52 protein-coding genes, 1 tRNA gene and 1 pseudogene (2 of these 54 only partly in view) are annotated in these 56,099 nt (G+C 68.1%); 17 read left to right on the top strand and 37 right to left on the bottom strand.

The genetic code is table 11. From position 1 onward, the window contains the following. Positions 1 to 132, top strand: a pseudogene (locus ACFVVK_RS11880) (lactonase family protein) (it extends 953 nt beyond the left edge of the window). Positions 133 to 167: 35 nt separating this feature from the next. On the opposite strand, the gene ACFVVK_RS11875 reads toward ACFVVK_RS11880, so the two are convergent. The 3 genes from ACFVVK_RS11875 to ACFVVK_RS11865 all read right to left on the bottom strand — a co-directional run bounded on the left by ACFVVK_RS11875 (position 168) and on the right by ACFVVK_RS11865 (position 1,412). After that, positions 168 to 566 (bottom strand): hypothetical protein, encoded by a 399-nt coding sequence (locus tag ACFVVK_RS11875; RefSeq protein ID WP_390266681.1) that lies wholly within the window; start codon positions 564 to 566, stop codon positions 168 to 170. Positions 567 to 645: 79 nt separating this feature from the next. Beyond that, positions 646 to 1,191 carry a MarR family winged helix-turn-helix transcriptional regulator gene (locus ACFVVK_RS11870; protein ID WP_390266679.1) on the bottom strand — a complete coding sequence of 182 codons (546 nt, stop codon included), beginning with the start codon at positions 1,189 to 1,191 and terminating at the stop codon, positions 646 to 648. A 148-nt stretch (positions 1,192 to 1,339) separates the two neighbouring features. After that, positions 1,340 to 1,412: transfer RNA gene (locus ACFVVK_RS11865), tRNA-Lys, on the bottom strand. A gap of 192 nt (positions 1,413 to 1,604) precedes the next feature. Here ACFVVK_RS11865 and ACFVVK_RS11860 point away from each other — a divergent pair. The 3 genes from ACFVVK_RS11860 (at position 1,605) to ACFVVK_RS11850 (ending at position 4,267) form a co-directional block, all read left to right on the top strand. Next, positions 1,605 to 2,258: a hypothetical protein gene (locus ACFVVK_RS11860; RefSeq protein ID WP_390266677.1), complete on the top strand. Its 654-nt coding sequence runs from the start codon at positions 1,605 to 1,607 to the stop codon at positions 2,256 to 2,258. A 373-nt stretch (positions 2,259 to 2,631) separates the two neighbouring features. Next, positions 2,632 to 3,249 carry a DUF47 domain-containing protein gene (locus ACFVVK_RS11855; RefSeq protein WP_390266675.1) on the top strand — a complete coding sequence of 206 codons (618 nt, stop codon included), beginning with the start codon at positions 2,632 to 2,634 and terminating at the stop codon, positions 3,247 to 3,249. Between the two features lie 4 nt (positions 3,250 to 3,253). After that, entirely contained in the window at positions 3,254 to 4,267 is a 1,014-nt protein-coding gene (locus ACFVVK_RS11850; RefSeq protein WP_390266842.1) for an anion permease, read from the top strand. 20 nt (positions 4,268 to 4,287) lie between these two features. On the opposite strand, the gene ACFVVK_RS11845 is transcribed toward ACFVVK_RS11850, so the two are convergent. From ACFVVK_RS11845 to pstS, 5 genes are all read right to left on the bottom strand, one after another. Next, the gene (locus ACFVVK_RS11845) at positions 4,288 to 4,911 is read right to left on the bottom strand and encodes a hypothetical protein (RefSeq protein WP_390266673.1); all 624 of its coding nucleotides are present in this window, start codon (positions 4,909 to 4,911) and stop codon (positions 4,288 to 4,290) included. 216 nt (positions 4,912 to 5,127) lie between these two features. Further along, positions 5,128 to 5,907, bottom strand: a complete 780-nt coding sequence (pstB, locus tag ACFVVK_RS11840) for a phosphate ABC transporter ATP-binding protein PstB (protein ID WP_390266671.1) — start codon at positions 5,905 to 5,907, stop codon at positions 5,128 to 5,130. Between the two features lie 48 nt (positions 5,908 to 5,955). Continuing rightward, positions 5,956 to 7,065: a phosphate ABC transporter permease PstA gene (gene pstA, locus ACFVVK_RS11835; protein WP_390266669.1), complete on the bottom strand. Its 1,110-nt coding sequence runs from the start codon at positions 7,063 to 7,065 to the stop codon at positions 5,956 to 5,958. Further along, a complete protein-coding gene (gene pstC, locus ACFVVK_RS11830; protein ID WP_390266667.1) occupies positions 7,066 to 7,998 on the bottom strand; it encodes a phosphate ABC transporter permease subunit PstC in 933 nt (310 codons plus the stop codon). It lies immediately after the preceding gene. A 195-nt stretch (positions 7,999 to 8,193) separates the two neighbouring features. After that, positions 8,194 to 9,315: a phosphate ABC transporter substrate-binding protein PstS gene (gene pstS, locus ACFVVK_RS11825; RefSeq protein ID WP_390266665.1), complete on the bottom strand. Its 1,122-nt coding sequence runs from the start codon at positions 9,313 to 9,315 to the stop codon at positions 8,194 to 8,196. Positions 9,316 to 9,554: 239 nt separating this feature from the next. On the opposite strand from pstS, the gene ACFVVK_RS11820 reads away from it, so the two are divergent. The 4 genes from ACFVVK_RS11820 to ACFVVK_RS11805 all read left to right on the top strand — a co-directional run bounded on the left by ACFVVK_RS11820 (position 9,555) and on the right by ACFVVK_RS11805 (position 15,169). Next, positions 9,555 to 10,682, top strand: a complete 1,128-nt coding sequence (locus ACFVVK_RS11820) for an aromatic acid exporter family protein (RefSeq protein ID WP_390266663.1) — start codon at positions 9,555 to 9,557, stop codon at positions 10,680 to 10,682. 68 nt (positions 10,683 to 10,750) lie between these two features. Then, positions 10,751 to 12,124 (top strand): DNA repair protein RadA, encoded by a 1,374-nt coding sequence (gene radA / locus ACFVVK_RS11815; RefSeq protein ID WP_390266661.1) that lies wholly within the window; start codon positions 10,751 to 10,753, stop codon positions 12,122 to 12,124. Positions 12,125 to 12,370: 246 nt separating this feature from the next. Next, the gene (locus ACFVVK_RS11810) at positions 12,371 to 14,518 is read left to right on the top strand and encodes a copper-translocating P-type ATPase (RefSeq protein ID WP_390266659.1); all 2,148 of its coding nucleotides are present in this window, start codon (positions 12,371 to 12,373) and stop codon (positions 14,516 to 14,518) included. Between the two features lie 15 nt (positions 14,519 to 14,533). Further along, on the top strand, positions 14,534 to 15,169 hold the full coding sequence (locus tag ACFVVK_RS11805) for a class I SAM-dependent methyltransferase (protein WP_390266657.1): 636 nt from the start codon (positions 14,534 to 14,536) through the stop codon (positions 15,167 to 15,169). 153 nt (positions 15,170 to 15,322) lie between these two features. Here ACFVVK_RS11805 and ACFVVK_RS11800 read toward each other — a convergent pair whose 3' ends face one another. Both ACFVVK_RS11800 and ACFVVK_RS11795 read right to left on the bottom strand, forming a co-directional pair. Then, the gene (locus tag ACFVVK_RS11800) at positions 15,323 to 16,537 is read right to left on the bottom strand and encodes a fatty acid desaturase family protein (protein ID WP_390266655.1); all 1,215 of its coding nucleotides are present in this window, start codon (positions 16,535 to 16,537) and stop codon (positions 15,323 to 15,325) included. Between the two features lie 14 nt (positions 16,538 to 16,551). Beyond that, on the bottom strand, positions 16,552 to 17,634 hold the full coding sequence (locus tag ACFVVK_RS11795; protein WP_390266653.1) for a ferredoxin reductase: 1,083 nt from the start codon (positions 17,632 to 17,634) through the stop codon (positions 16,552 to 16,554). A gap of 97 nt (positions 17,635 to 17,731) precedes the next feature. Between ACFVVK_RS11795 and ACFVVK_RS11790 the strand changes: the two genes are divergently transcribed. Further along, positions 17,732 to 18,940 carry a PucR family transcriptional regulator gene (locus ACFVVK_RS11790; protein WP_390266651.1) on the top strand — a complete coding sequence of 403 codons (1,209 nt, stop codon included), beginning with the start codon at positions 17,732 to 17,734 and terminating at the stop codon, positions 18,938 to 18,940. Positions 18,941 to 18,994: 54 nt separating this feature from the next. Here the strand turns inward: ACFVVK_RS11790 and ACFVVK_RS11785 are convergent, their stop codons facing one another. After that, positions 18,995 to 20,365 (bottom strand): protein kinase, encoded by a 1,371-nt coding sequence (locus ACFVVK_RS11785; RefSeq protein WP_390266649.1) that lies wholly within the window; start codon positions 20,363 to 20,365, stop codon positions 18,995 to 18,997. A 178-nt stretch (positions 20,366 to 20,543) separates the two neighbouring features. Further along, the gene (locus ACFVVK_RS11780) at positions 20,544 to 22,157 is read right to left on the bottom strand and encodes a peptide chain release factor 3 (RefSeq protein WP_390266647.1); all 1,614 of its coding nucleotides are present in this window, start codon (positions 22,155 to 22,157) and stop codon (positions 20,544 to 20,546) included. A 366-nt stretch (positions 22,158 to 22,523) separates the two neighbouring features. Here ACFVVK_RS11780 and disA point away from each other — a divergent pair, with 366 nt between their 5' ends. Next, the gene (gene disA / locus ACFVVK_RS11775) at positions 22,524 to 23,600 is read left to right on the top strand and encodes a DNA integrity scanning diadenylate cyclase DisA (RefSeq protein ID WP_390266645.1); all 1,077 of its coding nucleotides are present in this window, start codon (positions 22,524 to 22,526) and stop codon (positions 23,598 to 23,600) included. 35 nt (positions 23,601 to 23,635) lie between these two features. Here disA and ACFVVK_RS11770 read toward each other — a convergent pair whose 3' ends face one another. Continuing rightward, a complete protein-coding gene (locus ACFVVK_RS11770; RefSeq protein ID WP_390266643.1) occupies positions 23,636 to 24,352 on the bottom strand; it encodes a hypothetical protein in 717 nt (238 codons plus the stop codon). Positions 24,353 to 24,672: 320 nt separating this feature from the next. On the opposite strand from ACFVVK_RS11770, the gene ACFVVK_RS11765 reads away from it, so the two are divergent. Further along, positions 24,673 to 25,509 (top strand): A/G-specific adenine glycosylase, encoded by an 837-nt coding sequence (locus tag ACFVVK_RS11765; protein ID WP_390266641.1) that lies wholly within the window; start codon positions 24,673 to 24,675, stop codon positions 25,507 to 25,509. Between the two features lie 119 nt (positions 25,510 to 25,628). Continuing rightward, positions 25,629 to 26,303, top strand: a complete 675-nt coding sequence (locus ACFVVK_RS11760; RefSeq protein ID WP_390266639.1) for a haloacid dehalogenase type II — start codon at positions 25,629 to 25,631, stop codon at positions 26,301 to 26,303. 80 nt (positions 26,304 to 26,383) lie between these two features. Here ACFVVK_RS11760 and dhaM read toward each other — a convergent pair whose 3' ends face one another. From dhaM to lysS, 9 genes are all read right to left on the bottom strand, one after another. Then, positions 26,384 to 27,055: a dihydroxyacetone kinase phosphoryl donor subunit DhaM gene (gene dhaM, locus ACFVVK_RS11755; RefSeq protein ID WP_390266637.1), complete on the bottom strand. Its 672-nt coding sequence runs from the start codon at positions 27,053 to 27,055 to the stop codon at positions 26,384 to 26,386. Beyond that, positions 27,052 to 27,681 carry a dihydroxyacetone kinase subunit DhaL gene (gene dhaL, locus ACFVVK_RS11750; RefSeq protein ID WP_390266635.1) on the bottom strand — a complete coding sequence of 210 codons (630 nt, stop codon included), beginning with the start codon at positions 27,679 to 27,681 and terminating at the stop codon, positions 27,052 to 27,054. The genes dhaM and dhaL overlap by 4 nt, the downstream gene beginning before the upstream one ends. 2 nt (positions 27,682 to 27,683) lie before the next feature. Further along, positions 27,684 to 28,685 carry a dihydroxyacetone kinase subunit DhaK gene (gene dhaK, locus ACFVVK_RS11745; protein WP_390266633.1) on the bottom strand — a complete coding sequence of 334 codons (1,002 nt, stop codon included), beginning with the start codon at positions 28,683 to 28,685 and terminating at the stop codon, positions 27,684 to 27,686. A gap of 443 nt (positions 28,686 to 29,128) precedes the next feature. Beyond that, positions 29,129 to 29,656 carry an amino-acid N-acetyltransferase gene (locus ACFVVK_RS11740; protein ID WP_390266631.1) on the bottom strand — a complete coding sequence of 176 codons (528 nt, stop codon included), beginning with the start codon at positions 29,654 to 29,656 and terminating at the stop codon, positions 29,129 to 29,131. Between the two features lie 124 nt (positions 29,657 to 29,780). Beyond that, entirely contained in the window at positions 29,781 to 31,919 is a 2,139-nt protein-coding gene (locus ACFVVK_RS11735) for a prolyl oligopeptidase family serine peptidase (protein WP_390266629.1), read from the bottom strand. 190 nt (positions 31,920 to 32,109) lie between these two features. After that, positions 32,110 to 34,602, bottom strand: a complete 2,493-nt coding sequence (locus tag ACFVVK_RS11730) for an ATP-dependent Clp protease ATP-binding subunit (protein ID WP_390266627.1) — start codon at positions 34,600 to 34,602, stop codon at positions 32,110 to 32,112. 338 nt (positions 34,603 to 34,940) lie between these two features. Further along, positions 34,941 to 35,267 carry an Lsr2 family protein gene (locus ACFVVK_RS11725; protein WP_028276918.1) on the bottom strand — a complete coding sequence of 109 codons (327 nt, stop codon included), beginning with the start codon at positions 35,265 to 35,267 and terminating at the stop codon, positions 34,941 to 34,943. A gap of 149 nt (positions 35,268 to 35,416) precedes the next feature. Then, the gene (locus ACFVVK_RS11720) at positions 35,417 to 35,587 is read right to left on the bottom strand and encodes a hypothetical protein (protein ID WP_390266624.1); all 171 of its coding nucleotides are present in this window, start codon (positions 35,585 to 35,587) and stop codon (positions 35,417 to 35,419) included. Positions 35,588 to 35,589: 2 nt separating this feature from the next. Next, entirely contained in the window at positions 35,590 to 37,122 is a 1,533-nt protein-coding gene (gene lysS / locus ACFVVK_RS11715; protein ID WP_390266622.1) for a lysine--tRNA ligase, read from the bottom strand. A gap of 76 nt (positions 37,123 to 37,198) precedes the next feature. On the opposite strand from lysS, the gene ACFVVK_RS11710 reads away from it, so the two are divergent. The 3 genes from ACFVVK_RS11710 (at position 37,199) to ACFVVK_RS11700 (ending at position 39,743) form a co-directional block, all read left to right on the top strand. Further along, on the top strand, positions 37,199 to 38,110 hold the full coding sequence (locus tag ACFVVK_RS11710; RefSeq protein ID WP_390266620.1) for an alpha/beta fold hydrolase: 912 nt from the start codon (positions 37,199 to 37,201) through the stop codon (positions 38,108 to 38,110). A gap of 49 nt (positions 38,111 to 38,159) precedes the next feature. After that, positions 38,160 to 38,786, top strand: coding sequence for a thymidine kinase (locus ACFVVK_RS11705; RefSeq protein WP_390266618.1), 627 nt, complete (start codon positions 38,160 to 38,162; stop codon positions 38,784 to 38,786). A gap of 123 nt (positions 38,787 to 38,909) precedes the next feature. Beyond that, on the top strand, positions 38,910 to 39,743 hold the full coding sequence (locus ACFVVK_RS11700) for an alpha/beta fold hydrolase (protein WP_390266616.1): 834 nt from the start codon (positions 38,910 to 38,912) through the stop codon (positions 39,741 to 39,743). A gap of 35 nt (positions 39,744 to 39,778) precedes the next feature. Here ACFVVK_RS11700 and ACFVVK_RS11695 read toward each other — a convergent pair whose 3' ends face one another. The 15 genes from ACFVVK_RS11695 to dacB form a co-directional block, all read right to left on the bottom strand. Beyond that, a complete protein-coding gene (locus ACFVVK_RS11695; RefSeq protein WP_390266614.1) occupies positions 39,779 to 41,299 on the bottom strand; it encodes a DHA2 family efflux MFS transporter permease subunit in 1,521 nt (506 codons plus the stop codon). Positions 41,300 to 41,475: 176 nt separating this feature from the next. Beyond that, a complete protein-coding gene (panC, locus tag ACFVVK_RS11690; protein ID WP_390266612.1) occupies positions 41,476 to 42,378 on the bottom strand; it encodes a pantoate--beta-alanine ligase in 903 nt (300 codons plus the stop codon). Between the two features lies 1 nt (position 42,379). Next, a complete protein-coding gene (locus tag ACFVVK_RS11685; protein ID WP_390266610.1) occupies positions 42,380 to 43,300 on the bottom strand; it encodes a Rossmann-like and DUF2520 domain-containing protein in 921 nt (306 codons plus the stop codon). Beyond that, the gene (locus ACFVVK_RS11680; protein WP_390266839.1) at positions 43,293 to 44,861 is read right to left on the bottom strand and encodes a PH domain-containing protein; all 1,569 of its coding nucleotides are present in this window, start codon (positions 44,859 to 44,861) and stop codon (positions 43,293 to 43,295) included. The genes ACFVVK_RS11685 and ACFVVK_RS11680 overlap by 8 nt, the downstream gene beginning before the upstream one ends. 18 nt (positions 44,862 to 44,879) lie before the next feature. Beyond that, a complete protein-coding gene (locus ACFVVK_RS11675; RefSeq protein WP_390266608.1) occupies positions 44,880 to 45,392 on the bottom strand; it encodes a PH domain-containing protein in 513 nt (170 codons plus the stop codon). Continuing rightward, positions 45,373 to 45,897: a DUF3180 domain-containing protein gene (locus tag ACFVVK_RS11670; protein WP_390266606.1), complete on the bottom strand. Its 525-nt coding sequence runs from the start codon at positions 45,895 to 45,897 to the stop codon at positions 45,373 to 45,375. Before ACFVVK_RS11670 ends, ACFVVK_RS11675 begins: the two co-directional genes overlap by 20 nt. Beyond that, positions 45,894 to 46,469, bottom strand: coding sequence for a 2-amino-4-hydroxy-6-hydroxymethyldihydropteridine diphosphokinase (folK, locus tag ACFVVK_RS11665; RefSeq protein ID WP_390266604.1), 576 nt, complete (start codon positions 46,467 to 46,469; stop codon positions 45,894 to 45,896). The genes ACFVVK_RS11670 and folK overlap by 4 nt, the downstream gene beginning before the upstream one ends. Then, positions 46,466 to 46,825, bottom strand: a complete 360-nt coding sequence (folB, locus tag ACFVVK_RS11660; RefSeq protein ID WP_390266602.1) for a dihydroneopterin aldolase — start codon at positions 46,823 to 46,825, stop codon at positions 46,466 to 46,468. Before folB ends, folK begins: the two co-directional genes overlap by 4 nt. Positions 46,826 to 46,838: 13 nt before the next feature. Then, positions 46,839 to 47,780, bottom strand: a complete 942-nt coding sequence (gene folP / locus ACFVVK_RS11655) for a dihydropteroate synthase (RefSeq protein WP_390266600.1) — start codon at positions 47,778 to 47,780, stop codon at positions 46,839 to 46,841. Between the two features lie 12 nt (positions 47,781 to 47,792). Further along, on the bottom strand, positions 47,793 to 48,437 hold the full coding sequence (gene folE / locus ACFVVK_RS11650) for a GTP cyclohydrolase I FolE (RefSeq protein WP_390266598.1): 645 nt from the start codon (positions 48,435 to 48,437) through the stop codon (positions 47,793 to 47,795). A 9-nt stretch (positions 48,438 to 48,446) separates the two neighbouring features. Beyond that, positions 48,447 to 50,540, bottom strand: coding sequence for an ATP-dependent zinc metalloprotease FtsH (ftsH, locus tag ACFVVK_RS11645; RefSeq protein ID WP_390266596.1), 2,094 nt, complete (start codon positions 50,538 to 50,540; stop codon positions 48,447 to 48,449). Between the two features lie 215 nt (positions 50,541 to 50,755). Then, positions 50,756 to 51,307 carry a hypoxanthine phosphoribosyltransferase gene (gene hpt, locus ACFVVK_RS11640; protein WP_091255514.1) on the bottom strand — a complete coding sequence of 184 codons (552 nt, stop codon included), beginning with the start codon at positions 51,305 to 51,307 and terminating at the stop codon, positions 50,756 to 50,758. Positions 51,308 to 51,336: 29 nt separating this feature from the next. Further along, positions 51,337 to 52,371: a tRNA lysidine(34) synthetase TilS gene (gene tilS / locus ACFVVK_RS11635; RefSeq protein ID WP_390266836.1), complete on the bottom strand. Its 1,035-nt coding sequence runs from the start codon at positions 52,369 to 52,371 to the stop codon at positions 51,337 to 51,339. A gap of 101 nt (positions 52,372 to 52,472) precedes the next feature. Beyond that, positions 52,473 to 53,636 carry a zinc-dependent metalloprotease gene (locus ACFVVK_RS11630; protein ID WP_390266594.1) on the bottom strand — a complete coding sequence of 388 codons (1,164 nt, stop codon included), beginning with the start codon at positions 53,634 to 53,636 and terminating at the stop codon, positions 52,473 to 52,475. Positions 53,637 to 53,710: 74 nt separating this feature from the next. Further along, on the bottom strand, positions 53,711 to 55,201 hold the full coding sequence (gene dacB, locus ACFVVK_RS11625) for a D-alanyl-D-alanine carboxypeptidase/D-alanyl-D-alanine-endopeptidase (RefSeq protein WP_390266592.1): 1,491 nt from the start codon (positions 55,199 to 55,201) through the stop codon (positions 53,711 to 53,713). A 222-nt stretch (positions 55,202 to 55,423) separates the two neighbouring features. Here dacB and ACFVVK_RS11620 point away from each other — a divergent pair, with 222 nt between their 5' ends. Together ACFVVK_RS11620 and ACFVVK_RS11615 are read left to right on the top strand one after the other, a co-directional pair. Next, on the top strand, positions 55,424 to 55,915 hold the full coding sequence (locus ACFVVK_RS11620; protein ID WP_390266590.1) for an inorganic diphosphatase: 492 nt from the start codon (positions 55,424 to 55,426) through the stop codon (positions 55,913 to 55,915). 106 nt (positions 55,916 to 56,021) lie between these two features. Next, a protein-coding gene (locus ACFVVK_RS11615) for a DUF429 domain-containing protein (protein WP_390266588.1) crosses the window boundary here: on the top strand, positions 56,022 to 56,099 show its 5' end (the start). It continues 678 nt past the right edge of the window; the window shows 78 of its 756 coding nt (coding positions 1-78); it begins with the start codon at positions 56,022 to 56,024; the stop codon falls past the right edge of the window.

Below are 56,099 nucleotides of genomic sequence, written 5' to 3'. Positions count from 1 at the left end.
CGGTCCGGCGACATCGTGACGTTCCCGCTCGACCCGGGAACCGGGCTGCCGGGCGAACCCACGGACCGCCTGCGCGTGGCGTCCCCGACCGCGCTGGTGCCAGCTCGAAGCGGGCCTGCCCTGCGGGACTGAGCGGCGAGCGGCCGCGGGGCGAGCCAGCGGCTCTGTCAGGAGCCGGCTAACACCGCGGCAGGCTGGTCAATGCCGTCCACCTGGAATCCGCACCGGCAGCACCAGACCGGCGGGAGCGCCACGGGCTGGCCCGCAGGCTCGAACGAGAAGGATGCCATCGCGACCGGCTCCGGCGAGCGCCACTCCATGCGTGATCCGCAGTGCACCGGGACCCTGTTTTCCGGCACCCAGGGCCGGACCACTTCCCGGACCACCGCGTTCGGGAGCATCATTTGCGGCAGCGTCATGGGCGGGAACATTGGATCAGGGAACATCGGGTCCGGCAGGGTCGGATCCCCGAAGGTTCCGGTCGCTTCAAGCAGCGCCAGCGCCGCCGGCTCCCGAAGCGGAGGCTCATCACAGGGTTCCCCGGCAACGGTTAGGGTTTCAGCCACGATGCCTACTCTCAGTTGAAGTCGAACAGTTCAGATCAAAAAACCAAGTAGTAAGCATACATATAATTAGACTGGCTAACTAGCTTGACGCGCCGGCTGATCCCGCTTTCCCAGACGGCGCGCCATGCGGACGGTGCTCATCGCGCATGGCCGAACCCATCCGGCGCAGAAACGAAATGACCACCCGGGCCTCGTCAGCGCTCATCGACTCGGCCACGTCCATCATCCGCCTGTGCATCTGGCCGAGAGCCGCGCGGACGTCGGAATCGGTGGCGACCGTCGGCACGATGACGAGCGAGCGCCTGTCGGTGGGATGCGGCTCGCGCCGGACGTTCCCGCTGGCCACCAGGCGGTCGATCAGGGAGGTAGTTGAAGCGGTGGTGATGCCCAGGACGCGGCTGAGATCCTTGGGGCCGACCCGCTCGCCGCTCGCTTCGGCACGCAGCAGGTAACGCAGAGCCAGGAGGTCGGTCTCACCCATTCCCATCGAGTCGCGGGAGGACCGCCTCGTCGCCGCCTCCGACGTCCCGTACTCCCGGAGGGCCTGCAGGACGGCCGCGGCGGCATCCAGCCCGCCCTCACGGCCATCCAAGTTTCCGGAGGGCGGCGCACCGTGGGAATCCATCCGGCAATCCTAGCCGAACAGGTATCTAGCCAGCCGAACAATCCGGCGCCGGCAGGCCTGTTTTGACGTCAGCCAGCCGGCAGCGGACACAAAAAACCCCGGTCCCTGCTGCCAGGAAACCGGGGTGTTCCACTCTTCGCTAAAAGAGTGGGCCCTGTGGGGATCGAACCCACGACCCACGGATTAAAAGTCCGATGCTCTACCAACTGAGCTAAAGGCCCCAACTGATAGCTCCGAAGCAGCGGATAAATCCGTGGCGACGGCGCGTTTCAGCCCAGTCCATTTCTGAACGTTAACACTGTACCCCAGACCTGGCCCGGCTTAGGACTCCGCCCGCACAGGCCCAGGTCTTGATCGGCTGCACGGGGCAGGCCGTCCTCGATTCCCTGGCGGCACAGGAGTAGCGTGGTGGGATGAACGAGCACGCAGGATCCAGCGTCCCCGGCCCGCGGCACCACAAGCCGAAACCCTTCGCGCCGATCGACTTTGAGCCGTTCGCCGGCGGGGCCGATCCCGCCCGCGTCTCGGAGGCGGCCCATCTTGCCGCCCAGGCGTTGGTGCGCCGGGGCCGTGACAGCGACGACCCCAAGGTGACCAGACGGCTGGTGAAGCTTGCCGACGAGCAGGGCCTGGAGGCGATCGCCGAAATGTGGGCCGAAAGCCCGGCGCGGTCGCTGCCCGGCGCGCTGTGGCGGCTGTACGCATTGCGGGCCGCCACCATCCAGGATCCGGAGCGGATCTCCGTCTATTTCAGGGCCGGAAAGGACACGGCCCAGGTGTCGCATGTGGTGGCCGGTGCCGCTGAACCGCCGGGCGCGGACGAGATGAAAACCATGGCCGACGCGATCCTCTCCGGCGCGTTCGACGGTGATTTCGACGTTGCGCTTGAACGTTCCGCGGCGTTCTGCCGGGTGGTGGCCCTGGGCCAGGCGACCCTGGCCGACGGGGCCGAGCACAGCAACGAAGTCCATGCCAGCAAGCTCACCCGCAGCTCCCACCTGCTGGTCAAGACGGCGGAGGACCTTGAGCACGCCGCCAACGCGTGGCGGCTCGGCGAACTCGATTAGGCGGGGCGCCCGGGCGGCTGCGACGCCGCGGATGGCGGCCAGGCGCCACCCGGGAACGCACGGCCGGGGCCCCCTGTCAATGTTGACTTGAATGAACCGACGTAGAAAACTAAAAGCGGTGCCGAGCCGCGAAACCCCCGGGCTTCAACATTTAGCCGCCTAGAGCGGCCTACCGCCGAGAGGCGTATCCGGTTCGGCACCATTTTTTGTGCCTCTTTGCACCGAGCCCCCTGGGTTATGGGACAAACGCGTTGCCTGCGCACGAGCCAGCGACGTCGGACGGTAAAGTAAGGGCCATGCGCAGGCCACCGTCAAGTCACACGGACGGCCGGCTGCACCCGCGACACTCTCCTCGGAAGACCGGTGACACCCCGTGAAGCTGCGCCTGTTTCCGCAGGAGTCCGCCGGACTGAACCTGCTTGCCCAGATGGCGCGCCAGATCGTGGTGGCCACCGGAACGCTCTCGGAGATCCTCGGGGCCCCGGCCAGCGAGCATGCCCGGCTCGTAGAGGACATGCACAATCACGAGGCCAAATCGGCGGAGCTGCACTTCGCCCTCCTGACCCACATGCGGACCAGCTTCGTCAATCCCCTGCCCCGCGAGGACATGTACGCGCTGTCCCGGTACCTCAACGAGGCGCTGGAGAAACTCGACGCCGCCGCCGAGCTCGTGTCCCTCTACAAGCTGGAGCGGCTGTCCAAGCGCGCGGCGGACCAGCTTGAAATCATCAGCAGGCAGGCCGAACTCACCGTTGAGGCCATGCGGAAGCTGGACAACCTGGATGACCTTGAGGACTACTGGATCGAGATCCTGCGCCTGGCCAAACGTGCCGAACGCACGCACCGGGTCTGGGTCGCGGACATGCTCCAGGAAATGAAGGCGATGACGTACGCGCGCCACCGCGACATCGCGAACCAGCTGGTGGATGTCACGAAGGACATGCGCCGGATAGCCACCCAGGTGGGCAGCATCATCGTCAAGGAATCCTGACGTGATGCAATTCATCCTGGCCCTGGTGCTGGTGAGCGCCGGGGCCTTCGCTTTCCTCAACGGTTTCCGGGACGCTTCCTCCTCGGTGGCCCTGGCCGTGCGGACGCGGGCGCTCACCCCAACGGTGGCGGTGTTGCTGGCCAGCCTGTTCAACTTCATCGGTGCCGGGCTGAGTGCCGCCCTGGTGCTGGCCGTCAGCCAGGCTTGGCTGACGCTGCCGGCCGGCACGAACGGCCTCACCATCCTCCTCGCGGGACTGCTCAGCGCCATTCTGTGGGGCCTCTACCTGTGGTGGCGCGGCATCCCGGCGTCCTCCACGCACGCCCTGGTCGGCGGGCTCGCCGGGGCCGGGGTCGCGAGCGTCGCCATCGGGGGCAATCCCGTCACCGGCGTCGACGCGTCGCTGTTGTACCAGGTGGCGCTCCCGCTGCTGGTCTCGCCGGTGATCGCCTACGTCGGGGCGTACCTGCTGACCTGGCCGGCCAGCTGGGCCGCGCGGTACACGCCCCCGAACGTCGTCAATACCCGGTCCAGGATGGCGCAGGCCGTCGCCGCGGGGGCCGTTGCCTTCGGGCACGGGCTGCAGGACGGCCAGCGCACATCCCTGGTGGTGGTTCTGGCGCTGCTGGCGGCCGGGCTCTCCGACGGCGGTTCAGTGCCGGTGTGGGTCGCCCTGCTGACGGCCCTCCTGCTGTCGGCGGGGACGCTGGCGGGCGGCTGGCGGATCTCCTACACGATCGGCCACCGGCTGACCCGGATCGACCCGATCCGGGGATTTGTCGCCCAGATGTACAGCTCGGTGATGCTGCTCGTCGGCGCGATCGGGCTGCACTGGCCGGTCTCCACCACCCATACGGTGACGGCAGCAACGCTCGGCGCCGGCGCCAACCAAAGCTTTCCGGGCACCGACCGCCTGTTGGTGATCCGCATCCTGGCGTTCTGGGTCCTGACGCCGGTTGCCTGCGCCGCCGCGGCGTTCGTCCTGCAGCTGGCCCTCTCGCCGCTCGCAGGACGGTAGCAGGGGTTCCTACAGACACGTCAGCCCCTACTGGCGTCGCCTATTCGGGATGTTTCCCTGAACACGACAACGTCCCCGTATTGGTGGGCGATTTCGATCACGGTCGGATTGTCCCGTAGCGGGATGTCCGATTGTCTGAGAACTCCTACTACAACTGCGTCCAGAGCTGTGTTTAGTCCTACAGACTGGATAGCCACCTTGTCCCTCCCCATGTACTTCTTTACAAGGATCTCTCTAACCGAGTCGAGTTTGGACCAGGACCATTGGGCGTCCACCAGGACAATCTGCTTGTGGCCCGGATCCTGCTTCTTGGCCAGCTCTTCGAGCCCTTTGGCGGCGGTGTCGGAAGGTTTGGAAACCCCTACGAATAGTTTGGAGGAGTCCGCAGAGAAGTAGGCCCCTGAAAATGTGTCGGGGTAGGCAGTGACGTACTCGTTGACCTTGTCCGCAATGTTGGTCAGCTCGCCACTGGCCGATCCTGTATATACAGGATCGGTGACGATGCGGACTGGCTTCTGAGCTTGGGTCGTTCCGTTCGCAGAGGGCGGTCCCGGTTGGGCATCACTGCCTGGAGCACCACACGCAGCCAGACAAAAAGCCGCTCCCAGAACAACCGCCAGCGAGGGCTTGGAAAGATCCTTCACCTGCACGCCCTTCAACGAATCCCTATGCCGAACTATTCGCCCGCTCGTGGATGGTGTCAAGGATCCGAGCGAGGGGCTCGGCCAGCTGGCGAGTGGCAGAGAAGATGAGCCGAAGTCTCCGGGAGTCAGGACCTGCTGCCAGCAGCACTTCAGGAGGCGGGGACGTCAGGAACATCTCCCACCACAGTGCTCTGACTCTCCTCTGTGCGGCGCGGGTTATCCGAAGCGGCCGGAGACGTAGTCCTCGGTGGCCTTCTCAGTCGGGTTGCTGAAGATGGTCGGGGTGTCGCCGAACTCGATCAGTTTGCCCGGCTTGCCGGTACCGGCGATGTTGAAGAAGGCCGTCTTGTCCGACACGCGCGCCGCCTGCTGCATGTTGTGGGTCACGATCACCACCGTGTACTGGTCCTTGAGCTCATTGATGAGGTCCTCAATTGCCAGCGTCGAGATCGGGTCCAAGGCGGAGCAGGGCTCGTCCATGAGGATCACCTGCGGTTCAACGGCAATGGCACGGGCGATGCACAGGCGTTGCTGCTGCCCGCCGGACAGGCCTGAGCCGGGCTTGGTCAGGCGGTCCTTGACCTCGTTCCACAGGTTCGCGCCCTGCAGGGAGCGCTCCACCAGGACGTCTGCCTCGCCCTTGGAGATTTTCTTGTTGTTCAGCTTCACGCCGGCCAGCACGTTGTCCCGGATGGACATCGTGGGGAACGGGTTGGGGCGCTGGAACACCATGCCGATCTGCGAGCGGACCGTGACCGGGTCAACGCCTGTGCCGTACAGGTTGTCCCCGTCCAGCAGCACTTCGCCCTCAACCCGAGCCCCGGGGATGACCTCGTGCATGCGGTTCAGGGTGCGCAGGAAGGTGGACTTGCCACAGCCCGACGGGCCGATGAAGGCCGTGACGGACTTGGCGTCGATGTTGATGTTGACGTCTTCGACGGCCAGGAATTTGCTGTAGTAGACGTTCAGGTCCTTGACGTCGATGCGCTTAGACATGGTGTTCCTTCACTTGCTGGTGCTTTGAGTGGCGGGCGCGGCGTGGGCCTAGCGGCCGGCCTTGGGGGCGAACATGCGGGCAATCAGGCGAGCGCCGAGATTGAGCAGCATCACCAAGATGATGAGCACCAGGGCAGCGCCCCAGGCCCGTTCGGAGGACGGATCCGGGTTGGACGGGGAGGTGGGGTTCAAGATCTGGGTGTAGATGAACGTGGGCAGCGAGGCCATCCAGCCGCTGAACACGTTGGTGTTGATGGTAGTCGCGAAGCCGGCGGTGACCAGGATCGGCGCGGTTTCGCCGATCACGCGGGCGATCGCGAGGGTGATGCCGGAGGCGATGCCGGAGATCGCCGTCGGAAGAACCACCTTGAGGATGGTCCGCCACTTGCGGACGCCGAGGGCGTAGGCGGCCTCGCGGAGTTCGTTCGGGACAATCTTGAGCATTTCCTCGCTGGAGCGGACCACGACGGGGATCATCAGCACGGAGAGGGCGACGGCGGCGACGGCACCTGTTTTGGTGCCGGGGCCGACCAGCGCAAAGAAGGCGGCTGCGGCGAATAGACCGGCGACAATCGAGGGGATGCCGGTCATGACGTCCACGAAGAAGGTGATGGCCCGGGCCAGCGCGCGGTCCTCGCCGTATTCCACGAGGTAGATCGCGGTCAGCAGGCCCACCGGGACCGAGATGAGGGTCGCAAGGATCGTGATCAGCAGGGTGCCCATGAGCGCGTGGTAGATGCCGCCCAGCAAGGGGGCGCCTTCCTCGACGGTCTTGTTGTCGAAGGCGCCGGTGACGCCGTTCATGGATGTGGTGAGGAAGCCGGGGTCCAGGAGTCCCGGGAGCCCGTTCACCAGCACGGTCCAGATCACTGAAAACAGGGGCAGCAGGGCAACCAGGAAGGAACCCACAACGAGGCACGTGGCCAGCTTGTCCTTGGCTTTGCGGGCGCCTTCCACAACGAAGCTCCAGCCCACCAGCCCGACGGCGAAGAGGACCGCGGAGACGACTCCCCAGCCGAAGGCGTTGAAGCCGATCAGCGCGAGGACGGCGGCGCCGAGGATCAGGGCGACGGCCAGGACGATGTAGGGTGCGGGCTTTGGAAGCTGGCCCTTGGTGAGGGCCGATCGCTTCCGGACCGGGGTCAGGGTGGAGGTCATTTAGTTGGCTCCCGAGAATTCTTTGTGCCGGGTAATGATCCCGCGCGCGATCATGTTCACGCCGAGGGTGATGACGAACAGCACCAGGCCGGCGGCGATCAAGGTGTTGACTTTCAGCCCGCTGGCCTCGGGGAAGTTCAGCGCGATTTCGGCGGCGATGGTCTGGTTGCCGCTCTGGATCAGGCTGGCGGTCAGGGCCCCGGAGGACAGCACCAACGCCACGGCCATGGTCTCGCCAAGGGCCCGGCCCAGTCCCAGCATCACGGCGCTGATGATTCCGGGCCGGCCGAAGGGCAGCACGGTCATCCGGATCATCTCCCAGCGGGTGGCACCGAGAGCCAGCGCAGCCTCTTCATGCAGCTTGGGGGTCTGCAGGAAGATTTCGCGGCTCAGGGAGGTGATGATCGGCAGGACCATGACGGCCAGCACGATGCCCGCCGTCAGGATGGTTTTGCCCGTGGCCGAGGCCGGGCCCTGGAAGATCGGCAGCCACCCCATGTTATTGGCCAGCCAGTTATAGGCCGGGGAGACTCCCTGGGCGAGGACCGCAACGCCCCAGGCGCCGTAGACCACGGAGGGGATGGCGGCCAGCAGGTCCACCACGTAGCCCAGGCCGGCGGCGAGCCTGCGCGGGGCGTAGTGGGAAATAAACAGCGCAACGCCGATGGCGATCGGGGTGGCAATCACCAGTGCGATCACGGCGGCGATGAGGGTGCCTATGACCAGCGGCCAGATGTAGGTGAAGAATCCTTCGCCGCCCTGGATCTTGTCGGCCGGGGCAACCAGGGCCGGGATGGCCTGGATGACCAGGAACAGCGCCACGCCGAAGAGCACGACGAGGATCAGACACCCTGCTGCCAAGGTGGCGGCGGAAAAGACTTTGTCACCGGCGTGGCCTGCGCCCCGGGACTTGGTCAGGGAGGTGGTGGTCACTTCACGGTCCTTCGGTTTGGATGGGGTCCGGACGCCGGCTGCGGAGGCCTGCGCAGCCGGTGCCGGCAAAACTTGATGGTTCGAACAAACGGGTCGGTTCCCTGCCCCGTAGCGGCCGCCGGTGGCGTCCGTTTTCGGAGCAGGGAACCTTTGTCAGGGTGATGCTTTCACTATGCCTTGCGGCGCAGCGGATCCCTAGGCCTTGGCCTTGACAGCTTCGAGGGCCGTCTTCACCTTGTCCTGGAGGGCCTTGGACAGCGGTGCCGACTTGGCCGACTCGGCGGCGGCCTTCTGGCCGGCGTCGGAGGCTGCGTAGTTGACGAAGGCCTTGACCAGATCGGCCGTGGCCTTCGTGTCATAGCTGGTGCAGACGATGTGGTAGGACACCAGGACGATCGGGTAGGCGCCCGCGACCGTGGTCTTCCGGTCCAGCTTGATGGCGAGGTCGTTGGGGCTGCGGCCCTCAACCGGCTTGCCGGCATCGACTGCCTTGGAAGCGGCGTCGGCGGAGATCTTCGTGAACGAGTCGCCCACCTTGACCTGCGCGGTACCGAGCTTGCCGCTGACAGCGGAGTCGTCGGCGTAGGTCACGGCACCGGAGGTGTCGGTGACGGTCTTGACGACGCCGGAGGTGCCCTTGGCGTTCTCGCCCTTCAGGCTGGCGGGCCAGACGCCGGATGCCTTATCGGTCCAGACCTCGGGGGCGACGGCGGACAGGTAGTCGGTGAAGTTCGAGGTGGTGCCGGAGTCATCCGAGCGGTTCACCGGGGTGACCTTGAGGTTCGGCAGCGTAACGCCCGGGTTCAGGGCCGCGATGGCGGGGTCGTTCCAGTTGGCGACCTGGCCGCGGAAGATCTTGGCGATGGTCGCGGCATCGAGCTTCAGATCCGTAATGCCGGGCAGGTTGAACGCCACGGCGATCGGGGAAATGTAGACCGGGAGGTCGATGGCGCCGTCGGGACCGCACTGGGTCTTGGAGCTGGCGAGCTCCTCATCTTTGAGATAGGCGTCGGAGCCGGCGAACTGGGCCGAGCCGTCGAGGATCGCCTTGCGGCCGGCGCCGGAGCCGTCCGGGGAGTACTGCACAGTGGCACCCTGGTTCGCTGACGCGAAGTTGGTCTTCCAGACGTCCATGGCGGCGCCCTGGGCGGAAGAACCAATGCCGGTCAGAGTGCCGGTGACCGCGGGGCCCGAGGCGGACGGCGCAGCGGTCTGGGCCGTGTTGGTTGCGTTATCCGAACCGCAAGCGGTCAGCGCGAGGGCGCCGGCGGCGATAACTGCGATAGCCGCGTTGCGGCCGAAGCGGAGTGCCTTCACTTAGATGTACCCCTTCCAGGGCTTTGCGTGCATGGCCGGAGAGGACCAGCGCAGGGATGCGTACGGTTTGTACCTTTACCGAAGGTAGGTGCCTCAGATGAAGAGAATGGCGGTCCAAAGTGAACAGCCGGTTAACGACGTCGGGCTAATGGCTTACATCTGCCGGCCAGCCATTGTGTTCTGTGAGTCACAGTCGTATCGGCCGTGGCGGTCCTTGGGCAGCAAATAGACTGGAGGGCATGGCCGCCGAGACTGGATTTTCCGCAAGCGCACGATTCCTGCGCGGCCGGGTCCGCACCGGCATTGTCCGCAGCAAGAACTCCCTTGGTCCGGCCATCCAGATGACCACGTGCGCCGTCAGCGCCTACGCGTTCGCCGAATACATCCTGGGCCACTCCGGCCCGTTGTTTGCCGCCACGTCCTCACTCATTGCCCTTGGCTTTTCCCGCGATCCCCGGCTGCGCCGCGTCATCGAGGTGGGCCTGGGCTGCACGCTCGGCATTGTGGTCGGGGATCTGCTGCTGCACTGGCTGGGCTCGGGAATCTGGCAGGCCGCCGTCGTTCTGCTGTTCTCCATCCTGCTGGCCCGGTTCCTGGACAGCGGGACCATCTTCACCACCCAGCTCGGCCTGCAGTCGGTGCTCGTCGTCCTCCTGCCGGCGCCGGTCGGAGGGCCGTTTACCCGCAGCATCGACGCGGTCGTGGGCGGGGTGTTCGCACTGCTGATGACTGTCCTCGTTCCCAGGGACCCGCGCCGTGAGCCCCGCAACGACGTCAAGAAGCTGCTGCACGAGCTCGCCGAGGTGTTGCGGGAATGCGCGTCGGCGCTGAGCTACAGCGACTCCACCCAGGCCTGGCATGCCCTGATCCGGGGGCGGAACTGCCAGCCCCTCGTCGACGCCATGCGCCAGTCGCTGCGCGCCTCCGGCGAAGTGGCCACTCTGGCCCCTGCCTACCGGCGGCACCGGGAGGAACTGGACCAGATGGAGCAGTCGCTGGACTACCTCGACCTCGCGCTGCGCAACAGCCGGGTCTTTGCCCGCCGCCTGACCAGCGCCATCAACCATGCGGCGCTCTCGGACGAGGCCACGCAGAACATCGCCGAGGTGCTGCAGGAGACGGCCGCCGCCGTCGACGAGCTGTCGCTGGGCCTGGCGGAGGTCCACGACGGCGCGCGCCGCACCCACCTTCGCACGGCCCGGTCCGAGCTGCGGGAGATCGCCGGGCGCCTGCATCCGCGGTTGCTGGACGTCCACCGGCTCGAGGGCGAAACGGTGGTCATGCTCTTCCGCCCGCTCATGGTGGACCTGCTCGAGGCCGCCGGCGTGGATTCCAAGGAAGCCCGGGACATCCTTCCCCCGCTGTAGCGGGTGGCGGCCCCGCGTGTTGCCCCTGGGCCCAGGGATTTGTCACTGGTCCCCGATACTGTTGACCAATGGCTACGAAGACTTCCCGGGGACCCAAGGCGCCCGGTTACAAATGCGCCGAATGCGGCTGGACGACCGCTAAGTGGGTGGGCCGATGCGGCGAATGCCAGGCATGGGGCACCGTAGAGGAGACCGGCACTGCCGTCGCCCGGACGACGGCGGCCACCACCGTCCTTGAACCCGCCCGCCCGATCGCCGACGTCGACGCCACAACAGCGGCTTTCCTGCGCACCGGCGTGGACGAACTGGACCGCGTGCTCGGCGGCGGCCTGGTGCCGGGCGCCGTCATCCTCCTCGCCGGTGAGCCCGGGGTGGGCAAGTCCACGCTGCTGCTGGATGTCGCGGCCAAGTTCGCCCGCACAGCCCAGGACGTCCTGTACATCACCGGCGAGGAATCCGCGGCCCAGGTCAAACTCCGCGCTGACCGGATCGACGCCGTTGCCGAGTCCTTGTATCTGTCGGCCGAAACGGACCTCGGGCAGGCGCTGGGGCAGGTGGAGACACTGGAACCGCGGCTGCTGGTGGTGGACTCGGTCCAGACCCTGAGCAGCGCCGACGTCGAGGGCAGCGCCGGCGGCGTGTCCCAGGTGCGCGAGGTTGCCGCCTCCCTGATCGCCGCCGCCAAGCGCCGCAACATGACCACGCTGCTGGTGGGGCACGTGACCAAGGACGGCTCCATCGCCGGGCCCCGCCTGCTCGAGCACCTCGTGGATGTTGTGTGCCAGTTCGAGGGCGAACGGCACTCGCGGCTGCGGCTGCTGCGCGCCGTCAAGAACCGCTACGGACCCACCGACGACGTCGGCTGCTTCGATCTGAACGAGGACGGCATCACCGGCCTCGCCGACCCCAGCGGCCTGTTCGTCACGCGGACCAAGGAGCCCGTCTCCGGGACCTGCATCACGGTGACTCTGGAGGGCCGCCGCCCGCTGCTGGCCGAGGTCCAGTCGCTGCTCGCCGAAAGCGCCAGCGCGCAGCCGCGCCGCGCCACCAGCGGCCTGGACAGCTCACGCGTGGCGATGCTGCTGGCCGTGCTGCAGCAGCGCGCCGGCTGCCTGCTGAACAAAGACGACTCCTACGTGGCGACCGTCGGCGGGGTCAAGCTCAGCGAACCCGCGACGGACCTCGCCGTGGCCCTGGCCGTGGCCTCCGCGAAGGCCAGAAAGCCCCTGCCCCAGCGGCTGATCGCCTTCGGCGAGGTCGGCCTCGCTGGTGAAGTGCGTCCCGTGCCGGGCATCAACCAACGCATCCACGAGGCCCACCGGCTCGGCTTCACCCACGCGGTGGTGCCGGCCAGTGCCAACGGGCACGGTCCAGTTCCCGCGGGGTTCTCGGTGAAGGAAGTCAGCCATCTGGCCGAGGCCTTGGGGCTGCTGATCGGCTGACGCCGCCGAACAACGGAGGGCCACGGACAGTGGTGCGCTCCCTCCCAGTTGCTGCCGCCCCCGCCCCCGGGGCACCCCGGGTTACGGGACTTGCTGGTACAGCACTGCCCTCGACGCGCGGGCAACCGGGAAGGAGCGTCAGCCGGGGTGCGGTGAGATCGACATCCGAAGGAAAATGCCTTGCCAAGGATACCCCCTGGGGGTATCTTGGGAAATGACCGGCCCTAATCCGAGGAGCACGTCATCGTGGATCACCAGCACATTGGACCGCCTGTCCGCCCGGCCAACCAGCGCGCCGACGCCGGTCAGCACGGGCACGGGGCCGCCGGCAACGGGCACATATCCAAGGGGACGCCCAGCCGGGATGCGGGGCGCCCTCCGGACGACGACCACATGGTGCACAGCCACGGCCAGCATGCCGGGCACAGCGTTGCGATGTTCAGGGACAGATTCTGGCTGACACTGGCGCTGGCCGTTCCGGTGGTCTTCTTCAGCCCCATGTTCGCAGAGCTCCTGGGCTACGAGCCTCCCGCTTTTCCCGGCTCAGCCTGGGTCCCGCCGGTGTTCGGCACGGTGATCTTCCTTTACGGCGGCCGGCCGTTCCTCCAGGGCGGCGTCAATGAACTGAGGACGCGCCAACCGGGGATGATGCTGCTGATCGCCATGGCCATCAGCGTCGCCTTCGTCGCCTCCTGGGTGACCAGCCTCGGCATCGGCGGTTTCGATCTCGACTTCTGGTGGGAGCTGGCGCTGCTGGTCCCCATCATGCTGCTGGGCCACTGGATCGAGATGCGCGCCCTCGGCGCGGCCCAAGGCGCCCTGGACGCCCTGGCGGCGCTGCTGCCCGACGAAGCGGAACGCGTCACAACCGCCGGCACGGAGACTGTCAGCCTCTCCGAGCTCCGCGCCGGAGACATTATTCTGGTCCGCCCCGGCGGCCGGATGCCGGCTGACGGCACTGTCAGCGACGGCGAGGCCGAGTTCGACGAATCCATGATCACAGGCGAATCGAAAACCGTCCGGCGGACACCCGGCGATCCTGTGGTGGCCGGCACCATCGCCACGGACAACTCCGTACGCGTCCGGGTGGTGGCGACCGGCGAGGGCACCGCCCTGGCCGGGATCCGACGCCTCGTGGCCGAGGCGCAGGCATCCTCCTCCCGGGCCCAGGCCCTCGCAGACCGGGCCGCGGCGTTCCTCTTCTACTTCGCCGCCGGCACCGGCGTCCTGACCTTCATCTTCTGGTCCCTGATGGGCAGTGTAAGCGACGCCGTCACGCGCACCGTGACGGTCCTGGTGATCGCGTGCCCCCATGCGCTCGGCCTTGCCATCCCGCTCGTCATCGCCCTCTCCACCGAGCGGGCCGCCCGGGCGGGCGTGCTGATCAAGAACCGGATGGCGCTGGAGCGCATGCGGACAGTCGACGTCGTGCTGTTCGACAAGACCGGGACCCTGACCAGGGGCGAGCCGGAGCTCAGGGAGGTCGCGGCCGCCACAGCCACCGGCCAGGACGCAGTGCTGGGACTCGCCGCCGCCGTGGAGGCCGACAGCGAACACCCCCTGGCCCGCTCGATCGTTGCCGCCGCCCGTGAACGGGGAGTGAAGATTCCGCCGGCGGAGGGGTTCACCTCCCTGACCGGCCGCGGAGTCCGCGCCACGGTCGAGGGCCGGACGGTCCAGGTGGGCGGCCCGGCCCTGCTCCGGGAGCTGGGCCTGCAGGAACCGCGGGATCTGGCCGCAGTCACGGGCGCTTGGCTGGAGCGCGGCGCCTCCGTGCTGCACGTCGTGGACGGCGGCACGGTCGTTGGCGCGGTCAGCCTCGAGGATGCGGTGCGGCCGGAGTCGCGCCAGGCGGTCCGGGACCTCCAGGCGCGCGGCATCAAGGTGGCCATGATCACCGGCGACGCCCGGCAGGTCGCGCACGCAGTCGCCGCGGAACTCGGCATCGATGAAGTGTTTGCCGAGGTCCTCCCCGCGGACAAGGACAAGAAGGTGGCGGAACTGCAGGGCCGGGGCCTGAAAGTGGCCATGGTGGGCGACGGCGTCAACGACTCCCCCGCGCTGGCGCGGGCGGAGGTGGGGATCGCAATTGGCGGTGGCACGGATGTGGCGGTGGAATCTGCCGGGGTGGTCCTGGCCGGCAATGATCCCCGGGCCGTGCTGTCGATGCTCGACCTGTCCAAGGCCAGTTACCGGAAGATGTGGCAAAACCTCGTGTGGGCCACCGGGTACAACGTCATCTCGGTGCCGCTGGCGGCCGGGGTCCTCGCCTTCGCGGGGGTCGTCCTCTCCCCCGCCGCGGGCGCGGTGATGATGTCGGCGTCGACCATTGTGGTTGCCCTCAACGCCCAGTTGCTGCGCCGGCTCAAGCTCAACCCGGCCGCGGCCGGCTGACTGTGAGGGGCGCACATGCCGGAAACCAGCCGCCGCGAGTCATCCTTCGGAAGATCCTATGCCCGCGTTGGTCCGCGGATGGACGCCCGCGGGGCAACGGAGCACCGCCGGCGGCTCGTGGAGGCGGCGCACGGCGTCGTCATCGAAATCGGGCCGGGCTACGGGGCCACCTTCCCGTTCTACCCTTCTGCGGTGTCTGCTGTGCTGGCCCTCGAACCGGACCCAACACTCCGGGAACTGGCCCTCGCCGCCGCCAGCACGGCACCGGTGCCCATCAGTGTCCAGGACGGGATGGCGGAAGCGCTGCCTGCGGCGGACGCCTCGGTGGACGTCGTCGTCTCCAGTTTGGTGCTGTGCAGCGTGGCGGACCAGTCCGTCGCCCTGGCGGAGGCGGTCCGGGTCCTGCGCCCCGGCGGCTCGCTGCTGTTCTATGAACACGTCCGCTCCGCACACCGGGTCCTGGGGGCCGCCGAAGACCTGGCCACCCCGCTGTGGAGCCGGGTGGCAGGCGGATGCCACCCGAACCGTGACACCGCCGCCATGATCGTTCGGGCCGGCCTCACCGTGCAGGACCTCGAGCGCTTCGGCTTTTCGGTTCTCCCCGGCAACCCGCGGCTGGCCCACGTTCTGGGTGTGGCGAGCAAGCCCTGAGCCCAGCCTCGGTGTGGCGTTCCCGCCCGGTTGCCTCGGCGCCGGGGCTTGGGGCTGTCCGGAATTTCCGGGGCTTCCCGTTCCCGCCGGACCGAACCGGCGCGGGCAACTGGGAGGAAGCGTCGGCCCGGCCTTGGAAGCTGGTCCTGGCGCCTAGGCCTTTTTCGGCGGCAGGGCCAGCTTGAAGATCTTGGCCCACGTGGAGCCGACCTGCTTCAGCAGCGGGCCGGTGGTGTACGGCAGTCCGTAGCGCTTGCAGATTTCCTGCACCTTCGGGGCCACCTCGGCGTAGCGGTTCGACGGCAGGTCCGGGAACAGGTGGTGCTCGATCTGGTGCGAGAGGTTGCCGGACATGAGGTGCATGAACTTGGAGCCTGAGATGTTGGCCGAGCCGATCATCTGCCGCACGTACCAGTCCCCGCGGGTCTCGCCTTCCACCATTTCCTCGGTGAAGGTGTCAGTGCCTTCCGGGAAGTGGCCGCAGAAGATCACCGCGTGGGCCCACACGTTGCGGACGGCGTTGGCGGTCAGGGTGCCGTAGAGTGCCTGCTTGCCGGAACCGGTCAGCATTGCGACGGCGGGCGTGGCGGCGTAGTCCTTGGTGAACTGCTTCAGGGCCTTGCGGCCGAGGGCCTTCAGGTCCTTGGTCAGGGCCTCTTTCGACTTCTTGCCCTCCTTGTAGTCCACGAGTTCGAGGTCGTAGATCGCGATCCCCCACTCGAAGACGGGTGCGAGAAGGGCGTTGTAGAGCGGATTGCCCAGGTTAAACGGCGTCCATTCCTGCTCCGGATCCATCCGCAGCAGGTTGTATCCGATGTCATTGTCCTTGCCGACCACGTTCGTCCAACGGTGGTGGAGATCGTTGTGCGTGTGCTGCCAGGAGCGCGCCGGGGTGACGAAATCCCATTCCCAGGTGGTGGAGTGGATATCCGGGTCCCGCATCCAGTCCCACTGGCCGTGCAGGATGTTGTGCCCGAGTTCCATGTTTTCCAGGATCTTGGCCAAGCTCAACAGTGTGGTGCCGGCGAACCAGGCGGGCTTCTTGCGGCCCATCAGCAGCAGCGCACGGCCGGAGATCTCCAGGCCGCGCTGGATTTTGATCATCCGGCGGATGTACGCGGCGTCCGAGGCTCCCCGCTTGGCGAGGATGTCGTCGCGGATGGCATCCAGTTCGCGCCCCAGCTCCGCCACCTGCTCATCGGTTAGGTGGGCAGCCGCGGGCGGACGGAGCAGCGGGCTGCCGGTCTCGGCGAGGGCGCCAGGCCGCGTCTTCGCGCCTGCGGCAACCTTGGCAGCGGCGGCTGCTGTGCCGCCTGCGGCGGGGACATCGGCACCGGAAACATCTGGCTTGCTGGAAACTATCGTCATGCGGTGATACTCCTCTAAAGGTCGAGGTTAACGGGGCCGGCGGCTGCCGACACGCACGTCTGGATTAGTTGGCCGGGCTCGCCGTGTACTTCGCCGGTGCGGAGGTCCCGGACGTGGCCCGCACGGAGCGGAATGAGGCAGCTGTGGCAGATGCCCATGCGGCAGCCGCTGGGCATCAGGACTCCGGCGTCCTCGCCGACATCGAGCAGCGGCGTGTCGCCGTCGGCCTCGACTTCACGGTCGGAGGCCTCAAAGGTGACCAGCCCGCCGTCGTGCCCGGCACCGGCGGCGAGGCTGGTACTGAAGCGTTCGATGGTCAGCGTGCCCGACGCGGTGTCCGCCTCCGGCAGTTCCACCTCGCCGACGGCCTCCCAGAGCGCCTCGGTGTCGTTGAGGAACTCTTCCGGGCCGCACGCGTAGGCGGCGCGCTGGCGCCAGTCCGGGCACAGCCGGTCCAGGTCATCGACGGACGTGAAATCCAGCCGTCCTTGGTCGCCCGTGAACCAGTGCGTCACCCGGAAGTTGGGGAACTGGTCGGCAAGCTCGGCGAGTTCTTCACGGAAAATGGCGTCCGCGGCGGTGCGGGCAGTGTGGATGAGCACGACGTCGGCGTCGGGACGGTGCGGTACCAGCGTGCGGATCATCGACATCACCGGGGTGATTCCGCTGCCCGCCGTGAGCATGAGCAGAGGGCGCGGGTGTTCCGGCAAGACAAAGTCGCCCTGCGGAGGCGCCAGGAACAAGACATCGCCGGGCTTGGTACCGCGCACGAGGGCCGCGGAGACGGCGCCCATGTCGCTAACCGTGATGGCCGGGTCCTGCCCCGCGGGGGCGCTGAGCGAATACGACCGCCAGTGCCGGACGCCGTCGAGCTCGACGCCGATTCGGGCCCACTGGCCGGCAAGATGTGCTTGCCAGCCGCGGCCGGGACGGAAGAAAATGGTGGCGGAATCGGCCGTTTCTGGAACCACCCGGGTGACCACGCCGCGCAACTGGCGGGCGGAGAACACGGGATTGAACAGCGACAGAATGTCTTCTGGCGCCAGGGGGGTGGTCAGTAGAGATGCGGCACGCGCCAGCTTACGGAGCCGGATCATTCAACAACCTTATGTCAATTTGAGCCATACTTCTTCACCCAAGGCATACGATCGACTCTATAAAACTATCCTGCCGTAACAACTCTTTGGATTGTCCATGAACGCCTCCCCTGCCCGGGAACCCGCTGACCCCCTCCCCGCGCACGATCCGCCGTGGCTGGCGCTGCCGCGGGAGGTCAGCGACATGCTCCGTCCCAGGATGCCCGGGATCGTCGAGGCCATCATCGACGCCGTTCCGCAGTTGGTGCCGGCGTACGCCCGGCCGATTGAGGGGCGTTTCGGCCGGGGACTGAGGCGGGGCGTGGCCGCGGCGCTGGACCGGTTCCTCCAGTTGCCCGGTACCCGGCTGCCGGCGCTGTCTGAGGAAAGCCGGGAACTGGTGGCTGGGCTGGGCAGCGGTGAGTTCCGGCAGGGGCGGAGCATGGACGCCCTGCTGAGTGCCTACCGGATGGGGGCCCGCGTGACGTTCCGGGAAATGTCCAGGGTCTCGGTGGAACACCATCTGGGCCAGGGTGTCGTGGTGGATCTGGGCGAGTCGATCCTGGCCTACATCGATGAGCTCTCGGCGGTAAGCGCCGAGGCCTATGCCTTTGAACAGTCCGAGCGCGCCGGAGCTGTGGACCGGCGTCGCACTGAGCTTCTGGACCTGCTCCTGCTCGGCCAGGCCGACGAGGCAGCCCTGCGCCAGACGGCGGCGATGGCGGACTGGTCACTGCCGCAGCGTGTGGCGGTGGTGACGCTGCCGCTGGACCGGGCGGCCGGGCTGCGGCTGCGGCTCGGTCCCGGAGCCTTGGTCATCGAGCGGGAGACGGACGTCGTGGCGTTGATCCCGGCGCGGAAATCCAGATCCGCACGGGAGGAGCTGAACCGCGCGCTTAAGGGTCGCGGCGCTTCCGTGGGGCCGGCCGGCGGCTGGGAGAAGGTTCCGGATTCGCTGCGCCTGGCCGTGCTGGCGGCCGCAGGGCTGCCTCCGCGCGAGGGACCGGACGATCCGCCGATCTGGGCGGACGAGCACCTGGCGCAGGTGATTCTCGGAGCCGAACCCTCCGCGATCGCCGAGCTGGCCAACCGCCGGCTCGCGCCGCTGGAGGGACTCCGGCCGGCGCAACGGGAACGGCTCGCCGAAACGCTGCTGTCGTGGTTGCGCCACTGGGGCCAGCGGGCCCCGGTGGCCGCAGAACTCGGGATTCATCCGCAGACCGTTGGTTACCGGGCGGCGCAGCTGCGCGAGCTCTTCGGCGATGCCCTTGAGGATCCCACTGCGCGCTTCGAATTGGAGTTGGCCCTGCACGCCGGCCGGCGGTAGGCCGGGGGCGCATCGGCGACGGTTATCTGGAGCCTGGCAGACGGCGCCGGCCCCCTAGCCGACGAGCACCTGCCGGCTGTGGCGCCGCAACTCCAGGTCGTGCATGACGAGCGCGGCCATATCCTCCAGCGCGGAAACGTCCTCAGCGCTGAATTTGCGGGGTTCACGGTCCAGGATGCAGAAGGCGCCCAGGTTGTAGCCGTCCGGGGTGCGCAACGGCACCCCGGCATAGAACTGCAGGCCGAACTCGCCGGCGACGAGGGGGTTGGTCAGCGTTCGGGGATCGATGCCGGCGTCCTCCACGATCCAGGGATCGCCCTGCAGGATGGCGGAAGCGCACAGCCCGGGGTCGCGGCCGATCTCGGTGACGTCCGTGCCGTGGTGGGCCTTAAACCAGATGCGGTCATGGTCGACAATGCTGACAATCGCCACAGGCACCGAGAACATGCGCGCGGCCAGGGCAGCGATCCGATCGAAGGCGCCGTCTTTCGGGGTGTCCAGGATCTCGTAGCGCTCAACTGCCCGCATGCGCCCTTCCTCGTCGGTCAGCAGCGCTGCCGCCTCCCGGCGGTGGCGGCCGGCACCGTTGATGACTTCCTGGCGCAGGGCCAGGGACACCTCGCGCGCCGGCGGGCGGGCCGCGGGGTCCCTGTCCAGCATGGAGGACAGCAGGGCCATCCACATGGGCGCGAGCCCTTCCGGGATGTCCGGGTCCTGCAGCAGCCGGGCCAGCGCGGACTGGATGGGCGCGCCGGGGTACGCCATCTTCCCGGTCAGCCCTTCCAGCAGGACCAGGCCCAGTGAATAGATGTCGCTGGCTGGTCCGGCGGGTTCGCCGGCGGCCTGTTCGGGGCTGAGGTAGGCGGGCGTGCCGGAACTGTCGTCGATGCCGCCGTGGTGGTCTTCACGGATGGTGATCGCCACGCCGAAATCGCTGAGCTTGGCGCGCGGCCGCGGGTCATCGGCGCTGTACTCAACGAGCAGGACATTGGCCGGCTTGACGTCCCGGTGGATGATGCCGTGGTGGTGGATGTGCGCCAGGCCGTCGGCGAGATCGTGGCCGATCAGCGCCATGTGCGCCGCCGAAAGCGGACCCTCGGCGGAGCGGCGGCGGAGGTCCGGGCCGCGGACAAGTTCCATCACCAGGTAGCTGAGGGTGCGGTCCGGGTCGGTCGTGTCCGCGCCGGCGTCGAACAGCGTGACCAGGGCGTGATGGGCCATCCCTGCGAGGATCCGCACTTCGTCGCTTTGCCGGCGCGTCCGTTCTTCGTCCACAGCGCCGTCGCGGAAGAGCTTCACTGCCACTTCGCGTCCCAGCGTCTCGTCAGTGGCCCGGTAGACGCTCGACTGGCTTCCGCGACCAATCAGTTCTTCGATCCGGTAACGCCCGCTGAGGAGGTGCCCGGGTTCCAATGTTGTTGTCAAAAGGCTACGTGGTCCCTTGGATGGGGCCCGTCGGTGGGATCGGGCGGATCGGTCCGAAGCCGGATAGCTGCACCCGGCGCCCGCATAGAAAGCAAGCTTACTTATGATAGCGCGGAATCCGAAACCGGCAAGCCCTGCCCGGGGCGGAATCGAGGATTTCCGGTCCGGCCATCGCGCGCTATTTGGCGGGGTTGTGGGTGCCGATCGGTACCAGCGTCAGATCCGGGTGGTTCTTTTCGATCCGGCGCAGCGCCCAGACGTCGTTGAACAGGGCCAGGTACTCCCCGTCCGACCTCAGCAGCACCTCGGCGCCGGGCACGTTGGCCAGCGCCGGCATGGCATCCGCCGTCGAGATCCTGGCAAGGGAGTACGGCAGCCGCTCCAGGCGCATCGGGGCGCTGAAGTCGTGGGCCATCCGGTCTTCGACCACTTCGAACTGCATGGGCCCGACGGCGGCAAGAACGGGCGCCTGGTCACCGCGGATGTCGGAGCGGAGCACCTGGATGACGCCCTCGTGCTCGAGTTGTTCGATGCCGCGGCGGAACTGCTTGAAGCGGCTGGGGTCCTTCGAGCGCGCCACCTGGAAGTGTTCCGGCGCGAACAGCGGGATGGCGGGAAACTCCACCGGGTGGTCAAGGAACAGGCTGTCGCCGACCCGCAGCGAGGAAGCGTTCACCAGGCCCACGACGTCGCCGGGGAAAGCCTCGTCAATGACCTCGCGTTCGCGCCCGAACACCTGCTGGGCGTACTTGGTGGCGAACGACTTCCCGGTCCGGCCCTGCGTCACCACCATGCCGCGTTCGAAGACGCCGGAGCAGACGCGGATGAAGGCGACGTGGTCCCGGTGGGCCTTGTTCATGCCGGCCTGGACCTTGAAGACGAAGCCGGCGAACGGCGCATCGACGGGACGGGCGGCACCGTCGACGTCGGGACGCGGGGCGGCGGGCGGGGCGAAGTCGACCAGGGCGTCAAGGATTTCCTTCACGCCGAAGTTCAGGGCCGCCGAGCTGAAGAGGATCGGGGTCGCCTTGCCGGCGTGGAAGGCCGCGACGTCGAACGCCAGATTCGATTCGATGACCAGCCCGGCCTCGTCCACGGCGTTGGCCCAGTCCTCGCCCTGGCTGGCGGCGGCCTCTTCCGGGGTGAAGTACTCGGTGAGGGCGATGTTGGCGCCGGCGTTATTGCGCTTGAACTGCGCGAAACGGTCATTGCGCAGGTCCCAGACGCCGCGGAAGTCGCCGGAGATGCCCACGGCCCAGGTCAGCGGCATCGGCTGCAGGCCGGTGCGCTCGGTGATTTCGTCCATGAGGGCCAGCGCGTCCAGGCCCGGGCGGTCCCATTTGTTGATCACGGTGATGATGGGTAGGTTGCGCTGCTTGCAGACCTCGAAGAGCTTCATGGTCTGGGTTTCCAGGCCCTTCGCGGCGTCAACCAGCATCACGGCGCAGTCCACGGCCGCCAGCACACGGTAGGTGTCCTCCGAGAAGTCCGCGTGGCCGGGGGTATCCAGGAGGTTGATGACGGTGTCCCGGTAGGCGAACTGCAGAGCGGCGGAGCTGATGGAGATGCCGCGGTCCTTTTCCATCTGCATCCAGTCCGAGACCGTCTCCTTGCGGTTGGCCTTGCCGCTGGAGGCGCCGGCTGTGCCGATCACCTTTGCATGCAGCGCGAGGGCCTCCGTCAGGGTCGATTTGCCGGCGTCGGGGTGCGAAATGACCGCGAATGTCCGACGCCGGGCCGCCTGCTTGTGAATCTCCTGGACTCGGGCGGGGCTAAGGACTTCTTGGGACACGATGCTACTTTCGCTGCGGCTGTGGACGGGTCACGGCGCGGAGAGCCCGCGGTACACCCAAGGACCAAGTTTATCCCAGGCCGCGGAACCCGCGCGAAGCGGCCGCCCGGCGCCCGGCAGGCAGTACGAATGGCCGGGCGGCCGGGATCCCCCAAAATGCCGCCCCAAACCGCACCGCTTGCAGCCCCTTCGGATGCGTCCGGCGGCACGTCGCAATGAGCCACTTTAGGGCTTGCCTGTGCGGAAGTAGCCCCGCTTTACCTCTATCATTGGGGGAGCGGGGAACTGAGTACTTTTGATCCTGCCGGTAGACCCTCGGAACCGGCGCACCTGCAGGTTCGTGCCTGCACCTTTGAAGGGAAATCTATGGCCCGGAGCCCTGAAGATGCACTCAAGGCCACCCTGGCCAGGGTGGCACCGGGCACCGCCCTCCGCGACGGCCTGGAACGCATCCTCCGGGGACGCACCGGCGCGCTGATCGTGCTGGGCATCGACCGGACCATCGAGTCCATCTGTTCGGGCGGCTTCGAGATCGGCATCGACTTCTCCCCCACCCGGTTGCGCGAACTGGCCAAGATGGACGGCGCCATTGTCTGCGACAAGGATGCCAGCAACATCCTGCGCGCGGCGGTCCAACTCGTCCCGGACTCGAGCATTGAAACGCAGGAATCGGGCACCCGGCACCGGACCGCGGAACGCGTGGCAATCCAGACGGGCGTCCCGGTCATTTCGGTCAGCCAGTCGATGCAGATCATCGCGCTTTACGTGAACGGCCTGCGCCACGTCCTGGAGGGTTCCGAGAAGGTCCTGGCCCGGGCCAACCAGGCCCTGGCGACCCTGGAACGCTACCGGTCGCGCCTGGATCAGGTGACCAGTTCGCTCTCCGCACTGGAAATCGAAGCCATGGTGACGGTCCGCGACGTCGCGGTGACGCTTCAGCGCCAGGAGATGGTCCGCCGGATCTCCGAGGAAATCTCGCAGTACGTCCTGGAACTGGGCGAGGACGGCCGCCTGTTGTCGCTGCAGCTCGACGAACTCACCGTGGGCCGCGGCCCCGGCAGTGACGTGATCATCCGTGACTACTCCGGCCCCGACGCAACCGCGAAGAACATCGACAACGCGGTCAAGGCCCTCGTCGGCCTGGGTCCCACCGAACTGATTGATCTGGGCAAGATCGCCGGGATCGTCGGTTTCGCCGGCGGAGAGGCCAACCTCGACGCCGTCGTGCAGCCGCGCGGCTACCGCCTGCTGTCCGGCCTCAAGGCCGTGCCCCGGGCCGTCGCTGACCGGCTCGTGGACCACTTTGGCGGCCTTCAGTTCCTGATGGCGGCAACGATCGATGACCTCATGACAGTGGACGGGATCGGTGACCAGCGCGCCAGAACCGTCAGGGAGGGCCTGAGCCGCATGGCCGAAGCCAGCCTGCTGGACCGCTTCCTCTAAGCCCCTTCCCTTTTGGCGAGGGGGCCGGCTGGGAATCAGTTGAGCTGGAACACGGCCTTGGTGCTGGTCTTGTTCGCCAGCCTGGCTGTGAAGACGTAGTAGGCGCCCCCGGCCCCGGGCGTGGCCTCGACGGACTGGCAGCCCTGCACCGTGCGGTTGCGCTGCCACGGGAAGTTCGCGGTCTCGCTTTTGCCCGGGGCGATGGTCTTCATCAGGTCCGTGCTCTCGGCCTCGCAGTCCTTGGAGGAGAAAATCCGGTCCGAGCCGCTGGTGATCATGTACTCCATCTGCGAGGTCCCGATGTTGACCTCGCACGGGACCTTGTTGTTGTTGGTCACCTTGAGGGTCAGCAGCGGCTTCTCACCCGCGGCGTAGCTGTCCTTGTCCGTGGCGGCCGTGACGGTCACCAGGTTCTGCTCGCAGCCATCGCCAGATGAGGGGGTAGGGTCGGCCGAAGCGGACGTGGACTCACCCGGGCTGTCCGACGGCGAGGCGGTCGGCTGGCCGTCTGACGCCGCGCCGGTTCGGGACGGCTGGCCGCCAGAAGGCTCAGCGCCGCTGATGGCGCTCGAGACGGCCGCAAAGCCGCCGAAGACCACGGCGATGACGAGCAGCAGGACCAGGCCGGCAAACAGCCGGCGGCGGCGGTAGACCGGGGCGAGCGGGCGCCGGCCGGGTTTGCGCACCGGCTGTCCTCGGCCCGAACCCGTCCGCCGCGAACTGCCCGTTCCTGAATTGCCTTGCCTGACCATTCTTCTAGCCTAGAGAACCGCGCTGACTATGGCGTCCGACCACGCCGCGCGCCCTCCACCAACCCGATCCAAGGTCCCGAATCTATTGCCGGATCTATTACGCTGAATGGATCGAAACTCTAGCCCCAGCCCCCTCCGCACTGGCCGCTCAGCCGCCCGGGCCTGCGCCCGCCGGCCCTGCTGCTGCAGCCGCGTCAGTTAACGCCGCGGCTGCGCCAGGCGGCCCGGAACTCCCCGCCCTGCATGCCGCCCTGGATGACTGGTTCGAGGCCAGCGCACGGGAACTGCCATGGCGAGCGGCGGAGTGCACGCCGTGGGGAGTGCTGGTCAGCGAGGTCATGCTCCAGCAGACCCCGGTGGTCCGGGTACTTCCGGTCTGGGAGGAGTGGCTGCGCCGCTGGCCGGAGCCGTCCGATCTGGCCAGCGAGCCTCCCGGGGAAGCCGTCCGGGCCTGGGGCCGGCTGGGGTATCCTCGGCGCGCCCTGCGCCTGCACGCGGCGGCCGTGGTCATCAGGGACAGCCACGGCGGCACCGTCCCCGCAGTCCACGCGGACCTCCTGGATCTCCCGGGGGTGGGCAGCTACACGGCGGCGGCCGTTGCGGCTTTCGCCTTCGGCGGCCGCGAAACCGTGGTGGACACGAACATCCGCCGGGTCCATGCGCGGCTGGTCTCCGGTTCGGCCTTGCCCTCGCAGGCCCTGACGGCCGCCGAAATGCGGCTGGCGGCGGCGCTGCTCCCGGCGGATCCTGATGCGTCGGTGCGTTGGAACGCCTCCGTCATGGAACTCGGTGCGCTGGTCTGCACGGCGCGGGCCCCCAAGTGCGGGCAGTGCCCGGTCCGTGGCTCCTGCGCCTGGCGTGCCGCTGGCGAGCCGCCGCCGACGTATACGCCGAAGGGGCAGGCCTGGCACGGTACGGACCGGCAGGTGCGCGGTGCGGTCATGGCTGTCCTGCGGGTGGCCGAGGATCCCGTGGCACCGGAGCTGTTCCACCGGGCCCCGGCAGACCTGGGCTTCGAGCCGCACGGAATCGGAATCCCGCTCGCGGCCCTGCACCGGCTCAATGCGGCCCCCGAGCAGCTGGAGCGGGCGCTGGCCGGCCTGCTGGACGACGGCCTCGCGGCACTGCACCGGGGCGGCTTCCGACTCCCCGCCTGACGGCCCGCGCTGAGCCGCCCTAGACTAACCCCAGCAGCTGCGAAGCGTCCGGGCCTGCCCGCCCGTATCAGGTCGGCCCCGACGTCGTTTGAAAGGGACAACCGGAGGCAGGAGAACCAATGAGCGTCACACCCCCAGTCATTGTTTTTGACGTCAACGAGACCCTCTCGGACATGGCCCCGCTCGGCGACGCGTTCAGCGCTGTCGGGGCGCCCAGGGAGTTGGCCAAGCTGTGGTTTGCGACTCTGCTGCGTGACGGATTCGCCCTCACAGCCAGCGGCGACAACGGCTCCTTCGCGGCCATAGGAGCCAATGCCCTCCACGGGCTGCTGGTTGCGGAAGGGGTAGGCGGGGACCTGGACGATGCCGTCGACCAGGTAATGGCAGCCATGCGGAGCCTCTCGCTCCACCCGGATGTCCCTGCTGGTGTCCGTGCCCTGAGCGCGGCAGGGCACCGGCTGATCACCCTGACCAACGGAGCGGCCGCCCTGACGGCACAGCTGTTCGCTTCGGGCGGGATCAAGGAGGAATTCGAGATGCTGCTGTCCGTCGAAGACGCCCCCGCCTGGAAACCCGCCCGGGCCTCCTACGACTACGCCGCAGCATCGGCCGGGGCAAGCACTTCCGAAATAATGCTCGTGGCCGTGCACCCCTGGGATATCCATGGGGCAGCCAAGGCCGGGCTGAAGACGGCCTGGCTGAACCGGGCGGGCGCGGACTATCCGGCGTATTTCCAATCCCCGGACATCACGGTAGGTGCCCTCACGGAACTCCCGGCTGCGCTGGCAGCCTGAACAGGCAGGCGGGAAAGGGCACTTGAGCTCCCGCCCGGATTCTTTAGGATGACGCCAGGTCGTGGTGTCTGCCTGCTGGGCTACGGCTCCCCGAACCCTGACGAGACCAGGCCTTCCAGGTAACCGACCGCCTTGGCCGCGTCCGGGCCGCTGGCCTCCACGTGCAGGACGGTACCCTTGCCGGCGGCCAGCATCATCAGCTCCGTCATGGAGGCACCGTCGGCGCCGTTGACGGTCACTTCGGCGTCCATGCCGGACAGCCCGCCCGCAATTTTCGCCGCCGGCCGGGCATGCATGCCGGCCTGGTTGACGAGCTCGAAGTCTCCGGTGACGTCCGGCGGCTGCTGGTGCTCGTGGCCAGCCCCGGCGGGGTGGGCCGGAGGCCGGTACACGGCCTCGGCAGCGTCCTTCACCGCCGCGGCGTCGGCCCCGGCCTGGGCAGCCACCGCGGCTGCCACCAGCCCCTCCACCAGGGGCGCATCCGCGAGCAGCACCGCCCCCGGATCCGCCGCGAACTCCGCTGCGGACTCGGCGGTCATCACCGCGGAGCCGAGGTCGGTGAGCACCACGACGCCCTCATCACCGGCCTGCTCCAGTGCCGCAAGAACCTTGTCCAGGCTCGTGCCGATCCGGCCGTCGTCCGTGCCCCCGGCGGGGACCATGACGACGTCGGGCGCCATCTGCGCAGCCAGTTCGACGGCGCCGTCGGCAATTTTGGCGCTGTGCGAGACGACGACCAGCCGGACGGTCATTCGGCCGCCCCCGCCGCGGCGCGCAGGATCAGTGCGCTGGAGACCGCGCCCGGGTCGCGGTGCCCGATGCTGCGCTCCCCCAGGTAGCTGGCACGGCCCTTGCGGGCCAACATCGGATCCGTGGACACGGCGCCGGCCTCAGCCGCTTCGGCCGCGGCAAGCAGCACCTTCCGGACATCGCCATCACCGGCCGCAGCAGCAGCCGCGGCCTCAATCGCCGGCGTCCAGGCGTCCACCATGGTTTTATCCCCGGGCTCGGCCTTGCCGCGGGCGACTAGCCCGTCGCGGGCCGCCTGCAGTGCGGCGGCAAGCGTGGCGGCGTCAACGTCGGAAGCGTCACCCAGCGCGGTGGCAGCCCGCAGGAACGCGGTGCCGTACAGGGGGCCGGCCGCCCCGCCGACCTTGGACATGAGCGTCATCGCCGTCAGCTTCAAGGCCGCACCCGGGGTTTCCGGCGGCGCCTCGGCGAGTTTGCCCAGGACGGCCTGGAAACCACGGTCCATGTTCTCGCCGTGGTCTGAGTCCCCGATCGACCGGTCCAGCTCGATCAGCTCCACCCGGTGATCGGCCATGGCCTGCGCCGAGAGCGTCAGCCAGCGGACGGCCCAGCGGACATCCAGCCCCACGGTCAGACGCCCCAGCGAAGGGCCGGGGTGTGCACGGGAGCGTCCCAGAGCGCGGTCAGCTCGTCGTCGAGGCGCAGCACCGTGATGGAGCAGCCCTGCATTTCGAGGGACGTGATGTAGTTGCCTACAAGGGAACGCGCCACCGTGACACCCTTCTCGGCCAGTTTCTGGACGGCCCGGCGGTACACGATGTACAACTCGCTTTGCGGAGTGCCGCCCATGCCGTTCACGAACAACAGCACGTTGTCTCCCGAGCCGAGTCCGAGGTCGCCGACCACCGGGTCCAGGAGCCGGTCGGTGATGCCGTCGGCGTTTTCCATCGGGATGCGGTGCCGTCCCGGCTCGCCGTGGATGCCGATCCCGATCTCGATCTCGTTTTCCTCCAGTTCAAAACTCGGCGCTCCAGCATGCGGCACCGTGCAGGCGGTCAAGGCAACGCCCATGCTGCGCACGTTCTGGTTGACCCGGTCACCGATCGCCGCGACGGCCTCCAGGTTGTCGCCACGCTCGGCCGCCGCGCCCGCGATCTTCTCAACCAGGACCGTGCCGCCGACACCGCGCCGGCCGGCCGTGTACAACGAGTCCTCCACCGCGACGTCATCGTTGACCAGGACGGTACGGACATCGACGCCTTCGGCCTGCGCGAGTTCGGCGGCGGTCTCGAAGTTCAGGACGTCGCCGGTGTAGTTCTTGACGATGTGCACGACGCCGGCGCCGGAGTTCACCGCCAGCGTGGCCGGCAGGATCTGGTCCGGCGTTGGCGAGGTGAACACGGCCCCGGGCACGGCGGCGTCGAGCATGCCCTTGCCGACGTAACCGCCGTGCAGCGGCTCATGCCCGCTGCCGCCGCCGGAAACCAGGCCGACTTTCCCGGCCACCGGGGCGTCCTTGCGCACGATGTACTTCGGGTCCGGGAAAACGGTCACGAGATCGGCGTGTGCAAGCCCGAACCCTTCCACCGACTCGTCGACCACTGCTTTGGGATCATTGATGAGCTTCTTCATGGCGGTGCTCCCTGGATGGTGTCCTGGCTGCTTGCTTAGACCCTACTACCGGGGCCCGACAGGCGGTAGGCGGGACTACGAGCCTGCTTGTCGGCCCGGAAGGTGTGGCCACGCGTCCTCGCCCAGCCACGAAAACGGCGGCGCCGCGAGCCGGCCCTGCGGCGCCCGGGCCGAACTTAGCGGCGAATGGTCCACAGGCTCCGGCCGGGCTGCGGCTTCCGTCCGTGCCGGCGGCGACGCCGCGGAACCGGCGTCCGTACTGCGGAAAGCGAAGAATTCGGGAAAAATCGCGTCTCTATGCAATATCGTGCCTCCGATACTCTGGCGGCCCACCCCCTGGGCCAGGCCCAGTTTATCCACCAAATTTACTGAAGGGAAGCGCGGAGCCGTTGCCGCGAGGCCTCCGCGGACGGATTGACGGACCGGAATTATCGGCGCGCGCCCTAGAGCTGCCGGATCATCCTCGTGTTGCCGAGGGTGTTCGGCTTGACCCTCGCCAGGTCCAGGAATTCGGCGACGCCCTCGTCATGCGAGCGCAGGAGCTCGGAATACACCACGGGGTCGACGGCGGTCTGGTCGGCCATGACGTCAAAGCCGTGCTTCTTGAAAAAGTCCACCTCGAACGTCAGGCAGAATACACGTGACACGCCCAGGTCCCGGGCGTCCTCGAGCAGGCGCTCCACCAGCGCGTGGCCCACACCTTTGCCGCGCCAGGCGTCCGAGGCCGCCAGGGTGCGCACCTCGGCGAGATCGTCCCACATGACGTGCAGCGCCCCGCAGCCGATCACCTCGCCCTGGTCCGATTCGGCGATCCGGAATTCCTGCAGGCTTTCGTAGTAGGCCACGGTCTCCTTGGCCATGAGGATCCGCTGCTCGGCCAGCGGCGCCACGAGCGTTTTGATGGCGGCGACGTCGCCGGTGCGGGCAGGGCGGATGCGGAACGTCTCAGTCGCGGTCACGGTCTCAGTCACAGCCCAATCTTACGGGCGAGGCTGTCGCGTCACTCCTGCGGGCCCAGCCAGCTCGCAGCAGGGGCCGTTCCGGGCGCCCCGTCACGGCCCCGCATGCGAGCTGGCTGGGTAGGAATCCGGGAGCTCAGAGACCGAGTTCGTCGGGGACGGGAAGGTCCTTGTCCAGCAGGTTCCTGGCCAGGAAGTGCTCCACGACCCCGTACCAGATCTTGGCGTGCTGCGGCTGCAGGATCCAGTGGTTCTCGTCCGGGAAGTACAGGAAGCGGTGGTCCGTTTCGCCGTTCTCGTCTGCCGCGAGCCCTGACTTGGCGAGCAGTTCGTACCAGAGCCGCAGCCCCTCGCCGATCGGCACGCGGTAGTCCTTGTCGCCGTGGATGACCAGCATGGGCGTCCGGATGTTTTCCACGTGCAGATGCGGGGAGTTCTCCAGCGCCATCTCCGCCGTCATCTCCTTGAGCCAGTACTGCGCCGCGTCGGTGGTGGGGCCGAACTGGTCGAAGGCCCAGAGGCTGGCGTGCGTGACGATCGCCTTGAAGCGGTCCGTGTGCCCGGCCACCCAGTTGGCCATGTAGCCGCCGAAGGAGCCGCCCATGGCGGCCGTGCGCGCCTCGTCGATGTCCGGGCGCCGCACGACGGCGTCCGTGACGGCCATCAGGTCGGTGAAGGGAGCCTTGCCCCAGGCGCCCCAGCCGCGCTGGATGTAGTCCTGCCCGTAGCCCGTCGACAGGGCCGGGTCCGGCAGCAGCACCGCGTAGCCGCGGGCCACCAGCAGCCAGGGATTCCAGCGCCAGGTCCAGGCGTTCCAGGATCCCAGCGGGCCGCCGTGGATCCAGAGCAGCAGCGGCGCCGGGCTCGCGGCGGACGCGCCGTCCGGGAGGGCCAGGTACGCGGGGACCCGGGCGCCGTCGGCGGCCGTCGCCTCCACGCGTTCGAGCGTCCCTTTGTACTGCGGGCGCTCCGCCGGCGCGGGCAGGCGGACGGCCCCGCCGCCGTCGAGGTCGATCCGCACGGGCTCGGCGGGGAATTCGTAGGAGCTGCGCAGGGCGTACGCGCTGCGCCCGTCCGGCGCCACCACGATGTCGGTGTACGCGGCGGCGTCGGGGGTCAGCCGGGTCACCCCGGCAGCTTCGCCCCGGTCCCCTGCCACCCGGATCAGGAAGACCGGCGATGCGCCGTCCTCGTCAGCGGTGACCAGCAGCGCCGAACCGTCCGGCAGCCAGGCCGCGGGTTTGCCCCAGCGGTCCCAGTCGCGGGCCAGCGGCGTAAGGGCATTCTCCCCGGCTGCCTGGCCTTCGGCGGCCTCGCCGGCGACGTCGAGGAGGTGCAGTTTGACCTGCGGGGCCGCAAACGGTGTGGTGTCACTTTCACTGATCACCACGAGGCTGCGGTTGTCCGGGCTGATCGGACCCGGGAAATAGTTCACGTCCTCGGTGTCCAGCAGCACTGTCCGGGCGCCGGTGGCGACGTCGATTGCCACGAGCACGGTGCGTGAATCCGCGTTGGCCAGCGGCTTTGTGAGGCTGCTGTAGATCGTCCTGCCGTCGGGGCTGACCACCGATTCGGCGTCCCTGAGCCGGCTGCCGGCGTCCGGGGTCAGGTTGCGAAGCAACAGCTGCGGCGCGGCGTCGACAGTGGTCGGCTTTCCGGCCTCCGGCTGCTCTCCGGGTTCGACGGCGAACAGCCGCGGCTGCTCCGGGCCGAGGTCGGCGTCCCAGTAGCGGACGGGATAGCCGCTGTGGAGGATGGCCGCGACCTTGTTGTCCTTGCGGGCCTTGCGGCGGTCCTCATCGTTGTCCTCACCGGTGGACCCGGCCAGAACCGCGGCCGTGACGACCAGGGCGTCGGCATCCCTGGCCGCGCTGACCTTGCTGATGCCGCCGGCGCGGGACAGGGCCACCCGGGCCTCGCCGCCGCCGGCCGGGAGCACCCACAGGGCGTTGACGGGGTCGGCGTCGGGGCTTTCCGGATCGGGACGGGCGGAAGTGAAGTACAGGTCGCCGTTGGCGGCGAAGACGGCGCCCGCTTCCCCCTTGGCGCTACGGGTGATCCGGCGGGCCTGCTGGGCGCCGCTGGGGTCCACTTCCCACAGCGCGGTGCAGTACTCAGTGCCTTTGGCATTGAGGGTGGCCACTGTGGTGACCAGCCGCCCGCCGTCGGGACTGAGGGCCAGACCGCTCACCCTGGGGATGGCGAGGTAATGGTCCAGATCGTGGAAAGGGGTCTCGGGTTGTTCGCTCAGGGTCTCTGAGTCCTTGGCAGCCATGCACCGATTCAACACGGTCTGTGGCGTTGATCACAGGAAGTTCACTCAGAGTGAAACACTGCTTTCAGATTGCAGTCCCGGCGTCGACTCGAAGTGATCTTGGACCGGGGCCGTGAAACGCAAAAGCCCCGCCCGCTCCTTTCGGGGCGGGCGGGGTTTTTGGCGGGCGACGGCCTACCGGCCGTCCTGCTTAGACGCTGGGTGCGATCTCCGGGATGCGCGGCTTGGCGTTGCCGGCGAAGGTGAACTTTGCGTCGTCGCCCTCGCCTTCAACATCCACCACCACGATGTCTCCGGAGTGCAGCTCACCGAACAGGATCTTCTCGGAGAGCTGGTCCTCGATCTCGCGCTGGATGGTGCGGCGCAGCGGCCGGGCACCCATCGCGGGGTCGTAGCCGCGGGTCGCCAGGAGCACCTTGGCCGCAGACGTGAGCTCGATGCCCATGTCCTTGTCCCTGAGGCGCTTCTCGAGCCGGCCGACGAACATGTCCACGATCTCGATGATCTCGTCCTGGGTCAGCTGCGGGAACACCACGACGTCGTCAACACGGTTGAGGAACTCGGGGCGGAAGTGCTGCTTGAGCTCCTCGGTGACGCGGGCGCGCATCCGGTTGTAGCCGGTCTTGGTGTCCGTGCCCGACTGGAAGCCGGTGGCAACGCTCTTGGAGATGTCCCGGGTGCCCAGGTTGGTGGTCATGATGATCACGGTGTTTTTGAAGTCGACCACGCGGCCCTGGGAGTCGGTCAGGCGGCCATCTTCAAGGATCTGCAGCAGCGAGTTGAAGAGGTCGGCGTGCGCCTTCTCCACCTCGTCGAACAGGACCACCGAGAACGGACGACGGCGGACCTTTTCGGTCAGCTGCCCGCCCTCTTCGTAGCCCACGTAGCCCGGAGGGGCACCGAAGAGCCGCGACACGGTGTGCTTCTCCGAGTACTCGGACATGTCCAGCGTGATCAGCGCGTCTTCCTCGCCGAACAGGAACTCCGCGAGTGCCTTGGCCAGCTCGGTCTTGCCGACGCCGGTGGGCCCGGCGAAGATGAACGAGCCGCCGGGACGCTTGGGGTCCTTCAGCCCGGCACGGGTGCGGCGGATCGCCTGGGACAGGGCCTTGATGGCCTCGTCCTGGCCGACCACACGCTTGTGCAGTTCGCTTTCCATCTTCAGCAGGCGCGAGGATTCTTCCTCGGTCAGCTTGAAGACCGGGATGCCGGTGGAGTTCGCCAGCACTTCGGCGATGAGATCCTCATCAACCTCGGAGATGTCGTCCATGCCGCCGGTCTTCCACTGGCGTTCCTTCTCGGCGCGCTCGGCAATGAGCTTCTGCTCTTTGTCGCGCAGCGACGCGGCACCTTCGAAGTCCTGCGCGTCGATCGCGGATTCCTTCTCGAGCTTCATGGCGGCGATCTTCTCGTCCATGACTTTGAGTTCCGGCGGAGCGGTCATTCGGCGGATGCGCAGCCGCGCACCGGCCTCGTCGATCAGGTCGATGGCCTTGTCCGGCAGGAAGCGGTCCGAAATGTACCGCTCGGACAGGGCCGCTGCCGAGGCAAGGGCGCCGTCGGTGATCGTGACGCGGTGGTGTGCCTCGTACCGGTCGCGGAGGCCCTTGAGGATCTCGATCGCGTGCGCTACAGAGGGTTCCTTGACCTGGATCGGCTGGAAGCGGCGCTCCAGCGCGGCGTCCTTCTCGATGTGCTTGCGGTATTCGTCCAGCGTGGTGGCACCGATGGTCTGCAGCTCGCCGCGGGCCAGCATGGGCTTCAGGATCGAGGCCGCATCGATGGCGCCTTCGGCGGCACCGGCACCCACCAGGGTGTGGATCTCATCGATGAACAGAATGATGTCGCCGCGGGTGCGGATCTCCTTGAGGACCTTCTTGAGGCGCTCTTCGAAGTCGCCGCGGTAGCGGGAGCCGGCCACGAGGGACCCGAGGTCAAGGGTGTACAGCTGCTTGTCCTTGATGGTCTCCGGCACGTCGCCACGGACGATCGACTGGGCCAGGCCCTCGACGACAGCGGTCTTGCCGACACCGGGCTCGCCGATCAGCACCGGGTTGTTCTTGGTGCGGCGGGAAAGGACCTGCATGACGCGTTCCATTTCCTGCTCGCGGCCGATCACGGGGTCCAGCTTGTTCTCGCGCGCGGCCTGGGTCAGGTTGCGGCCGAACTGGTCCAGCACGACGGAACCGGCGGGGGTCCCTTCGGCCTGGCCGGGGCCGACGCCGGCGCCGGTGGCTTCCTTGCCCTGGTAGCCGGACAGCAGCTGGATGACCTGCTGGCGGACCCGGTTCAGGTCGGCACCGAGCTTGACGAGCACCTGAGCCGCCACGCCTTCGCCCTCACGGATGAGGCCGAGGAGGATGTGCTCGGTACCAATGTAGTTATGCCCCAGCTGCAGGGCCTCGCGCAGCGAGAGCTCCAGGACCTTCTTGGCGCGCGGGGTGAAGGGGATGTGGCCGGACGGGGCCTGCTGGCCCTGGCCGATGATCTCCTGGACCTGCTCGCGCACGCCGTCGAGCGAAATGCTCAAGGATTCAAGGGCTTTGGCCGCAACACCTTCACCCTCATGGATCAGACCCAAGAGGATGTGTTCGGTACCAATGTAATTGTGGTTCAGCATGCGTGCCTCTTCTTGGGCAAGCACAACTACGCGACGGGCACGGTCCGTAAATCGCTCAAACATTTCGCCACACTCCTAGCTACGACGTACTTTGATGCTACGTGGCCGGGTTCCAGATTTGGGGCTTGTTCGCCACAGGGGAAACCCGCGGGTTGCGTCCCCTGTCCGGCCGGGGTCCGGATCGGTCCGGATCCCTGTTCGCGGCGGGGTTGGAACCGGGCCGCCGGTCGGGAACCCGGCGCGGGAACCCGGCGGCAACCCTCCCGCCGCATGGTGACCGGGCCGCCCGGCCGGCGCACCGCCGTCGGCACGGCAATGCCCCCGTCGGATAACGGGGGCATTGCCATTTGCTGCAAAGACCCGCTACGGGTCTTTGATACCGCGTCCCCGGACGGGCCGGACTAGGAATTAGCCTTTTGGTAGGCTTCTTGAATTTCCGCTTGGATACGTCCGCGGCTGTTTACCGCATAGCCGTTGTCGCGTGCCCACTGACGGATCTGGGCCGAGTCCTGATTCCGTCCGCTGGAAATCTTGGTGCGCGTGGCTCGTCCGCTTGATGTCTTGCGTGCGTGTGTCACAAACCGGTCCACTGCGGAGCGCAGTTCCGATGCATTGCTCGACGACAGGTCTATTTCGTAGCTAACGCCGTCAAGGCCAAACCGGACAGTTTCGTCCGCGGATCCCCCATCCAGATCATCAACAAGGATGATTTTCACTTTCTGTGCCATTTAAGACTCTCTTTCCAAAAGGACGAGGGTTAGAAAAGAAGGATGTATCTGTAAAAAGTATCCTCCGCGGCACAGCGGGGAGTCAAAGCGAAAAACTCTGAAAGGAAAATCGCAGGGGGCAATAGGGGCTTATTACTTGTTTCCGGGAATTAAGCGCCAGCGGGGCCGGAATCCTGACCGTTCGCCCGGGCTTCGGCTTCCGCGTGGGCGCGGGCTTCTGCCTGCCGCTCCGATTTGTCGGCATTGAATATGGCTTTCATGGCGAACCAGAAAAGCAGGCCCACGACGATAGGGGGCAGCAGTACGGCGATGTAGTCCATGCTCAGTGTCCTTCGGGTTTCAGCAGGGGGAAGAGGATGGTTTCGCGGATGCCGGCGCCCGTGAAGAGCATGACAAGCCGGTCGATGCCCAGCCCGATTCCGCCCATCGGCGGTGCGCCGTACTCCAGCGCGCGGAGGAAGTCCTCATCCAGTTGCATGGCCTCGACGTCCCCTGCGGCGGAACGGCGGGACTGCTCGGTGAGGCGTTCGCGCTGGATCACCGGGTCGATGAGTTCGGAGAAGGCGGTGCCGCGCTCCATGCCTCCGATGATGAGGTCCCATGCTTCGATCAGCCGGCCGTCCTCACGGTGCGGCCGGGCCAGCGGTTGCGCGGAGGGCGGGTAGTCATAGACGAAGGTGGGGTTCAGCAGGGTCGGTTCCACAAGTTCGCCGAAGAGTTCGACGACGAGCTTCTCGGCTTCCCAGCCGGCGTCGACCTTGACCTCGTGCTTGGCCGCCAGTTCCAGGAGCTCGGCCACCGGGGTGTCCGGGGTGATTTCCTGGCCCACGAAGTCGGAGAGTCCCGGGTAGACCGCCAGCCACGCCCAGTCACCGTCGAGGTTGATCTCCCCCGCCTCGGTCTGCAGGACGCGGCCCACACCGGCGGCGTCGGCGGCGTCGAGGATGATCTCCTTGATCCGGTCCGCCATGACGAACTGGTCAGCCCACGCCTCGTAGGACTCCAGAGTGGTGAATTCAGGGCTGTGGGTTGAGTCCACACCCTCGTTGCGGAAGACCCGGCCCATGTCGTAGACGCGGTCGATCCCGCCCACCACTGTCCGCTTGAGGTAGAGCTCGGTGGCGATGCGCAGCGTCATCTTCTGGTCGAAGGCGTTCATGTGCGTTTCGAAGGGGCGGGCCGTGGCGCCCCCGTGCACCAGTTGCAGCATGGGGGTTTCGACCTCGACGTAGCCCTGGCGGTGCAGGGTTTCGCGGATGGAACGGGTGATCGCGGCGCGGGTGTACACCATTTCCCGGGCCTCGTCGCGGACAATGAGGTCGACGTAGCGCTGGCGGACGCGGGTTTCCTCGTTCAGCTCGGCGTGCAGCACGGGCAGCGGGCGCAGGGCCTTCGAAGCCATGGTCCAGGAGTCCGCCATGACGGACAGCTCGCCGCGGCGTGAGGAGATGACCTCGCCGGTGATGAAGACGTGATCGCCAAGGTCCACGAGGGACTTCCATTCCGCGAGCGCCTCCTCGCCGATGTTGGCAAGGCTCAGCATGACCTGCAGGCGCACGGCCTTGCCGTCCAGGCCGCCCTCCTGCAGGGTGGCGAAGCAGAGCTTGCCCGTGTTGCGGATGAAGACAATGCGGCCCGTCACGCCGACGACGTCGCCGGTGGTCTCGTCGGCCTGCAGGTGGGCGTATTTCTCACGGATCTCCGTGAGCGAATTCGTACGCCCGACACCCACCGGATACGCCTCGACGCCGCGTTCGATCAGCTTGGCGCGCTTCTCCATGCGGATGCGCGTCTGTTCGCTGGCGTCGTGCGGCTCGGCGGCGTTGTTCGGGGCAGGGGCGTTTTGGGAAGTCACAATGACCAAGTTTACCGGGGATTCCGCCGGGCCCCATCCCGCCCGGCTAAGGCCGCCGGGGAATAGACTCGGGGCTGTGGAGACGCGGACCATCAGCACCGACGACGGCGAGGGGCACCTTGAGCTGAACTCGTTCCGTCCGGCCGCCGGGCCGGCGCCGGCGGGCTCACTGCCCACGCCGGGCATCGTCGTCGTGCACGGCACCATGATCAACGCCGGGCTGTACCGCCCGTTCGCCGGGAACATCAGCCGCATGTTGGGCCGGCCCGTGCATTGCTACAACCGGCGCGGGCGCGCCGGCTCCTCCCCTCAACCGGCCGACTACTCGGCGGCCATGGAGGTCGCCGACCTGGCTGCGGTGATGCGGGAAACGGGATCGAGCGACGTGGTGGCGCACAGTTACGGCGGCTTCGTGGCCCTGCAGGCGGCACGGACGCTGCCGATCCGCAGGATGGTGACCTACGACGCGGCCGTGTCCCTCTCCGGGAACCTCACCCACCGCTGGCGGCCCGAGCTGGAGCGTTCGGTTGCTGCGGGGCAGCTCGATGACGCCTGGGCCCACCTGGTCCAGGGCATTGAGGTCGGCGGGCCCGTCGCCAAGCTCCCGCTGGGCGTGCTTCGGATGCTCAGCATCCTCTCCGCACGGACCACCATGGGCGCCGAGATGCGCAAGCTGCTGCCCACCGCCGTCGCGGAGATGCGGGCGGTGCTGGACGCCGACGCCGAACTGGCCGACTTTGCGGCGGTGACCACCCCGGTGCTGATGCTGAGCGGCAGCTGGAGCCCGGAGTACTTCACCGAAACGGGCCGGCAACTCGCAGCCGCCGTCCCTTCCATCGAGTTCGCCGTGTTGCCGGGCCAGCTCCACGAGAGTCCGCTCCGGCCCGGAATCCGGCTGCCGCGCGCGGTTGCGCGATTCCTCCTTGCCGGCGAGGGGACCCTGCGGCCGCTTCCGGTGCGCAGGCGCCGGCTCAAGCTGGGCCGCTGAGGGCCGCGCGCCCGTACAATCGGTGGGCGACCCTTTCGAAAGGACCCCCTTGGCCAAGCTCTATTTCCGCTACGGCGCCATGAATTCCGGCAAGTCCACGGGGCTGCTGCAGGCGGCGTTCAACTATGAGGAACGCGGGCAGCGGGTCCTGCTGGCGAAGCCGGACGTGGACACCAAGGGCGACTCCGACGTCGTGTCCCGGCTCGGCATGACCCGCTCGGTGGACTTCCTGATCCCCGCCGGAGGTCCGGTGCGGAAGATTTTCACCGCCCACGCCCACGGCGACGACCCCGACGCCCTGCTGCAGCACGTGGACTTTCCCCCGGTGGCGTGCCTGCTGGTGGATGAGGCCCAGTTCCTGGAACCTGACCAGGTGGATGACCTGTTCCGGATCGCGGTCCTGGACAACGTTCCCGTGCTGGCTTACGGAATCCGCACCGATTTCCGGACCCGCGCCTTCCCCGGTTCGCTGCGGCTGCTGGAGATTGCGCACACGCTCGAGGAGCTCAAGACCATCTGCCGGTGCGGACGGAAGGCAATCTTCAACACCCGCAGGATCGGGGACCAGGTGGTGTTCGACGGCGATCAGGTGGCGATCGACGGCCAGGACGTCTGGTACGAGTCGCTCTGCGGCTCCTGCTACCTTGAGGTCTCCGGCGCCCGGCTGGGCAACTAGCGCCGCGGCGGGCGGAGGGCCGCACCGCGCGTACTGCATGTCGGCGCAGCGGTTGTCCGCGTACTGGGGCGTGCTGCACTGGGTCGTACTGCACTGGGGCGCGTGCTCGGCTAGGCTCGGAGCATGACCCGCGAGAACATCAGAACCCCCGACGGCGGAACGATCGAGCTTTTCAGCACGGGCGCCGAGCTCGCCTCGGCGGGTTCGGGGATCGTCGTCGTACCGGCCTCGATGGTGACGGCAGCCGACTACACGCGTTTCGCGCAGAAGCTCAGCGCCGCACTGGGCCGGCCAGTGCACACCTTCAACCGGCGTGGCCGCGGCTCGTCCTCCCCGCAGCCGGAGGACTACACCCTGGACGTGGACATCCGCGACCTCGACGCGGTCATGAGGCAGACGTCCAGCACAGACGTCTTCGGCCACAGCTTCGGCGGCGCAGTGGCCCTGCATGCTGCCCGGACCTTGCCGGTGGAACGCCTGGCGGTGTACGACCCCGCCGTGTCCGTCAACCACAGTGTCACGGCGGAGTGGACCCCGGAGTACGAGCGGGCGACGGCGGTCGGCGACGACGACCGCGCCCTCGCCGTCCTGCTCAGGGGCCTGGAGACCGGCAGCGCCCTGTCCCGGATGCCGTTGTCCATGCTGACGCTGGCGAACAAGCTTTCGGCCGGAACCCCGATCGGCAAGCAGTTGCGCGACCTCATGCAGACCGGTGTCCGCGAGATCAAGGCGATCATCGCCGCGGACATGCCGGCGGAACCGTTCCTGGAACTGCCCCTGGAGACCCTGATCATCGTGGGCGAGAAGAGCCCGGCCTACTTCGGCGTGGCCTGCGCCCAGATACACGAGGTCCTGTCCGGGTCCAGCTACACGATCCTGCCGGGCATGGGCCACGACGGCGTCAACAAGGCCCCGGACAAGCTCATCGCCGAACTCAGCGCGTTCTACGCCGGCTGACCGCGCACTGCACCAAGCAGCGCCCTTGGTGCGGCCTAGTGCGCGGCGGGCTGTGCGGCGAGGTCCGGGGCGCCTGCGGTCTTGCGCATCAGAGCGGACAGGACGACGGCGGCGAGGGCTATGACGGCCGCCGTCAGGAACGCCGCGTGCATGCCGGCGACCATGCCCGAGGCGGCTGCCACGAAGGCGTAGATCGAGACCAGGAGCGCCGTGCCGGCGGCGCCGGCCACCTGCTGCAGCGTGCTCATGATGGCCGAGCCGTGAGAGTACAGGTGTGGCGGCAGCGGATTCAGCCCCGTCGTGAAGGCTGGGGTGAACAGGAGCGCCAAGCCCAGGCTCAGCGCCACGTGCAGGGCGATGATCCAGCCCACCGGTGACACGGCGTCCAGCATGGAGAACTGCCAGAGGGACAGCACCATCATCACCGAGCCCGTCACCGTCAGGGGCAGCGGACCGACCTTGTCGAAGACCCGGCCGATGAAGGGGCCCAGCAGGCCCATGGCGAGGCCGCCGGGAAGCAGGACGAGGCCGGTCTCGAGTGACTTCAGCCCGCGGACCTCCTGCAGGTACAGCGGCAGCAGGATCACCGCGCCGAAGAGGGCGATCATGGCCACGACCAGCAGCAGCACGGACACAGTGAACATCCGGAACGTAAAGGCGCGCAGATCCAGCAGCGGGCGGTCGCTCTTCTGCAGTTTCAGCTGGCGCAGGACGAACGCCGCCAGCGCCACCACGCCGATGGCAAGGGCCGCCAGGGCCGGGGTCCGGGAGCCTGCGCCGCCGCCGCCGATCTGGCTCAGGCCGTAGACCACGCCGCCGAAAGCCGGGACCGTGAGCACCACGGAAAGGCCATCCAGCCGGGTCTTCTCGGATTCGCCGATGTTGGTGAGGTACTTGGCCCCGATGGCGAGCGCGGCGAGGGCGATGGGCAGCACGAAGACGAACATGAACCGCCAGGAAAAGTTCTGCAGGATGAGGCCGGAGACCGTGGGCCCCAGTGCGGGCGCCACCGAAATGGCGATGCTGACGTTGCCCATGACGGCGCCGCGGCGTTCCAGCGGGACCAGCGTGAGGATCGTGGTCATGAGCAGCGGCAGCATGATGGCGGTGCCGCCGGCCTGGACGATGCGGGCCAGCAGCAGGACTGCGAAGCCGGGCGCGACGGCGGCCAGCAGCGTGCCGCCGGAGAACAGGCCCATGGCCAGCATAAACACGGCTCGGGTGGACAGCCGCTGCAGGATGAACCCGGTGGTCGGAATCACGACGGCCATGGTGAGCATGAAGCCGGTGGAGAGCCACTGCACGGTGGGCGCATCGATGTTCAGGTCCACCATCAGCCGCTGCAGGGCAACGTTCATGATGGTTTCGTTGAGGATCACGACGAACGTGGCCACCAGCAACGTGACGATGATGGTGACGGATTCGCGGGACATCTTCGCCGGCGCGGAAGGGGCCGCCGGCGTCGTCGTCCCAGGGACGGCCGGGACCGCGGGGGCCGCCAGGTCGGCATCAGGCGCGGGGGCGCCGGAGGCTTTGGAAGAGACGTCTGATGACATGGGAATATCCCTCAGGGAGTTTTGGGTGCGGATCCGGCAGAGCGTCGGCGCTGCTGCAGATTGCAACAGTCTAAGCCCCGGCCGCATTCCCGTCATTGGGAAACACCACAATTCTCCGAGTCAGCTACGGCCCGATCCTGGGCACCGAACGGGCGTGATGTGGCCCGCGTTGCTTATCAGGAGTTCAGCGGCGCGTTGTCGATGAGCCGGACCGGCCCGACCTTGGCGGCGATGATCGCCAGCCCCTCACCGCGGAACGGGGTGTCCTGGCAGTTCTCCGCGAGGGGTTCGAGGGTGCGCGGATCCACAACCTCGAAGTAGTCCAGTTCCACGAGCGGCTGGGACCGGACCAGGGCCTGCGCGGACTCGATGTCGAGGGGCTCGTGGGCGTTGGCGCGTTCCTCGACGAGCCGCAGGGCACGGGAGAGAACCAGGGCGGCCCCGCGCTCGTCCTCGGAGAGGAAGCGGTTGCGGCTGGAGAGCGCCAGGCCGTCGGCCGAACGGACAATGGGCACGGGCACGATCTCCACGGGGAAGTTCAGGTCCGCCACCATGCGCCGGACCAGCGCCAGCTGCTGCGCGTCCTTCTGGCCGAAGTAGGCGCGGTAGGCGGGCTGGCCCCCGCCGGGCAGCCCGGTTCCCGGGATTCCGTAGTGGAGCAGCTTCGCGACGACGGTCAGTGCGCCGTCGAAGTGTCCCGGCCGCGACGCCCCCTCCCATTTTTCGCCCAGGGGCCCCGCCGTGATCCGGATCAGGGGTTCCCCGCCGGGGTAAACCTCCTCGACGCCCGGCGCAAACGCCAGGTCCACGCCCTCGGCCTCGAGCAGGGCGAGGTCGGCCTCCAGCGTCCGGGGGTAGCGTTCCAGGTCGGCGGCCTCGCCGAACTGCAGTGGGTTGACGAAGATGCTGGCCACCACCACGTCGTTTTGGGCGACGGCGGTCCGGGCCAGCTGCGCGTGCCCGTCGTGCAGGGCGCCCATCGTGGGCACGAGTCCCTGGGACGTGCCCCCTTTCTGGGTCAGGAGCCGGGCGCTCGCGTCGCGGAGCTGGGCAGCTGTGGTGACGAGTTGAATTGCCATGTCAGGGTCCTTCCGGGGCGTGGGTCCCGTTCTGGTCCGGGCCGCCGAGCGCCTGTTCGATGCCGTCGAGTTGGTCCGGCTTCAGGAGGCCGCGGCTTCCTGCCCGGCGGGCCGTCGCCCGGGCCATGGCCAGGTACGCCTCAAGAATATCGCCGGCCGAGCCGCCGTCGTATTCGCGCAGCGCGCCGGCGTGGGCGGCCACCGTGCCGGCGTCTCCGCGGGCTACGGGTCCGGTCAGGGCCGACTCGCCGGAGGCGAGCGCATTCTCAAGGGTCGCGCGCAGTAGCGGCCCCAGCATCCGGTCCGGGGCGTCGACGCCGATGTCACGGAGCAGCTGCGAGGCCTGCGCCACGAGCGTGACCAGGTGATTCGAGCCGTGCGCGAGGGCCGCATGGTAGAGAACGCGGTCGGCCTCGGCGATGGCGACCGGTTCGGCACCCATTTCGACGACGAGTGCCTGGGCGATGGGCAGCATGGCGGCGTCGGCCGTGACGCCGAAGGTGCAGTCCAGGAGCCTTGTGAGGTCCAGGCTCATCCCGGTGAACGTCATGGCCGGGTGCAGCGCGAGCGGCACGGCACCGGCAGCGCGGACCGGGTGCAGGACCCCGACGCCGAAACGCCCGGAGGTGTGCGCCACCAGCTGGCCGGGCTGCCAGGCGCCGAGTTTCGCCAGCCCGTCCACGAGCGGGCCGAGGGCGTCATCCGGCACGGCGAGCAGCACCAGTTCGGCCCGCTCCACGATGTCCTGCACCTCCAGGATCGGGACGCCCGGCAGGAGCGCCTCGGCCCGTTCGCGGCTCGCGTCCGACACGGCGGACACTCCGATGACGGCGTGCTCCGCCCCGCGCAGCGCCGCCCCAAGGACGGCGCCCACCTTTCCTGCGCCGATGATTCCGATGCCGAGGCGTCCTGGTTTAGCCATGGTGCGGGCCTTCCTGAGTGTTTTTTGCCGGTGTTTGCGCAGGCCCGGCCGCCGGATCCATCCAGTGCTCGTTCTTTTGGCGCTTGCGCGCAGCTCGCGCCCGGGCGGACTGGGCCTCCAGCAGGGTCCGGGCCTCATCGAGTCCGGCCTGGATAAGCCGCGGAGAGACCGGTCCGGCGGTGGTGTGCAGGATCAGGTCAGCCACCCGGAACCTGCGGGCGAGCGGGCCCTGCTGGAGCGCCATGGACTGGGTGCGCTGGTGTGGCACCACGACGAGGTTCCGCCACCAGCGGCCGGACCGCAGGAGCAGCGCTGTCTGCGTTGCGGTGAAGCCGTTCCGCCGCCACCCCAGCGGCGCCAGGAACCGGGCCCGGCGCGGGGTGGTGACGAAGCCGCCGTCGTCATCCTGCCTGTCGGCACTGCCGGAGCTGCCGGTTCCCGGCGCTCCGGCGGCTGGCGCGAGACCCGCGATGCCGGCCGTGAAGATCTTTCCCGGCTCCGGGGTTCCGGGATCCGGGATGACGAGGGAGAGGACCTCCAGCACTTCGGTGAGGGATCCCACCGGCAGCAGCGTGGTCCGGGCCGTCCCTTCGCCCGCGCTTCCGGCCACGCCATACCCTGCCACGTTGACCTGGACCCGATACCAGCCGAACAGCCGCCACAGCGGCGGCTGGCTGATCTTCACCGCCTGGATCCGGCCCGGCGGCAGTGTCTGGGCACGGGTGTCCAGCAGCCCGTAGCGCAGCCGCAGGCCGTCCGGGGAATCAGCGGCGGTGAAGTTGTAGCCGTGGTTGAACGAGTTCCAGTAGGCGGCGACGAGTCCGATCGCGGCAGGAATCAGGAAGACCGTGAAGCTCCGGTTTTCGGTGATGGCGGAGAGCATCACCGAGGCGATGCCGCCGGCCACGATAGCGACGCTCTGCTCGCTCAGGAGCAGCGAGCCCAGCAGCCGCGACGGCGGCACGGTCAGTACGGTCCGTTCCGGGGCCTCCGCGGCGCCGGCTTCCCGCTGCCCGGGCTCAACGGCCGGCGACGGCAGCAGCGACGACCCGACTGCGCCGGAGGCGCTGGCGAGAATTGTCGCGCGGAGCTGCCGGGCCTCGTCGGCGCGCAGGTAGGAAAGGTGCACGGCGGATTCGCCGGCATCGGCGACTTCAAACCTCAGTTCCGCCAGCCCGAAGATCCGGGCCAGAAACGGCTGCACGACGTCGATGGCCTGCACCCGGTCCAGTCTGGCCTGCCGTTGCTGCTTGAAGAGGAAGCCGGTGTTGACCCGCACGTACCCCTCCGCCACCTGATACCTGGTGAAGTACCAGCTCAGGACAAAGCCGATGACGGTCAGCAGCAACAGTGTGCCGCCGCCGAGCAGGAGCCACGGCGCCCGCCCTGCGAAGCTCTCATCGAAGACCGGGCCGCCCTGGAGCAGCCGTTCGAATGTGTCGCGGCCAAAAAAGAACAACAGCGCTGCCAAGGCCACCCAGCCGCGGACGAAGGGAGAGGCCGGGTGCACGCGCAGCCAGTCGGCGTCCCCCGCCCCGGTCCCCTCCGGAGTCAGCGCCATCACCTCACAGCCATCCCGTCACAGCCCGGCCAGCCGGGCCTCGCCGCGGGCGGCCAGCTGTTCGCGGAGCCGGGCGCCTTCGCTGGCGGGCAGGCCGGGGATTTCGGCGCTGGTCCCGGTGGAGGCGGTGTGCAGCTTCAGGGTGCACAGGCCCAGGGGACGTTCGACGGGTCCCACTGCGATGTCGACATACTGCATCCGCCCGTACGGGACCACGAGGGTGCGCTGGTAAAAGATGCCCCGCCGGATCAGGAGGTCGTCTTCACGCTCGGCGTAGCCGATGGAGCGCACCTGCCGGGGAATCAGCGCGAGCCGCCACAGCGCCAGAAGCAGCCACACGGCGGGAACGGCAACGGCCAGCCAGAGCGGCGGCCACCTCCACGTACCGCTCAGGACCAGGACGAGGGGAAGTGACAACAGGGCCACCGCGACCAGGGTTCCCAGCGCCCACGCGGCCAGGCGCACGGTGACGTACTTCGGTGACACCCTGACCCAGTCGATGCCGGGGGGATCAATCGCCTCGGTAGGCATATTCGCCTTCCGCCGGAGGCTTGCTGCGCTTACCCTGCACCCCGTGTCCGGATCCGGCGTCGCCGTCCTCGGGCGGGATCCGGCAGAACCGCTCGACGACGAGCCCCACGACCACCATAAGGAGCCCGCCTCCGGCCATCGCCACGGCCTCCCAGGTGATGTCGTGGTTGCTGCGCAGGTTCCACAGCCGCAACTGTTCGATGATGATTCCCGCGTGCCAGCCCAGCAGGACGGCGCCGGTGTAGGCGCAGGCCTGGGCCAGGACCAGGGTCCACGCCGCGAGGATGGGGTTGAGGATTTTGGTTTTCTTGCCGCTGCGCCACCGGAGCACGCGGATGCCCAGCACAAGGGTCAGCACCACGATCACGCCCATGGTCAGCAGTCCCGTCAGCGGCAGCACGGGGGTCGCCAGGCTATAGCGACCGGCCAGCACAGTGGCGATCCAGCCGACTGCAGCCATGACGACGGCGATCACCAGCAGGAGCAGGGGGTTGGTCAGCTTCACGGCCGCTCCACTGTACCGGCTGCACCGGAGGCGGCCGCGGCGGCGGCTGCTGCGTCCCTGGCCGCGAGGATGCCGAAGCCGTCGAACGGCGCGAGGTCCGCGAAATCGCCTGCCTTGGCCGCGAGGTCGCCCACGCGTTCGCCGCCCAGCTGCGCCGCGGGATCGATCAGTGACCACGGATAGAGCACGAACGCCCGTTCCGCGGCGCGGGGGTGCGGCAGCGTGAGCTCGGGGTCGGAGCTCACCACGTCCCCGTAGGTGATGATGTCCACGTCCAGGGTCCGCGGCCCCCACCGGACGTCGCGGACACGCAGATGTTTCTGTTCCACGGCGTGGCAATGGTGCAACAGTTCGAGCGGGGACAGGGACGTCTCGACGGCGATCACCATGTTGAGGAAGTCCGGCTGGCCAGGCGGGCCTCCCACTGCCTTGGCCTGCACGATCGGCGAGATGGCCAGAAGGCGCACCGCCGGCGGGTCGACGAGGTCTGCGACGGCGGCGGACAGCGTGTCGTTGCGCTCCCCCAGGTTGCTGCCGAGCGCGATCACGGCGCGGGTGAAGAGCGGGCTCATGCCCGTCTCCGGTGCACGCTGACTGAGACGTCGCTGAACTCGACCTCGATCGGGGCTTTGGGCTTGTGCACGGTGATGTCGACGGCCGCCAGCGGGAATTTATGCAGCACGTCCTCGGCGATCCGCACTGCCAGGGCCTCGATGAGGTTCAGCGGTTCGCCGGTGATCCAGCCGCGGATGCAGTCGGCGACTTCGCCGTAGTGCGCGGTGTCCACGACGTCGTCGGAGGCTGCGGCCTTGCTGAAATCAAGGTGCAGCACGGCGTCAACCACGAAGGGCTGTCCGTCGCGGCGCTCGAAGTCGAACACTCCGTGATGGCCGACGGCGGTGACGCCGCTCAGCGTGATCTGGTCCATGACGCCGCCCGGATCAGTTGGTGCCGGCGTCGGCCGGGGCTGCCGGCGCGGGGGGTGCCATGCGTGCGGCGACCTTGACGGCGTCGAGGCTGGGGCCGACGTCGTGCACCCGCACCGCCCAGGCGCCGCGGAAAGCGCTGATGGCGGTCACTGCGGCAGTCGCGGCGTCGCGTTCCACCGGCTGCGCCGCTTTGCCGGCGACGGTCAGGAGGCTGCCGAGGAAGCGCTTGCGCGAACCGGCCACGAGGACCTTGTGCCCCATGCCCTGCAGGACGTCCAACCGCTGCAGCAGTTCCCAGTTCTGCGCCTCGTTTTTAGCGAAGCCCAGTCCCGGGTCCACGATGATCTGCTCCGGCGTGACGCCGGCGGCGTAGAGCTTGTCCCGGACGCCGGTGAGTTCCGTGACGACGTCCCGGGCGACGTCGTGGTAGTCCGTCAGGGTGTTCATTGTGCTGGCGTCGCCCCGGCGGTGCGTCAGGATGTAAGGCGCCTTGGTGCGGGCGGCCAGTTCGGCCATTTCCGGTTCCATGCTCAGGCCCGAAACGTCGTTGATGATCGCGGCGCCGGCGTTGAGCGCGGCAGCCGCCGTCGCGGCGTGGGTGGTATCGATGCTGACGAGGGCGCCGGCTTTGACCAGGGCCTCGATGACCGGCAGGACGCGGCGCTGTTCCTCGTCAACACCGACCGCCGTCGCTCCCGGTCGGGTGGATTCGCCGCCAACGTCGATGATGTCCGCTCCCGCGTAGAACATGCGCAGGCCCGCGGCGATCGCGGTGTCCGCCGTCGCGTAGTCGCCGCCGTCGCTGAAGGAATCGGGGGTGACGTTGAGGATTCCCATCACGAGTGTCCGGTCTGTGGGCAGGTCCTGGAACGTCGCCGCCGGGCGCGGTTTGCGCAGGATAGGGAGGGGCGAGGTTGCGGGGCCGGTCCCCGGGGCCGCGGCGAGGGAGTCCATAGTCTGTGTTTTTTACCTTCCGATTATGAGGCTCATGGCCTCGGCGCGGGTGGCCGGGTCGTGCAGTTGCCCGCGCACTGCGCTGGTGACGGTCTTGGCGCCGGGCTTGCGGATGCCACGCATGGACATGCACAGGTGTTCGCATTCGACGACGACGATCGCGCCGCGCGGTTGGAGGTGGGCGACGAGGGCCTCGACGATCTGGGTGGTCAGGCGTTCCTGGACCTGCGGGCGCCGGGCGAACATGTCCACCACGCGGGCGAGCTTGCTCAGACCGGTGACCCTGCCGTCGTGCGAGGGGATGTAACCGACGTGGGCCACGCCGTGGAACGGCACCAGATGGTGCTCGCAGGTGGAGTAGAACGGGATGTCTTTGACCAGCACGAGTTCCTCGTGGTCGAGGTCGAACGTGGTGGCCAGGATCTCGGCGGGGTCGTGGTGCAGGCCTGCAAACATTTCCCCGTAGGCCTTGGCCACCCGCTTGGGCGTGTCCAGGAGCCCGCTGCGGTCCGGGTCCTCGCCGATGGCCAGCAGGATTTCCCGGACGGCCGCCTCGATCCGGGGGCGGTCCACCCTGGTGCTTGAATGGTGGGTGTGTCCGCCCTCCAGCGGGGCGGCAGCGGGGGCGGGAACGTCGTCGTCGAAGTTAGAAGTCACTGAAGAAGCCTAGCCGGGATGACCGTCGGACCCGATATCCGCTGCACCGCCCTGGAACGGCTCCTGCCCGCCGACGCCCTGGAACGGCTCCTGCGCGCCGACGCCCTGGGCGTGCGGCGGCTGGGCGTCCAGCGGCTCTTCGAGCCGGGCGTGGGTGGCTTCCTCCTGCGCTTCACGCTCGGCCTTTTCGCGGCGCGACTCTACCGGACCGGCGGCCTGGACGGGGCGGGTCTCCTTGGACAGCCACACTTCGCGGAAGTCGCGCTTGCGGATGCCGGAGAAGATGCTCGCGATTTCGGCCTGGTTCAGCGTTTCGCGTTCCAGCAGTTCCAGTGCCAGCTCGTCCAGGACATCCCGGTTCTCCGTGAGGATGGCGTAGGCCTCGTCGTGGGCGCCGTCGATCAGGCGGCGTACCTCCTCGTCGACGATGTAGGCGATCTGGTCCGAGTAGTTGCGCTCGTGGCCGGCGTCGCGGCCCAGGAACGGCTCGCCGCCGCCCTGGCCGAGGCGCACGGACCCGACCCGTTCGCTCATGCCGAATTCGGTGACCATTTTCCGGGCGATCCCGGTGGCCTTCTCAATGTCGTTGGACGCGCCGGTGGACGGGTCGTGGAACACGAGTTCCTCGGCGACGCGGCCGCCCATGGCGTAGGCCATCTGGTCGAGCAGCTCGTTGCGGGTGACGGAGTACTTGTCGTTTTCCGGGACCACCATGGTGTATCCGAGGGCCCGGCCGCGGGGCAGGATGGTGATCTTGGTGACCGGGGCGGAGTTCCGCAGGGCCGCCGCCACCAGGGCGTGGCCGCCCTCGTGGTAGGCGGTGACCTTGCGCTCGTGTTCCTTCATGACCCGGCTGCGCTTTTGCGGTCCGGCCATGACGCGGTCGATCGCCTCGTCGAGCGCGCGGTCATCGATCAGGTTGGCGTTGGAGCGCGCTGTCAGCAGCGCGGCTTCGTTCAGGACGTTGGCGAGGTCGGCGCCCGTGTAGCCCGGGGTCTTCTTGGCGACGGCCTTGAGGTCCACCCCGGTTGCCATCGGCTTGCCCTTGGCGTGCACCTGCAGGATCTGGTCACGGCCGATCAGGTCGGGCGCTTCCACCGAGATCTGCCGGTCGAAGCGGCCCGGACGCAGCAGTGCGGGGTCCAGGACGTCGGGGCGGTTCGTGGCGGCGATGAGGATGACGTTGGTCTTGACGTCGAAGCCGTCCATTTCAACCAGCAGCTGGTTGAGGGTCTGCTCGCGCTCGTCGTTGCCGCCGCCGATCCCGGCGCCGCGGTGCCGGCCGACGGCGTCGATCTCATCGACGAAGATGATGGCCGGCGCGTTGGACTTGGCCTGTTCGAAGAGGTCGCGGACGCGGGAGGCGCCCACACCGACGAACATTTCCACGAAGTCGGAGCCGGAGATGGAGAAGAAGGGCACCCCGGCCTCGCCGGCGACGGCGCGGGCCAGGAGGGTCTTGCCGGTCCCCGGAGGACCGTAGAGCAGCACGCCCTTGGGGATCTTCGCTCCGACTGCCTGGAACTTGGCCGGTTCCTGCAGGAATTCCTTGATTTCCTCGAGTTCCTCCACGGCCTCGTCGGAGCCGGCGACGTCGCTGAAGGTCACCTGCGGCATGTCCTTGTTGACGAGCTTGGCCTTGGACTTGCCGAACTGCATCACCTTGGACCCGCCGCCCTGCATCCGGGAGAGCAGGAACCAGAACAGCACGCCGAGCAGCAGCACGGGCACCAGCAGGGAGAACAACCCGGAGAACCAGTTGTTTTCGATGGGCTGGTCGGTGAAACCGCCCGACGGTTTGGCGTCGGTGACTGCCTTGACAACGTCCTGGGCGCGGGCGTTGACGAAGTAGAACTGGACGTTCTTGCCCTTGTCCTGCCCGTCGACCTGCAGGTTGTCCTTCAGGACCAGATCCACCCGGTTCTCGGCGTCGAAAATCTTCGCCTGTTCGACCTTGCCGGCGGACGTCAGCAGTTCAAGGCCCTTGTCGGTGTCGATCCGGCTCGCGCCGCCCGGCGCCAGGGTGGCAAAGGCCAGCAGCAGCATGGCCACCACAACGACAATCCAGATGCCCGGGCCCTTGAAGAAACTCTTAGCTTTCATCTGATCGGGGCTGGCCCCGTCCCTCCTGGTAGTGCTGCACGGCGACCGTTCTGCGCGCGTGTGGTGCTGCGTCAGGTTCTAGCTATACACCGTCGCACTAACTCACGCACGGCGAAGGGCAAAAGTTCCCTGTGGGCGTAGCGGGACAGGGCGTAGCGGGACAGGGCGTCCCGCTCTCCCGTTGCCGGGCCGGCGGGCGCCTCCGGAGGGACGGCCTACTCGTAAACGTGCGGTGCCAGGGTGCCGACGAAGTCCAGGTTGCGGTACTTTTCGGCGTAGTCGAGGCCGTAGCCGACGACGAACTCATTGGGGATGTCATAGCCCACATACTTGACGTCGATCTTGACCTTCGCGGCCGTCGGCTTGCGGAAGGCCGTGCAGATTTCCACCGATGCCGTGCCGCGGGATTCCAAGTTGGTCTTGAGCCAGGAAAGCGTGAGGCCGGAATCGATGATGTCCTCGACGATCAGGACGTCCTTGCCCATGAGGTCGGTGTCGAGGTCCTTCAGGATGCGGACCACCCCGGAGGACTGGGTGCCGGAGCCGTAGGAAGAGACCGCCATCCAGTCCATCGAGACGTGGCTGTGCAGGGCGCGGGCGAGGTCGGCCATGACCATGACGGCGCCCTTGAGCACGCCGACGATCAGGAGGTCGCGGCCCTCATAATCCTTGTCGATCTGCGCCGCGAGTTCGGTGATCCGTTGCTGGATCTGTTCCTTGGTGTAGAGAACGTGCTTGAGGTCTGCCTGGACGTCGTTTGAATCCACCAATGGCTCCTGTGTAGATGCGGGTGCGACTATTTTCGGGGCGGCTGTTGAGGCCGGAATACAAGCTTCCCACAGCGGGCGGCTTCGCGGGGAACGCCGGCGGCTGACGGCTTCTCCGCCGTCAGCTGCGAGAGCGACAGGCGGTAGACGCTCACCGCGCCGGGAAGCTCCACCGGGCCGGCCGATCCCTCTCGGCGCAGCAGCGCTTCCGCCGCGAGAAGGCGCTGGTAGCTGGGCTGTTGACCGCCGACGGCGGCGGCGGCCTTGGCAATCACGCGGAACCTCAGGGCCGGGGCAAGGTCCCGCAACGCGGCCTCCGGAAGGCTGATCCCCTCTCCCGCGCGCTCCCGCAGCCGGTCAAAGGCGTCGCTCGCCAGGTCTTCCAGGTAATCGGCGTCGAGCTGAAGGATCGCTGCAGTGCGGGCGAGCGATTCGGCAACGCCGGGGCCGAGCTTTTCCTCCAGCAGGGGCAGCACTTCAACCCGGGTCCGGGAGCGTGCGAAGGCGGGATCGGTGTTGGACGGGTCATGCCAGGGATCCAGGTCCTCCACCCGGCAGATCTCCAGGGTATCCGCGCGCCGCAACCCCAGGAAGGGGCGCAGGAACCGCCCCCGCGATGGCCGCATCCCGGCGAGAGACCTGGTGCCTGAACCGCGCGCCAGGCCTAGCAGCACTTGTTCGGCTTGGTCATCGAGGGTGTGGCCTAGCAGGATCACGGCTGCGTCGGCCTCGTCCGCGGCAGCTTCCAGGGCCGCGTGGCGGGCATCCCGGGCGGCCGCCTCCGGGCCGCTTCCGGTGGCGGCCACGTCAACGGTCCTGATCCGGACGGGAGAGAGTCCAAGGTCCTCGAGGGCACCGGCGGTGCGTGCGGCGACCGCGGCCGAGCCCGGCTGGAGCTGATGGTCCACCACTACGGCGCCGACGGAGACGGGGCGGCCGTCCACATGTCCCCGGCGCGCGAAATAGGCGGCGACGGCAGCGAGGGCCATCGAATCCGGGCCTCCGCTGCAGGCAACAAGGACGCGCTCCGGGTAGCCGGCCCCGGCAAGGGCATCCTGGAGCATTTTCCGCGCGGTGCCGACGACGGGCGCCAGGCGGCCAGGCCGGCGTCGCCCGGCGGAGACCGACGCTGTACCGGCGGCGGGATGACGGACGGGCATGGCAGCTAGAGGCCCATCCGGTCGAGCCAGAGCTTGGAGTCGTGGATCTCGGCTTCGGTGGGCAGGTGGCCGGCCGACTCCCAGACCCGGTTGAAGCCGTCCATGCCGGCCGCGGCCACCACTTCCCGGACGAACTTGGCGCCGTCGCTGTACTGGCGCATCTTGGCGTCGAGGCCGAGCAGGTTGCGGATGAACTTTTCGATCATGCCGCGGTCCTTGCCGCGGGCATTGAAGCGCTGCCGGATGGTCTTGACCGAGGGGACAATGCTGGCGTCCACGGCGTCCATGACCACGTTCGCGTGGCCCTCGAGGAGGCTCATGAGGGCCGTCAGGCGGGACAGGGCCGCCTTTTCCTCCGGGCTCTGGAGCAGGTCCAGGATGGCGCCGCGGCCCGGGGCCGCGCCGGGGGCCGCGCGGTCCTTCAGCGACTTGGCCGCGGCAGAGGCCCGTTCCAGGAGGGAATCGACGTTGCCCAGCAACTGGCCGCTGAGGTTTTCAATCTCGTCCAGCATGTGGTGCCGCAGCCAGGGGGCGGCGGCGAACTGCACACGGTGGGTCTGCTCGTGAAGGCAGACCCAAAGGCGGAAGTCCGCGGGGTCGACGTTCAGTTCGCGCTCCACCGAGATGATGTTCGGCGCCACGAGCAGCAGGCGGCCGCCAGCGGGGGCTGCGGAAGTGTCCGCCAGCGCGGAGAAGGGGTCGTACTGGCCCAGGACTTTGCTGGAAAGGAAGGCCAGGATGGCGCCGAGCTGGCTGCCCGTGATGGCTCCGCTGACGCTGGCGGCGCCGGGGGCGAGGGACGGGCGGCCCTCAAGCATCTTTTCCATGGCTGGCCTGAGCATGACGGCGAAGCTCTGCGTGTTGGCCTTGGCCCAGGAGGCCCGGTCCACCACCAGGACGTCGGAGTCGCGAAGGTCGCGGGCGGCGTCGAGTCCGGTGATGTGGTGGACGTGCTGCACGGAACGGTCGGCCATGAGCCGCAGGTTCTCGACGGCAGCACTGATCTCCGCCGCGCCCAGGACGGGGCCGGGGGGCGTCAGCCGGGCGGCCGTGGACGCCGCAAGCTCCCAGTTGATCAGGCCCTGGGCCCGGGCCGGTGTCCCGTTGGAAGGCCGGGTCGGTGTCTGGCGTGGCGGCTGGCTTGATGTCTGGCTCGCAGAGGACTCCATGGGTTCCATCAGATCACAGAGCTCCGACAATCCGCCTTAATTTTCGCTGACCGGCGAACCGGCGGGCGCAGCCCCTAGCGGCAGCCGCAGCGGGCCAGGACGGAAGCAGACCGGTCCAGAGCGGCCTTGTTCGCGGCGCCCGGCCTCAGCCCGTTGCCGACGAAGGAAAAGACCAGCAGCCGGCCGTCGGCGTCGACGACATAACCGCTGAGGGCAACGACCGTGTTCAGCGTGCCCGTCTTGGCGCGCACCAGCCCGGCGCCGGCCGCCGTAGCCGCGTCCATGTACCGCTCCCCCAGCGTGCCGGTGAGCCCGGCGACTGGGAAGCCGGCCAGGGCTGCCCGCAGCCGGGTGTCGGTCCCCGAAGTCATGGCCCGGACCACCGCCGTGAGTTGCCGGACCGAGACCCGGTTGGCCGCGGCCAGGCCGGAGACGTCCGCGGCCCGGAGCCCCTCAGTGTCAACGCCCATCCCCCGAACCTGCTGCAAGACGGCGGCAATGGCATCATCGTTGGTCGCCGGGCGGCCGGAGCCCAGGGCCGTCATCCTGCCCATTATCTCGGCGAGGTAGTTGTCCGAACTCTGCAGCATAAGATCCAGTTGCTGCCTTACCGGGGCGGACCGGACCTCGGCCAGCACTTTCGCGTGCGCGCTCTGCGCCGCGGCCCCCGGCTTCACGCGGGCGACGCCGGGCGCCACGGAGAGCCCGGATGCCTTCGCGGCCGCCGTGAGCCGGACCGCGAAGGCATTGGCGGCAGTCATGGCCGCATCCTGCGGGCGGGGCCCGGTGGTCTTCGCGGGATCGAACCTGGCCGAATTCAGCGCCAGCGGGTACAGCGGGGCCATCTCGCCGGCGGCCACGTCCTCGGGGCTCCACGCCTGGCTGAGCGGCGCCCCGCTGAAGACGGAGTCGTCCAGCAGGACGCTTACAGTGCCGGTGGCGCCGTCGTTCTTGAGGGCACGGACGGTGGCCTGGGCCAGCGTGGCGAGCCCGGCACGGCCCAGAACGGCCCCGGGATCGGATTCGCCAGCGCTCAGGAGCACGTCTCCCCCGCCGGTCAGGACCACCGAGCCGGCCGTGGGACCGGCCACTACCCGGGTGCTGAACTCGTGGTCCGGGCCCAAGACCCGCAAAGCGGCGCTGGCTGTAAGGAGTTTCATGTTCGACGCCGGCACCCGGGCCTCGTCGGCCGCCCGGTCAAACAGCACCCGGCCGGTGGCGGCGTCCTGGACGATTCCCGTGAAGGTTCCGCCGCCGTCGGGCTTGAGGGTCTCGTTAAGCTGGGCCGCCAGGACGGGGCCGGCAGGAACGGCGGCGGCAGCGCTGAGGGGTCCGATGCCGTCCGTTCCGCCGGGCGCGCTCAGTGTGGTGGGCGCTTGCTGCCAGGGCGGGGCGGCCGGCGAGGCGTCCGAGCGCCGGTCCGGGGCAAGGAAGGCTGGGGCGATCGCGATGCCGGCCGGCAGGGCAACAGCCACCACCAGGAGGGTCTGGAGCAACAGCGCGGGGATTCCCCGAAGCCTGCCGGGCACGGGGCCGCTGCCGGCGGGGCCGGTTCTCGGTTTCATGCTGCTGCTGTTTCCTATAGTCGTGGTGTCGTTGCCGTGGAGCCATGATGGAGGTCCGGCACAGTCCTGCAGGGGCCCTCGTCGGAGTCTTCGTATTCAGTCCTGAAATACCGCGCTGGTTCCTTAAACCAGCGTTTCTCCCTATATCCTCAATAGTAGTCGGCGGCACCGACAGCCTTTTCGCGCGTGCCGCGCACCCCTGAATTCGTCAAGGAGCATTCCATGAAGCATGACGTGACCATCGAGATCCCCAAGGGATCGCGCGTCAAGTACGAAGTTGACCACGAGACCGGCCGCGTCCGTCTGGACCGTGTCCTGTTCACGTCGATGCAGTACCCCACCCACTACGGTTTCTTCGACAACACCCTGGGCGAGGACGGGGATCCGCTGGATGCTCTGGTACTCCTGCAGGACTTCGACCTGTACCCCGGCGTGATCGTCGAGTCCCGCCCGATCGGCGTCTTCAACATGACCGACGACGGCGGCGGTGACGCCAAGATTCTCTGCGTCCCCACCGATGCCCGGTTCGACCACATCAAGGAGATCAGCGACGTCAGCGAGTTCCTGATCAAGGAAATCGAGCACTTCTTCACCCGCTACAAGGACCTGGAGCCGGGCAAGTGGGTCAAGGCCGAGGGCTGGGGCGACCGCGCCGCCGCCGAAGCCGAGCTGGAGGCATCCATCAAGCGCTACGTTCCGGCAGCCGGACACTAATCGCGCTGACGACTGCTCTTCAACGCGGGGTCACTTCCCGCCCATCCGGACCACGGAATTGGGCGGGAAGTGACCCCGCGTTTTTTCGATCCGGAAAAGCCAGCCGATGAGAACCCTTGGAGTGGATCTCGCCGCGGCCGCGAAGAAGACGGCGGCGGCCGTCATCGAATGGGCCGGCGGCGGC

It is taken from the genome of Arthrobacter sp. NPDC058192, assembly GCF_042883665.1.
In the GTDB taxonomy this organism is placed as follows: Bacteria; Actinomycetota; Actinomycetes; order Actinomycetales; family Micrococcaceae; genus Arthrobacter.
The sequence above is the reverse complement of the archived record's forward strand: the minus strand, read 5'-3'. Positions and strand labels throughout refer to the sequence as shown.

What these genes read in the sequence shown, in the direction of transcription:
- ACFVVK_RS11770 (WP_390266643.1), bottom strand. Translation starts at nt 24,352, where the DNA reads ATGGTCAGGCAAGGCAATTCAGGAACGGGCAGTTCGCGGCGGACGGGT.
- ACFVVK_RS11700 (WP_390266616.1), top strand. Translation starts at nt 38,910, where the DNA reads ATGACCCGCGAGAACATCAGAACCCCCGACGGCGGAACGATCGAGCTT.
- ACFVVK_RS11695 (WP_390266614.1), bottom strand. Translation starts at nt 41,299, where the DNA reads ATGTCATCAGACGTCTCTTCCAAAGCCTCCGGCGCCCCCGCGCCTGAT.
- dacB (WP_390266592.1), bottom strand. Translation starts at nt 55,201, where the DNA reads ATGAAACCGAGAACCGGCCCCGCCGGCAGCGGCCCCGTGCCCGGCAGG.
- ACFVVK_RS11795 (WP_390266653.1), bottom strand. Translation starts at nt 17,634, where the DNA reads ATGATCCGGCTCCGTAAGCTGGCGCGTGCCGCATCTCTACTGACCACC.
- ACFVVK_RS11800 (WP_390266655.1), bottom strand. Translation starts at nt 16,537, where the DNA reads ATGACGATAGTTTCCAGCAAGCCAGATGTTTCCGGTGCCGATGTCCCC.
- folK (WP_390266604.1), bottom strand. Translation starts at nt 46,469, where the DNA reads ATGAGCCCGCTCTTCACCCGCGCCGTGATCGCGCTCGGCAGCAACCTG.
- ACFVVK_RS11680 (WP_390266839.1), bottom strand. Translation starts at nt 44,861, where the DNA reads ATGGCGCTGACTCCGGAGGGGACCGGGGCGGGGGACGCCGACTGGCTG.
- ACFVVK_RS11735 (WP_390266629.1), bottom strand. Translation starts at nt 31,919, where the DNA reads ATGGCTGCCAAGGACTCAGAGACCCTGAGCGAACAACCCGAGACCCCT.
- ACFVVK_RS11760 (WP_390266639.1), top strand. Translation starts at nt 25,629, where the DNA reads ATGAGCGTCACACCCCCAGTCATTGTTTTTGACGTCAACGAGACCCTC.
- pstA (WP_390266669.1), bottom strand. Translation starts at nt 7,065, where the DNA reads ATGACCTCCACCCTGACCCCGGTCCGGAAGCGATCGGCCCTCACCAAG.
- ACFVVK_RS11620 (WP_390266590.1), top strand. Translation starts at nt 55,424, where the DNA reads ATGAAGCATGACGTGACCATCGAGATCCCCAAGGGATCGCGCGTCAAG.
- ACFVVK_RS11630 (WP_390266594.1), bottom strand. Translation starts at nt 53,636, where the DNA reads ATGGAGTCCTCTGCGAGCCAGACATCAAGCCAGCCGCCACGCCAGACA.
- pstB (WP_390266671.1), bottom strand. Translation starts at nt 5,907, where the DNA reads ATGTCTAAGCGCATCGACGTCAAGGACCTGAACGTCTACTACAGCAAA.
- ACFVVK_RS11805 (WP_390266657.1), top strand. Translation starts at nt 14,534, where the DNA reads ATGCCGGAAACCAGCCGCCGCGAGTCATCCTTCGGAAGATCCTATGCC.
- tilS (WP_390266836.1), bottom strand. Translation starts at nt 52,371, where the DNA reads ATGCTCCAGGATGCCCTTGCCGGGGCCGGCTACCCGGAGCGCGTCCTT.
- panC (WP_390266612.1), bottom strand. Translation starts at nt 42,378, where the DNA reads ATGGCAATTCAACTCGTCACCACAGCTGCCCAGCTCCGCGACGCGAGC.
- ACFVVK_RS11820 (WP_390266663.1), top strand. Translation starts at nt 9,555, where the DNA reads ATGGCCGCCGAGACTGGATTTTCCGCAAGCGCACGATTCCTGCGCGGC.
- radA (WP_390266661.1), top strand. Translation starts at nt 10,751, where the DNA reads ATGGCTACGAAGACTTCCCGGGGACCCAAGGCGCCCGGTTACAAATGC.
- dhaK (WP_390266633.1), bottom strand. Translation starts at nt 28,685, where the DNA reads ATGAAGAAGCTCATCAATGATCCCAAAGCAGTGGTCGACGAGTCGGTG.
- ACFVVK_RS11860 (WP_390266677.1), top strand. Translation starts at nt 1,605, where the DNA reads ATGAACGAGCACGCAGGATCCAGCGTCCCCGGCCCGCGGCACCACAAG.
- ACFVVK_RS11730 (WP_390266627.1), bottom strand. Translation starts at nt 34,602, where the DNA reads ATGTTTGAGCGATTTACGGACCGTGCCCGTCGCGTAGTTGTGCTTGCC.
- ACFVVK_RS11720 (WP_390266624.1), bottom strand. Translation starts at nt 35,587, where the DNA reads ATGGACTACATCGCCGTACTGCTGCCCCCTATCGTCGTGGGCCTGCTT.
- dhaM (WP_390266637.1), bottom strand. Translation starts at nt 27,055, where the DNA reads ATGACCGTCCGGCTGGTCGTCGTCTCGCACAGCGCCAAAATTGCCGAC.
- ACFVVK_RS11685 (WP_390266610.1), bottom strand. Translation starts at nt 43,300, where the DNA reads ATGGCTAAACCAGGACGCCTCGGCATCGGAATCATCGGCGCAGGAAAG.
- disA (WP_390266645.1), top strand. Translation starts at nt 22,524, where the DNA reads ATGGCCCGGAGCCCTGAAGATGCACTCAAGGCCACCCTGGCCAGGGTG.
- ACFVVK_RS11675 (WP_390266608.1), bottom strand. Translation starts at nt 45,392, where the DNA reads ATGCCTACCGAGGCGATTGATCCCCCCGGCATCGACTGGGTCAGGGTG.
- ftsH (WP_390266596.1), bottom strand. Translation starts at nt 50,540, where the DNA reads ATGAAAGCTAAGAGTTTCTTCAAGGGCCCGGGCATCTGGATTGTCGTT.
- ACFVVK_RS11725 (WP_028276918.1), bottom strand. Translation starts at nt 35,267, where the DNA reads ATGGCACAGAAAGTGAAAATCATCCTTGTTGATGATCTGGATGGGGGA.
- folP (WP_390266600.1), bottom strand. Translation starts at nt 47,780, where the DNA reads ATGGACTCCCTCGCCGCGGCCCCGGGGACCGGCCCCGCAACCTCGCCC.
- ACFVVK_RS11790 (WP_390266651.1), top strand. Translation starts at nt 17,732, where the DNA reads ATGAACGCCTCCCCTGCCCGGGAACCCGCTGACCCCCTCCCCGCGCAC.
- ACFVVK_RS11850 (WP_390266842.1), top strand. Translation starts at nt 3,254, where the DNA reads ATGCAATTCATCCTGGCCCTGGTGCTGGTGAGCGCCGGGGCCTTCGCT.
- folB (WP_390266602.1), bottom strand. Translation starts at nt 46,825, where the DNA reads ATGGACCAGATCACGCTGAGCGGCGTCACCGCCGTCGGCCATCACGGA.
- ACFVVK_RS11870 (WP_390266679.1), bottom strand. Translation starts at nt 1,191, where the DNA reads ATGGATTCCCACGGTGCGCCGCCCTCCGGAAACTTGGATGGCCGTGAG.